Source organism: Paenibacillus faecis, assembly GCF_008084145.1.
In the GTDB taxonomy this organism is placed as follows: Bacteria; Bacillota; Bacilli; order Paenibacillales; family Paenibacillaceae; genus Fontibacillus; species Fontibacillus faecis.
In genome coordinates this window covers 287901-345571 of the sequence record NZ_VSDO01000005.1, presented here as the reverse complement: position 1 = coordinate 345571, position 57671 = coordinate 287901, and the positions used below count along the sequence as shown (strand labels likewise).

Below are 57671 nucleotides of genomic sequence, written 5' to 3'. Positions count from 1 at the left end.
ATAACGGCCGGTCACCTCATGGATCAAGTCCAGCTCCGGCGTCGACAGGACGCCGATCTGCTGTCCGGTCAGCATGCTCCGCCCGTAAATGCTGCATAGATACCGCATCAATCCCCGCGCCTCCGGCGAGGCGGCCGGGTGGACCAGCACCGGCTCCACCTGAAACTTGGGATCTTTCGCCACCTTCTCGCCATGTTCCGGCTCTTGCAACTCCTTGTTTGCTTGTTTGTTGCTCACTTGTTCCCTGCTCTCTAGTTCCCCGTTCACTTGCCCCCTGCTCTCGTGTTCCCCGCTCTCTTGCTCCCCGCTCTCTTGTTCCCTGCTCTCTTGCTCCCTGCCCTCTTGCTCCTTGCTCTCATGTTCCACGCTCACGTGTTCCCCGCTTACTTGCTCCCTGCCCTCTTGCCCCCTGCTCTCTTGTTCCACGCTCTTTAGTTCCCCGCTCACTTGCTCCCTGCCCTCCTGTTCCCCGCCCTCATGTCCCTTCTTCGCTTCTTCCTCATTCGCCTTGCGCAGTTGTTCCACCGGCCATCCCCCGCTTCCATTTGGCATATTTTCGCTAACCCACGACCCCGGTCCGCTCCACGCTCTCCACAAAATGCCGCTGCACGAACAGATACAGCACGATCAGCGGCAGGATCGCCAGCAGGATACCGGTGTCCACGATGAGCGCCACATGATTCGGGTCCGCCTTCGCCGACGCATCCAGGCCCATCAAAGTGGGCAGGAACTGGCTCGCATCCGCCGGCAGCGAGGCGACCTTCAGCGGCATCAGAGCGCTCTCGCTCATAAACAGCGAGGTATAGAACGTATCGTTATACTGCCACACGAACGAGAACAGCATCACGGTGATCAAGGGCGGAATCGCGTTCGGCAGCATGATCGTGAAGAAGGTTTTGATGCCGCCGGCCCCGTCGATCAGCGCCGCTTCCTCGATCTCCTTCGGCAGACCCCGGAAAAACTGGCGGAAGATATAGATGAACAATCCCGCTTTGAGCCCCGTCGCCGTGGCCGACGTAATGACGGACGGCCAGAAGCTGTTCAGGAGGTTGACGCCCTCCTTCCCCGTGAACAACTGGACCAGTCCCAGCACATCGAAGTTTCTGAAGTGCAGATACATCGGCACCATGAGCGTGCTCATCGGGATCAGGATCGTCAACACCACGAGACCGAACAGGAGGTTGCTGCCCGGGAATTGAAACCGGGCGAAACCATAGCCCGCCAGCGCGGTCGACATCGTCGTCAGCACCATCGTCACGAACACGTAGAGCATCGTATTCAGCAGCAGCGGCCAGTAATCCAGCAGATCCAGCCCCAGCTTGAAATTGTCCAGGGTAACGTGCACCGGAATCATATATATCGTCGGGTTATAGATGTCCTCCTTCGCCTTGAACGCGACCGAGAACTTCATCAGAAGCGGATAAAGGATCACAAACGTAATTCCGATAATGAGCAAAAAACGGCAAACGGACCATAGCCCTTCCAGCGACTTGTTTTTCACGCGGTTAAGACGGTTATGATTCGTCACATCATTCAGATCTTGCAGATTTTTCAGAATCTTGAGATGAGATCGATCCGCCAGTTTCAGGTTCGACGCCATGCCCCTGCCCCCTTCCTAGTTGTGGTAGAACGTTTTTCGCGCCACGATGTAGCCCATGACGACGAGCAGCAGGCTGACCACGATCGTATACAGCCAAGCCATCGCGGCGCTCAGTCCGAAATTCTGCGTCTTGAACGCCGTCTCATAAATCATTTGCGTCACCGGGCTGTCCGCGAAAGAATCGATAATCGTGTAGATGATGTTCGTCAGAATCAAGGGGCTGACCATCGGGAACGTCACTTTCCAGAACGTCTCGTAGGCCGTGGCCCCCTCGATTTTGGCCACCTCGTACAGGTTCCCGGGCACCGACTGCAGCGCCGCCAGAAAGATCAGAATCTGCACGCCCGAGTTGCTGATGATTTCATAAATGCGCATGACCGCTTCCACGATGTAGTCGATAAAGCCGATCGGGAAGCCCGCCTGCGACAAAATCATCACCATGGAACGGACATTAAACTGGGAGGAAGCCTGCCCCAGCTGCTCCGCCACCTCGCTGTTTCCGACGAGATTGATCAGCCCCGAACTCTCGGCGGCCGCGATCGCCCCGGATGCCAGGATGACGGGCAGGAAAAAAATCGCCCGCGCCAGACCCCTTCCACGAAATTTCTGATTAAGCAGCACGGCCGAGAACAGGCTGAAAAAGAGGATCAGCGGCACGTCCACCGCCATGCCCCCCACCGATTCCGTCAGAATCCGGTTGAAGTTGGCGTCGACGAACAGCGCGTCGTGGAAATTACTCCAGCCGACGTTTTGCAGCTCATAGCCCTGCGGCGAGACCATCAGCTTGCTGAAGCTGAAGCGGATCGACTGAGCCAGCGGTCCCGCAAACAGGAACAGAAAACCGATCAGCCATGGGGCGATAAACAAAAGACCGAGCAGGGAACGTTTTTGCGTTAAAGATATCGATATTTTCGGTTTCACCCCTCGTCACCCCCTGCGGTAAAATCCTGCGCTTCCACGGTCATCCCGTTCACGGTCACCGGCCGGTCCGTATAGTTGATCAGGATGGAGGCGCCGCCTTCGTATTTCACTTCCACCACGCCCGCCGCATGCCGGACATGCTCCAGGATCGGACGGCTGCGCAGCGGGCCGAGCACCTCGCTTGCCTCCCGGTAGAATTTAACGGCCTCATCCCGCCAGGCCTCGGACTCCACCGAGAACATCCCGTCAAACCGCGTGAACTTCAGCGTTGGCGTCGGCTCGGCGGACCACAGAAAGTGCGGCGCCGTTCCGTACTCCACGGATTTCAGCAGCTGTTTGCGCAGGTTCTGCTCATCGGCCAGATTCAACACCGCTCCGGCATAATCGAGATACCCGTGAATGACCATTTGATAAAAAGGAACCTCCTCATCCGTCAAGCTGAACCGGCTGCTTGCAACCGGAACGTCGATCACGTGCTTCGCATAGGGCCAGCTGTAGGCGTTGGCGTCCGAAACCATCAGGTCCGGAAACGCCTCGCGCAGGACTCCCAGCCGCTCCGTTACGATTCCCTTGGCTTCCTCGCGGAACACGACCCGCTGCACCCGGTAATCCGAACTCAGAACGCCGCCGAGATCGCGCAGCGACAACCTGCTCACGCCGTATTTGCCGTAACTGTCGGCGAATTTATCTACGTAATAAGGCAGCTTCGCGGGGGACAAAAGATAATACGTCCCGTAATACATATCCTGCCGGTTCAGGTTCCGGTCATAAGGATGCAGCTCCGCGATTTCCCGGGTCACGAACCGGGCCGCGTCCGCCGACGGATTGAAATGCCCGTCGTCCCGGTACACGTACTGGAACGCCACATCGGGATAGAGGGCTCCGCCTTGTTCTGCAAGCTGAGCGGCCAATTTCTTCAGGCCGGCGCTCCCGCCAAGCCCGCGGTCCGGCTGCGCCTTGACCGGCGGCCGATGATGCATCCCCTTGCCGAACCAGCCGAGGTAGCGCATCCGCACATTGGCGACGCCCTCCTCCGCGAGCGCCTGCGCCATGTTCCCCGCCTCCGCGAAGCTCGTCATCGGCACGACCGCATCATAAGGGATGCCCAGGAACGATTTTTGTTTATCGATGCTGCCGAGCACATCCACGTAAAAAGGCAGGTTCCCGCCTTCTTCAAGCGGACGGAGCTTGCCGTCCTTCGCCAACTGCTCCCGGTACATCCGGGCCATCCCCGAATAGCTGGCGTCCGCTCCGGTCAGGAACCGGTAGCGCACCGTCAGGTTTCCCCGGTAGAGCTCGTCGCTCAGCAGCTGAATTTCCTGAATTTGATCGCCCGTATAAAGTTCCAGTTCGTCTTCGCCGCGCACGCTAAAGCGGCTGAACACGTAGTTGTAGGCATTTTGCTTGCCGCTGACGTCCGCGGCGACGCTGGCGATTGCGTCGCCTTCCTCGATCACCGCAAACCACCCCGTATCTCCGGCTTTCATACCGTACACCGGCATGGCCGCCTTCCGGGTCACTTGCCCCCGGCTCACGCTGTTATCGTTCGGATCGTCGCCGTACACCCGCTGGACGTATTGCTCCTCTTTGATTTTCCCATTATTGAGCCGGATCAGAGCGCCGCTCCCGTCGGGAACCAGCATATAGCCGTCGTCTTTCGTGCCCGCCGCGCCGAAGAAGCGCAGCAGGTCGATGCTGCTGATCCGGTGCTTCTCGCTCTCCGTCACCCGGGCCAGCGGCACCGTCACGACGAGAGCGTCGCCGTCCAGCCGATACTCCAGCGGCACGCTAAACTTCGGCTTTTGCGCGCCGCCCCCGGCGGCTGTCCCGCTCGCCTCATTGTCCGCGGCTAGGTCCTCCGCCGTATACCCGGCCTCCTCGAAGGCGGCCAGCATTTTTTTCAGGACGAGCGGTTTCTTCACCTGCTCATCCAACCGTTCCAGCAAATCCGCACCGTTCTTGACCGGATAATAGCGGGCCTCGACATAAGCGGCCAGCGTTTCGTCCAGCTTGCTGAGCACCTTCTCCTCCAGCCGGGCCTTGGTAATCCGTTTCGGCAGCGCGTCGATGCCCAGCGAGACATCCCCCAAGGTGTACGTCACCCGGAGACCGTTCTCCAGGCTTTCCGCCGTAAAATTCCGGTTGACCACGCTCCAGGGATAACTCCAGTACGTCTCCAGAGTGCCGATTTCATCGCGAAACGAGACGGCGAACTGGGAGGACATCACCTCTTTTTCGAACGGGGACGCGATCGCGTCCTCATTGCGCCCCGCCGGATTGCTGTACCAGACTTCCCCGCTCTTGCGGTCTTTGGCGGCGACCTCGGCCGTCTGCTCGTTATAATACAGGGCCAGCGCTTCGTTTTCGGCCACCAGGGTCATGCCCGGAACGCCGCCGGACCCGGCATCCGGGAGCGCGCGCAGCTCCTTGCCGGCCTCGGGCGCCACCGGCGCCGGCTTGTAATCGGCGGGGTCGGCAGCGGGCGCCCCCTGGTTCAAGAGCAGAAATCCCCCGGCGATTGCCAAAATGACGGCACAGGCGAGCAGCGTTATCGTCCGTTTTCTTTTTTTCACGTCTTCCGCCCCCTACACCCTAAATATGAGCTCTCGGTAGATGTTTGCGATGAATTCATAGATTTGCTGCAGCATGCTGAAGATGAGCGTGCCCAAAAAGACGATAATCCCCATCACAATAACCGTCAGGATCATCGTCAACACCGTTTTGGAAGGGGTGTACTGGTGCACGGTCATGATTCCGACGAACAACAGCCCGAGGAACCAAAGGGCGGCCACCGTATTCAGCAGATAGTAGAAGGCCGTCTCCTCCTGCACCATAAACCGGCTCGCGAGCGTCATCGGCGGATAGATCAGCACCATCGGAACGAGCGCATACGAGGTCGCCATCACGATATCCCTGAACTTGCCCTCCCCGCCCATGAGCGTCGTCACCGACCAGTTGGCGGTACACCATAAGAAAAACGGAAAAAGAACGAAAACGATCTCGCTAAGGCTGTTCATCCGCCGGGGATCGTTAAAGTTGACGAGAAACCCGGAAAACTGCTTCTGCACGATCATCGCCAGGATCAGCAACGCCACAATGGCCAGAGCCACGCGCAGCCTCCCTTTTTGTTCGTATTTCATATCCCAAAATCCGTCGAACGGATGAACGATCACATGGAGCGGAAATTTAAGATAGTCCTGCTTCATGGCCTCTTTTCCCCCTTTGCTTCCAGCGTCTCGCGATCCTGTATGCGGCAAAGGCCAGCGCGGCCGTGAGCAGCACTGACATCACCGTGCCGAAATGCTCCTTCATAACCTCTCTGCGGTACCTTTTATAGGCGACCGAATAATTTTTGCGGTCCATCCCGAGTTTGAAATACTCGAGCGCTTCCTTGTTCTGTTTGCGCATCAGCCGGGCCTTGCCGATTCCGATATACGCGATGTCATAATTGCCGTTCAATTCGAGCACCCGGTTCCAGTAGGCTTCCGCCTCGGCATCCTCTCCCCGGTAATGCAGGCGGACCGCGGCGTTGACGTTCAGGCCGAACTCCGTCGGTTCGAACATCACGACGCTTCCTTTTCCCCGATCCAGGACAAACTGGCGCTCCCCCATCCGCTCGACGGCGACCGGCGTCTTGAACAGGCCGAGCTGATTGCCGCGTCCTCCGTAGATGTAGAGCAGGTTGCCGTTTTCGTCATACGTGAACACCCGCCCCTGCGTCGAATCCAGCGCACTGTACATCCCGTCGCCCAGCACTTTGATGTCCACGAATTTGGAAGGGCCGGTCGTCCTGCGATAATAGATATCCCCGGCCACGTCGTAATAGCCGAACCGCTTCAGCACGTCCTCGCCGGACGGGTTCAGGCGCTTGATCGGCTCCTTCGATCCGACGTCGATATTGGTCGCGTAAACAAAGCCTTTGTGATCGATATCCAGATTGGAAAACTCGGTCGGGATAAATAGCGCCATCTGCGCCATCTGCGCCTTCGTGGAGACCAGCCGCCAGAAATAATCGATATAATTGCGTTTCACCTTGATCGTTCCGATATATCCGATGAAATCCCCTTGCTCGTCGAATTGCATAATGCCTTCGTAGACCCCGCGGGCGACCACAAATACCCGACCCGCTTCATCGACCGTCACCTTGAGCGGTACGAATTGGAATCCCTGCGGCAGCACCTCCGACTGCGGATTTTGAATGATGCGGATCAGCTTCCCTTCGGGACTCAGCACCACGACACGCCGGTGATCCGTGTCCGCCACGTAAATCCGTTCCTCGGCGTCCGTGAAAATCCCCGACGGATTGGCGAATCCGTCCGGCTTGCCTTCATTGTCGAAGGAGGAAATCACCTCGGCCTCATTCAGATCTCCGTCGATCCGCACGATCCGCTGGTTGCCGGAATCCAGCACGTACAGCAGCCCGGATTCCGAAATATGCAGATCCGCCGGCTCCACGAAATCGCCGACGCCCAGCTCCTTGCCGGTAATCGACCGGCCCGGCAGATAGGCGGCCGGCATCGGCGTCGCTTCCTCCCAGTAATTGTAGTTGTAGCTCTCATACGGTGCCGGAGCGGGTTCGGACGCCGGCGCCGCCGGGGAAGCGAAGTCCGCCGCTTGGGGCGACGAACCGTAAATCTCGCCGGAAGGAAGCAGGAGTGCCGCGATGAGGGCCGAAACGATCCATTTTTTTGCTGTCATGGGCTCCCTCCTAGTCTTTCATGCCCGAAGTGGCCATGGTTTCGATAATCCGGCTTTGCGAGAACAGGAACAGCGTGATCGGAACGCTCATGAGGATAAGGGCTACCGCCGCCCCAGCCCCGGCCCGGGCAATCCCGCCCAGAATGATCTGATTGGCCGCGTAATGAAGCGTCTTGAGCTGCTCGCTGTAGATAAACCCGTTCCCGTCGCTTCCCCACAGCATCTGGAAGAGCAGAATGATCAGCGTCAGCCAGGCCGGCTTGACGTTCGGCATCACGATCGACCAGAAGATGCGGTACTCGCTGGCCCCGTCGATCTTCGCCGCCTCCAGCAGCGCGTCCGGAATCTGCTCCATGAACTGTTTCATCAGGTAAAGCCCGAGCGAGTAGGCGAAAGCCGGAATAATGACCGCCCAATACGTATCGACCATGCCGAGCCAGGACAGGATCATATAGTTCGGCGTCTGCGTCACGACCGGCGTAAACATGAGCGACAGTACGACCGTCGTGAACAGCAGCGACTTGCCCGGGAACTTGTGCTTCGCCAGCGGATAAGCCGCCGCCGACGCCAGAATGACATGGCCGACGATCCCCATCCCCGTAATAAACACCGTATTGAAGATGTAGCGGGAGAACGGGACCCACGATTGGCCGAGCAGGTTCATCAGATCCAGGAAATTGTTCCATGTCGGATTGCGGACAAACAGCGTCGGCGGAAACAGAAAGATTTCATCCAGCGGTTTGAACGCGTTGTTGATCGCGTACACAAGCGGGAGCGCCATGAACGCGCCGAACGCCGCCAGCATCAGGAATAGAAAAAAGGTGCCGGCGAACGAACGGTTTACCCGTTTTTTTCCGGCGCGGAGCTTCAGCTTGAGCTTCACGGGACGTCCGCCGTCGTTCCCCAGTCCGGTGCCGGGCATCCTGGTTGTTGTTTCAGCCTTCACGTTTACTCACCCACCTTGTGCAAAAGTTTCTGGACGATCAGGTTCGTGCCGACCATCAGGACGAACAGGACGGTGGCGATCGCCGAAGCAAAGCCCATCTCGAACCGCGTCGTCCCGTAGTCGATCAGGTGAGTGACGATCGTTTCGGCCGCGTAATTGACGCTCGGAAACCCGGCCAGCGCAATCGACACGTCGGCGACGGCAAACGAGGTGGTCAACTGGATGACCGCTCCGAACATCAACTGTGGCCGCATGGACGGCAGCGTGATGAACCACAATTCCTGCCAGCGGTTGCGGATGCCGTCCACGGCGCCGGCTTCGTACAGCGTTTTGTCGACCGTCTGCAGCCCGGCGATAAACGCCAGAAACCCGGTCCCCAAGCTGAGCCAAAGCTGAACGAGAATGATGATCGGCATGATGTAGCTTTCCGTCTTGAGCCATTGAATCGGCTCCAAAATCAGGCCGAGTTTGATCAGAAACCCGTTGACGATGCCGTACCGGTCTCCCGAAAAAATGATCAGCCAGATAAAATACACGTTCCCGGATATCGAAGGCGCGTAAAAGACCAGCGTCATGAACGCCCGCATCTTCGGACCGAGTTCATTGATGATCCAGGCAAAGATAAAGCAGGCCAAGTAGCTGACCGGTCCGGTGACCGCCGCAAACAGCAGAGTATTTTTCATCGCGGTCAGAAATATATCGTCCTCCAGGAACAACCGGGTATAATTGTCCCACCCGACGAACCGGGGAAACTCCAGCATGTTGAAATAGGTAAAACTGAGCACGATGGAGATGAGGACCGGCAGCACCGTAAACAGCATGAACAAAATCATATAAGGGGCCAGCAAAATATAGGAGTGCTTACTGGCCTTCATCTCCCGCCATTTCAAGGCCCACCACGAACTAAGCATGTCGATTCCCCCCCTACTCCCGCAGCCCGCCGAATTCCTTCTGCTTGTTGCGGATTTCATCGTGGATGTACTGCACCGAATCCATGATCGCTTCCCGCGGTTCGATGCCGCCGATGACCGACCGGTAAAACGCGTTGAACAGATGCCTTCCCGTGGCGTAGCCGCCGGGAACCTCCGGAATGCCTTCGACCCAGCGGAACTGCTCCTCCAGGCTTTCGAAATCTTCCACCGGCCAAGGCAGCTGTTCCAAAGCCTTGATATTGGCGGTCGGATAGCGGGCGGCCGCCCCCATCAGGCCTTCCATTTCGCGGCCGTAGCTCGTTTGCGTTTCGTCACTCGTCCACCATTTCATAAATGCCCAGGCCGCCTCCTTGTCCGCGGCGCTCTCCAGCATCAGCACACCGCTTCCGCCCGCGGGAACGGTGCGATCGAGGCTTCCGTCCTCCCGCTTGGTGCCGGGCACCGGCGCGAAGCCCCACAGCCCGCGAATTTCCGGAGCGAAAACGGCAAGCTGGTTATAGGTGGTGTAGTCGGCGATACCGATCGGCATTTGCCCGGTCCGGAAGCGGTTGGCGAAATCGTATTCCCGCTCCAGCTTGTAGTCCGTGTAGTATTCCGTCCACTGCTTGAACGACTCGATCCCCGTCTTGGAATCGAGATCCGATTCCGTGTCGGCATCGCGGTAAAACTGACCGCCGTTCTGCATCAGCAAAGTGGCGTACATCGAGTTCGGCGGCAGCGTCGTCCACTGGTTCGGCGCCTGGGTGACGACAGGCAGACCGAAGCCCATATGGTTCTTGTTCAGGACGGCCAACAGGGCGGCGACGTCATCCCAGGTCTCGGGGACCTTTAGGCCCAGCTCGGCCAGGACGTCCTTTCGGTAAAAGAGCATGTTGAACGTCTGCGTTTCCGGCAGCGCGAAGACGCCGTCGCGATACTTGTAAGGGACGATGGCGCTCTCCCGGAACCTTGCGGCGACCTCTTCATAGTCGCTGAACTGCGTCAGGTCCGCGGCCGCGCTCCGCATGGCGAAATTCACCGGCAGGTCGTTGCCGATCTGCATCGCCACGTCCGGACCCTGTCCGGCCAGCGTGGCGGGGAGAATGGTCCCCATGTTGACCAGCTTCAGATTGACGTTGATGCCGGTCTGCGGCGTAAAGGTTTCGTCGATCATCGCTTTGATCGCGTTCGCCTGATCCCGGCCGCTGCCGATCCAAACCGTTACGGTCCGCTGGTCCTTCTCTTCGGCCACGTTGCCGATCCGGTTGTAATCGATAAAGAACGAAGAAGCGAACGTCGACAATTCGTGCACGATTTTGTCCCCCGCCCCGAGTCCGCCGTCCGGCAGCTTCTTGTCGGGGGAGGCGACGTAAATCTCGTCGATCATCAGCGGCTGCTCCCTGGCCTGCTGCAGCCAGGTGCCGAGCCCCCCGGTGTTCGTCTTGTACGTTTCCAGCCGCCGCGGGATCGTCTCCGGCTCCTCCACCATCTCTTCCAACTGGAGGGCCATCGTTTTAAGCAGCGCTTCCTGGTCGCCGGATTGCCCGGACAGTTCCACCAGCCGCGCGCTGACCGCGCGCAGGCGTTCGCTTTCCGTCCGGAACACCTCCAGCAGTTCGGGAATCCGCTGCTCGACGCGGTAATCCCGGAATTCATCCGGCTTGGTGCCGGTGATCATCAGAACCTTGCGGTACATGGCGTTCAGGTTGAGCAGGCTCGCCTCCACCTGCCGCAGCAGCGGAGCGAATTCGCCGAGGCTGGCCTCCAGGCGCAGCACATGCTTGCCTTTGTCCAGCTTGAACAGGTACGGGTCGTCCCCGCCCATCACATCGACTCTGTAACCGCTGTCATAACGAAAAGCGGCCCGGTTCATTTCCGCGAACGGTACTTGTCCGTCAATCGTTAGCCGGCGGGTCGCATAGATCCCGCGCACGAAGTTTTGTTTGGAGCGGAAGCCGATATGGTACAGTCCGGTCTCGGGAACCTCGACTTCCCATTCCAGCCATTGCCCCGGCAGCCGCCAATTGTAGCCCCCGATCGTATTGATCCTTACCTTCGAAGCGCTGTACGGGGTGACGCCCGGACTCGACCGCTCGCTGAGCGGATACAGCGTCGGCGACGATTTGGCGACGGCCTGCTCCGCCTGGACAACGATCATGTGCCCGGCGGTTTCCCGAACGCCGCCCTCCGCTTCGTACCGGGCCTTCACCTGCTCATACGGCAAGGCCTCCGGCTGCTGAAACAGCTTCAGACGGTGAATCACCATCGGCTCCCGGGATGCGGTCAGCGTCAGCGTGTGTTCCCCCTTGTCAAAATAAAACCGGAACGGCTCCGTCACGTATCCGTCGGAATCCTTGAACACCGTCTCCCGCCAGGCCGGCCGTTCGACCTGCTTCGGCCTCAGCTCATTGCCCTGGTTATCGCGCTCGATTTCCGGCTTCGCGTTGTCCCAGATCCGGTCAAATTGCAAATACCCCGCCTCCTCAAAGGGGAAGCGGCCATCGATCTTTAAAGACCGCTCGATGGAAGAGCTTTTGCCTTCCACCGGATAGTAAAGCAGCGACAAATTGTAAAGGCCCGCTTCCTCCACCCGGACCTTCCATTCGACCTCTCCTTTTTCCCCGGTGTAAACGGAGAGCCCCTCCTGGCCCTCATAGTCGCGGAGCTTCCGGACCTCCGCATTCCCGGCGCGGGCATAATCCGCGGCGGGAATGACGATTTCCGCTTCCGGGCGGGCGGCGTTCTTGTACCCGGCTAAATAATCGTCATAGGCGGGGCTGGAGGAGCTTTCTTTTCCCCCCGCCACCAGCTTGATATCCGGAAGCCGCGTCGCGGTTGCGGTCTTGCCGGATCTCGCCGAACCGTCGCCCCCGGCAAATCCCCCCGCGAGCCAAACGACCAGCACGATCGCGGCCGCCGTGACCAGCAGCCAGCCCCATCCCTTGCTCAGTTTTCGTATCCCTGTCAATGTCCATCCTCCTCGCACCCGGGTGTGGAACAGGAAAGGGACGCGGCAGCCCGTACACGTCCCTTCCCTCCCTTGCTATTCAGGCATGCGGTACTAGCATTTGGTACTGTCTTGGCCGCCTATTTGCCCAGCTTGTCGACGGCGGCTTGCGCCTGCTGTTTGTATTTTTCCGCTGTGGCGGCTACGGATTGATTTTTCACGATAATATCTTCGACAAAAGCACCCGTAGGATAGTTCGGATACGCCTCATCCACGGTAATGACTCCGGTTCCCGAGATATGCTCGCGGATCATATCGATGTCCTCCTGATTGGCGTAAATGCTCTCCATATAATCCTGGCCGGGATATTCCTCGGTAGGCGGGATATCGAAAGTCTCTTCGTAGATTTGGTAGACGATGGCCGGATCTTTCACGCCTTTCGGAATGAACTTGGCGGCCGCCGCCGTAAAGGCGTAGGTCTGCTTCGGTGAGCCCTGCGGCCCGTTCGGAATCGGCACTACGCCGACCTCGAAGGTCAGGTCCTTCAACTGCCATTCCGCCGCGACAAACATCGCCACATTGCCGTCCAGGAAGGTGTTCGTTTCCTCCCAGTTTGTTTTGTTGCCGGATTTTACCCGCACGACCTTATCGACGTTGTACAAGCGGTTCACGAATTCGGCCGCTTCGATCGTGCGCGGGTCGGACAGCATTTCCTTGCCGTTCTCGTCATCGACGATTTTGCCCCCATTGGCCGCCGTAAAATGCTTCACCGCATCGATCGCCCAGCCGGAAAAGCCCCATACATCCGTCTTGCCGTCGTTATCCGTGTCTTTCGTTGCTTGCTTCGCAATCTCCAGAAATTTATCCCAGTTCCACTCTCCCTTGTTATATAGCTCCTGCAGATCCGGAAGCCCGAGCTTCTTAAAAATATCGCGATTGTAATGAATGCCCAGCGCGATCGTGCCGGGGTTGTCGAAGGCGTACTCCCCGCCCCCCAAGGCCGGAGATTTGATCATCAAGTCGGCCTTGTTGTTGATGTTGTTCTTCTCGGTCGTAAATTCGCTGATCGGAAGCAGCTGCCCCTTCAAAATCGCGGGCAGCGCGGACTTATATTCCAATTGGACGATATCGGCGAACGGCTCGCCGGCCAGGACGCTCGTCGTAAATTTATTCATATATTCCTCAAAAGGGACGTTGACGAATTCGATTTTGCAGTTGTACTTCTTCTCGACTTCGGCGATTTTTTCGAGGCGCGCTTTCTCACCGGCGGTGGCCCCTGCCGGCTTCAAGTCCCACCAGGCCGCGACTTTGATCACGCGGCCGCCCAAGTCGACGGCAGGCTCCTCGGCGGCAGGCGGCTCGGATTCGGCCGTATTTTCCGGGGCCTTGTTGCCCGTTTCCGGAGCGGGCGGCGGTGTGTTTCCGGCCGCATTGTTACCGCCGCCACAGGCGGAAAGCAGAAAAATCAAACAGAACAAAATCAAAGAAAGCCCTTTCATTTTTCTCATGGTTGAAACCTCCCCATTGTTCTATAGACCTTGTCTTGCATGGAACCCCGCTTGTGATTTCTTCTTGATCCTTCCCCACGCTCAGTACCTTTGTTTTGTTTGTTTTGCATAGTTTAGCTAACAGTATAGATAACTAGACATAACAAAATTAAAATTATCACCACTCCTTGTTATTGCTATTTGCCAAATAATATACCTCTATCTATAAACCACGTCAATAAAATTATGCTAACGTTTACATTTTTATGCTAACTTATACTAGCCGGACACAAAAAAACCCTGCAATGCGCACATTGCCAGGGTTTTTATACTAACAGCCTGTCTCACCTGTCTCTAAAGTTCCGGTTCTTTCTGGGTTTTCTCCCTCAGCACGACCTCGGCCTGGATCAGAAGCTTCTCCGGGTTGGAGTACGGGTTGGCCATCCGCCATACCAGCTTGTCCACAGCCCTCATCCCCAGCAGTTCCTTATTCACATCCACGGTAGCGAGGAGCGGCAGCTCGGGATCGGTATTGTCAAACCCCGTAAATTGAACGTCGCCGGGAACCTCGATTCCCTGCCTTTGCAGCGACTCCATAGCGAACTGAGCCGTCGTGTCGTTGTTGCATACGAACACCTCGGGGAGCGGATGCTTTGCGATTACCCTCGGGACCGTGTCGTGAATGTTGGCGATCTCCGGCCCGATCAATTCGGGAATCTGCCGTTGCCCCAGCTTATAATCCTCCAGCACGGAACGGAATCCCAGCCAGCGCTCGTAAAAGCTAGGCGCATCCCCGATTTGTCCGACAAACTGAAAGTTGCGGTACCCTTTGCTGATCAGTTTGATCATCATTTCGCGCATCGCGGACAAATTGTCCGTAAATACCGAGTCGCTTTGAAACGCCGGGTCGTGATGGTCGACCATCACGACGGGGATGTCGAGCCTCTGGATCTCAAGCAAAATTTGCGTGGACACGGAGCCGATCGTCAGAATCCCGCCGATCGCCTTCGGATTAAGCAGCGAGAACATCGAATCCCCCGACGGTTCCGTCAGCGTCAGAATGTCCGCGCCTATCTGATTCAGGCGGGCGGAAATCCCGTTGAATACCGGCCCCCAGTATAAAGAATCCGTGTTCTGATAGCGCACATTCGGGAAAAGCACCAGGATCGCGCCGACCCGGGCTACTCCCTCCCCGTCCGCAGACAGATTCCAAGCGGAGGCAGGGGAGGCTGCGGAGGCGCTTGATTTGCCTCCGTCTTTGAAGTAGCCGAGCTGCCCCGCCGCCTTTAGAATCATTTCTCTCGTCTGCGCGCTGACTCCCGGTTTTCCCGAGAGCGCCCGGGAGACCGCAAACTTGGAAACCCCGGAGAAGTCCGCGATTTCCTGGATGGTTACCTTTTTCATCGTATCTACCTACTTGAATGCAAATTTTATCGAAATCGCTTCATCTTAACTAGACTACTTGGATTTCGCCTTTTGTTAGGTTCCGTTAGGTCAATCTCATAATACCACGGAAAAGCCATAAACCCAAACTATAAGTTGTGGAATAGTTGTGGAGTAGTTGCGAAGTGGTTGCGAAAGCGGTTGAGGACCTCTGCCGGAAAAGTCAATTTCCGATTATTTTATCACAGAAACTGAACACATTCAGCGGACCATCCGATAAATATAATAAGAGGGAGACCGCAGCGGCACCGTAAACTTCGTAGACTTCGTAAACATCCTAGACCTCGTAGGCTCCGTAGACTTCGAAGCCTCGTAGATCTTAAGACCTCGTAGATCTCGTAGATCTCGTAGACCTCGTAGATCTCGTAGACCTCGTAGACCTCGTAGACCTTGTAGATCTCAAGATCTCGTAGTTCTCAAGATCTCGCAGATCTCGTAGTTCTCGTAGTTCTCGTAGTTCTCGTAGTTCTCGTAGTTCTCGTAGTTCTCGTAGTTCTCGTAGTTCTCGTAGACTCCGTTACCGTCGCAGGCCGAACTATCCTCGATAGATTATTTTTATAGGAATTTAGCAGGAAATTGCAGGAGAAAGGAGGTGTGATCATGGACAAAGCGATCGTACATAAGCTTGTGGATGAAGTAATCAATGAAGTAACCGCAGCGAACCGGGAAGCCCTCGAAGCCGATGGCATTTCCAAGGCCAGCATCGAGCTGTCCGTCCGCATGTCGGCCATGACGACGCTCCGTATTCTTGAGAAGCTGGAACTGATCGAGAAAGGCTAACCTCCCCCCCCTTTTTTTGCGGATGCCGGCCTCCCGGGACCATGTTCCCCGGGCGGACGGTGAACCCCTTCGTACCATCAGAGGTTTAACCAAATGTTTGACGGCGATTACTGGCCGAGAACACCGGCCCCGGGCCTTAGCCGGAGTTAGCAGCCCGGGGTTAATGACTATGGCTTAGGATCCGGAGCCTTAGAGCTGAGCCGGGGCCATCGCTAACTCTAACGGACATATTAGCGCCTATTTGTTGACTTTCCCACCAAAATGACCTCATTTTACGGAAATAGCGGCTACTGCGTCCGTTAGAATTTGCAATTGTCCCAAATGGACAAAATAGCGGCTATGGCTTCCGTTAGAATTTCGGCCCGGCCAATGGCCTTGGCTTTCCCTTCAATCCCGAACCAGGAGCCGGGGCTACAATCCGAATCCTTTGAGTCGGATCGGCCGATCTACACGACACACTGCGCACACCGCGGACACTGTGGACAACGCCGCACATTGGATCTAACGCGAACTGCACGCCGGGCGCTGGTTCAGCTACTTTAACGAACTCAGCTGACTCTACAGACCTAGCTAACTTTAACGGACATAATAGCTCTAGCTGACACCACTCTTTCTAACGGACACAACCAGCTCTAGCTGACATAGCTAGAGCTAACGGACGCAGCATCGCTAACTCTAACGGACATAATAGCTGCTATTTCGCAAAAATCCGCACTTTTGGAATTCTAACGGAAATGGTAGCGCCTATTTGTTCAGTTTCCCGCCCAAATGACCTCATTTTACGGAAATAGCGGCTACTGCGTCCGTTAGAATTTGCAATCGCCTCAAATGGACGAAATAGCGGCTATGGCTTCCGTTAGAATTTCGGCTGCGCCAATGGCTTTGGCCTTCGATCCCCAACCAAGTGCAGGGGCTGCAATCCGGGGCCCTAGAATCGAATCGGTCCGATTCGCACGACTCTCAACTGCACGACTGCTCGAATACACGATACACTGCGCACACACCGCGGACCACGCCGCACACGCCGCACACACCACACACACTGTGGACAACGCCGCACATTGGATCTAACGCGAACTGCACGCCGGGCGCTGGTTCAGCTACTTTAACGGACTCAGCTGACTCTACAGACCTAGCTAACTTTAACGGACATAATAGCTCTAGCTGACACCACTCTTTCTAACGGACACAACCAGCTCTAGCTGACATAGCTAGAGCTAACGGACGCAGCATCGCTAACTCTAACGGACATAATAGCTGCTATTTCGCAAAAATCCGCACTTTTGGAATTCTAACGGAAATGGTAGCGCCTATTTGTTCAGTTTCCCGCCCAAATGACCCCATTTTACGGAAATAGCAGCTATTGCGTCCGTTAGAATTTGCAATCGCCTCAAATGGACGAAATAGCGGCTATGGCTTCCGTTAGAATTTCGGCCCGGCCACAATGGCCTTGGTCTTCAATCCCGAACCAAGTGCCGGGCCTTCAATCCTGACCAAGTACCGGGCCCTACATCCGGTGCCTAAGAGCCAGAGTGAGGGGGACAATCTGGTGCCCTAGCATCTGGAAGGGTCGCCGTTTACACGACTGCACGCCGCGGACTCCCTTTTCCCCATCGCTACCCACCGGCCAGCATCAAACGCAATGCTCGCCCCCTCCCCACCTTCGGCTTGGTCTTTTGCCGGAGGCGGCAGCATAAAAACGGACTTTCAGTTCGTTACTTGGGCGGAGTTCACCACCGAGATAACGTTTCCGAAAGCCCGCTATATCACTTCTATTAACTCATGGGTAGACCGGCGCTGGCACAATACCGAGTCTACGAAGCGAGGGCTTAGCAGGAATCCCCGCTAAGCTCTTTCCGCCCTCCGCTTTAACCGCCTCTGCTTCAAAAAGTGGCGCAAGCCTTTAAAGAAGCGGCCGTTGGCCATCATCAGAAGGCCGTCCACCATCGGCATGTTCACGGCACCGCCCGTCATTCGGGCAATGCCGCGGAACGGGAGATGATAGATAGACATCATGATCAGATTCGCCGCGCTTCGCTTGCCGATTTTTCGTAAAAACCAATGGGCAAACACGATGCCATGGTAAGCCAGTCTGGCGATCGCCCCCTTGGCATATTGGCACTGCTCAATCGTGTCGTTGTAGCCGAGCGGTCGGGACCGATCCCAATCGGCCACCGGCAGGGGACGGCCGATCAGCTGTTCGAATTCCACGGCGCCGACCTGCCGCACGTTCCCCGAGTAATAGGAAGGAAGCTTGTCTTTATCGTAGGGCAATGGCGCTCCCGTTCCTTCCACGAAAAGCGTGTCCTCCAACCGGATATCCGCGCTGGAGGCTCCGATCATAATGCGGTATTCCGCCGCCTCGACCTCCCAGGAGTCGGTCTTTACGTTGAAATACCGGAAGGTTTTGTCATCGAAAGGGATCGTGACCGTTTTGGACTCTCCCGCGTTGATAAACACTTTGGCAAATCCCTTCAACTCTTTTGCCGGTCTAAAGATCTCCCGCGACTTGCAGCCGACGTAAAGCTGAGCCACTTCCATCCCGGCCGTAGACCCCGAATTGGCCAATCGGAAGGTGACGCCGTCCCGGTTCACCCGGATATCCGAATATTCGAACGTGGTGTAGCTGAGCCCGTATCCGAACGGAAACAGCACGTCCACCTGCGCCGTATCGAAATACCTGTAGCCGATATAGATGCTTTCCCTGTATTCCGCGGTGACTTCATTGCCGGGGAAATAAGGAGCCGACGGCGTATCCTCGTAATGAAGCGGGTACGTTTCCGCCAATTTCCCCGAGGGATTCACGTCGCCCGAGAGAACCCGCAGGATGGCCCGAGCCCCGGCCTGTCCTCCCAAATACCCATGGAGCAAGCCTTTCACTTTGCCGATCCAGGGCATTTCGACGGCGGAGCCGCAGGACAGGATGGCTACGATGTTGGGATTGACCCGGTACAGGGCGTCCAGCAAATCGATCTGGTTGTCCGGGATCCGCATATTTTGCCGGTCCAGCCCGTCGGCTTCCGTCACTTCATCCAGGCCGATGTACAGCAGGATGACGTCTGCCTTCGCGGCCAAGGCGCAGGCTTTTTCGATTTTCTTCGGATTTTTCTTTCCGTAACGTTCGAACCCTTGCTCATAACCGATGCTGATAATGCCCGATTCCTCGAAACAGTCCATCGTATGGTCGAGAATCGTGGGATTGACGATGGAGGAACCCGCCCCCTGGTATCTGGCGTGCTGGGCGAACTCCCCGATCACCGCCACCTTTTTGCCGAACTTGAGCGGGAGAATGCCGTCCTCGTTCTTAAGCAGTACGATCGACTCTTCCGCGACCTTCTGGGACACGCGGTGGTGATGCTCCACATTGAAATCGATATGCGGTCTGCGGTAAACGGCCTCTGTCGTAAAAATCAGATCCAGCAGCCGGTCCACACATTCATCCAGCACTTCTTCCGGAAGTTCCCCGCCGCGGACGGCAAGGACGATGTCCCGGTCCGTCTCCCCTCCCGTCGTCGGCATTTCCAGTTCGTTGCCGGCCAGCAGCCCGGCCACCCGGTCGTTGCTCCCGCCCCAATCCGTGATGACCGTCCCCTGATAGCCCCACTCCCCGCGCAAAATGTCTCGCATCAAATGCAGACTTTCGTTGGTGTAAGTTCCGTTCAGCTTGTTATAGGAAGACATGATCGATTTGGTCTTGCCCTCTTTCACGGCAATTTCGAACGCCGTCAGGTAGATCTCCCGCAGCGTCCGCTCATCGACGATCGCGTCGATCGACATCCGTCTTTGCTCCTGGTTGTTGACGGCAAAATGCTTCACGCAAGCGGAAATGCCCTGGGACTGGATGCCCCTGATATAGCTTGCCGCCATTTTCCCCGCCAGGTAAGGATCTTCGCTGAAATACTCGAAGTTTCTGCCGCACAGCGGGTTCCGCTTCATATTCACGCCAGGTCCGAGCAATACGTTTACTTTCTGGGTAATGGCTTCTTCTCCGAGATACTCCCCGACCTTTTCTCCGAGCTCCGGATTCCAGCTATTGGCCACCGTGGCCGCCGTAGGAAAACAGGTCGCGGGCACACCGGCATTCAGCCCCAATTTATCCGCCGCCACAGCTTGTTTTCGGATTCCATGCGGTCCATCGGCAAGAAACATGCTGGGAATCCCCAGACGCTCGATATCCTGGGACTGCCAAAAATCCTTCCCCGACATCAAGGACGCTTTCTCTTCCAAGGTCATGCTCGCAATGAGTTCTTTATACTTCATCTCTATTCCTCTTTTATGGTCTAGGCGGTAAGTTCAAGGATGACCGCGTATAGAACATTCTACTATAGATTTCGGGGACAATCTAATATAAAGAAGCAGGAAACCTCATTCGGCTCCTGCTTCCGCTAGGGTTAATTGAACCCTACCAATCTTTGCGATATTTTGTAAGCTCCGACGGAAATGCTGCGCCCCGCGCGCCCCGGCAAGCTGATCAGTCCGCCCATAATGCCGTATTTCAGATGGCGGTAGAGTCTTACATCCTTCTCCTTGATATACTTCCACAGCTCTTTTCGCTTTTGCAAATTTTCGACCGTGCCCGAACGGATCAGCAGAATGACCGATACGACCGTTACAATCTCCAGATGCTTGAGCATATAACGGCGAAGATTCTCGTTCTGGATCCGCTCGAGTTCCACCTGCTCGATCATCAGCTTGTTCACTTTCAACTGCTGATCGATTCTCTTAATCATGATGCTTTCCTGCACGGACTGGTCTTCCCGGCCGATATAATACCGGTAGAAATCCACATTGAGATAGTACATCGTCTTCACATGCTCAAGCGGCGTATACACAAACAAATTATCGACGTAAAAAGTATGCTTTGGCAGCTCCAGGCCGCAATCCCGCAACAACTGGGTCCGGTAGATCACGGAATGCATCAAGATGTACTGCCCTTTCCGGAAGGGCTTGACTTCGTCCCAGGTGAAAACCTTCCCTTCCGGCAGAACATCGTTGTATTTCATGATCTTTCTGTACTTCGCGCCTTCTTTTTCGTACACAAAATTGCTGATCAGCATATCCACCGTTTTATGTTGGCTCGCCAGATCGGATAAGGCTTTTACTATTTTCAGATACGCGCGAATATCGACCCAATCATCACTGTCAACGACCTTAAAATACAATCCGGACGCATGCCGAATTCCCGCATTCACCGCGGCTCCGTGACCGCCGTTTTCCTGATGGACCGCCTTCACGATCGTGGGATACCGCTCCGCGTACTCATTGGCGATGTCGGCGGTTTGGTCTCGGGAGCCGTCGTTCACGACAATCACCTCGACACGGTCTCCGCCGGGAAGCAGGGATTCGATGCAGTATCTCATATAATCCTGCGAATTATAGCAAGGGATAACAATAGATAATAGTTTCATATATTCACACTACCTGTTCTACTTTTCGGATTCTTGTTTGAAAATAATTTTGAAAATCGGGAAGAACACCCAGAAAGAAATCGCGCTGTTGATGATCATCGTGATCACGTCCGCGGTCGTTTCGCCCACGGAGCCCATCCCCCATGTGTTCATAAACAAGTTGTAAATCGGCGCTTTATAAAAGCCTTGCGCTGCGGCGGCGCCGATCGTAATGACGATATAGGCCACGACATACCAGAAGGCCGCCTTCCAGATATTGCTGTTCGATTTGAACGTAATGCTTCTTTGCACGAAAAAGTTGAGAATCTGCGCGATCGCGATCGTGATCTGAACGGCCAGGAAATAGGCCAGACCGCCACCGCCGCCGGAAGAAAGCGAGCCTGCGGCATAATCGAACACGTAATAAGGACTTCCGTCGAAGTTATGGCCGAACTGCAGCACCTGAAAGCTCGAATGGACCAGGGAAGTCCCGGCAAACATGCTTTTAAATACCGGCATAAGTACGAGCTGCAAGACGGTAATTCCGTTGCTCAACATAAAGAATACCAGAAACTGAGCAATATTGGGGTGTTTTTCTTTGTACCTCGCCCAGAAGCCGAGCGGGCCCGGCGTCGTTTTTGGGTTGTTCATGCTTATCTCTCCTCCGCTGCCAAAACACGCTGTTCTTTCTGTTTCGCGGCTTTCAGCATCTTGCTTCTTTCCTTCAAAAAATGGCGCAGGCCTTTAAAGAAACGGCCGTTGACCATCATCAGAATCCCGTCGAGCATCGGCATATTTACAACGCCGCCGGTCATTCTGGCGATTCCCCGAAACGGCATATGGTAGACGGACATCATAATGATATTGGCCGTGCTCCGTTTGCCGATTTTCCGAAGAAACCAGTAGGCGAATACCATAAGCCGGTAAGCGAGCCGCGCGGCCCAGCCTTTGGCATACTGGCACTGGGCGATGGTATCGTTGTAGCCCAGCGGCTTCGTCCGGTCCCAGGTCGACACCGGCACCTTGCGCCCGAGCAGCGTTTCAAACTCCTGCTTGCCGACCTTGTTGGCCCGGCCGGTATAGTAGGAGGGCAGCTCGTTCTTATCGTAAGGCACCGGCGCCCCGGTCCCTTCCACAAAAAGGGATGCCGCAAGGCGGATATCCGCGCTGGAGGCCCCGACCATGATTTGATAGTCCGCTTCCTCCACTTCCCACCGGTTGGTTTTTACATTGAAGTAACGGAACGTTTTGTCGTCGAAAGGAATCGTTACGGTCCGCGTCTCGCCCGCGTTTAGGAATACTTTAGTGAATCCCTTCAGCTCTTTCCGCGGCCGGAACACCTGGCCGTCGCCGCATCCGACATAGAGCTGGGCAACCTCCATCCCCGCCCGGTTTCCGGTGTTGGTGATGTTGAAGGTGACGCCGTTCCGATCTACCCGGATCTCGGAGTACTCATAGGTGGTGTAGCTTAGTCCGTATCCAAACGGAAAAAGAACCTCTACATTCGCCGAATCGTAGTAACGATAGCCCATGTACAGACCTTCTCTATACTCCACGCTGACTTCCTTACCCGGAAATTGGTGGCAGGCCGGCGTATCCTCGTACCGGAGCGGATAGGTCTCCGCCAGCTTCCCGGAAGGATTCACTTCGCCCGTCAAAACACGCAGGATCGCCTTGGCTCCGGCTTGACCGCTGAGATAAGCGTGAACCAGTCCTTTTACCTTGCCGATCCATGGCATTTCGACCGCGGCGCCGCAGGACAGGACCACCACGATATTCGGGTTGACTTGCTGCAAAGCGTGCAAAAGCTCGATCTGATTATCCGGGATCTTCATGTTCTGTCTGTCCAGACCTTCCGCTTCCGTCGCTTCGTCCAGACCGAGGTAGAGCAGGACCACCTCCGCCTTCTCCGCGAGCGCGCAGGCTCTTTCGAGTTTCTTCCGGTTCTTTTTGCCGTACCGTTCAAAACCCGGTTCATACCCCAGGCTGACGATGCCGAATTCCTGCAAGCAGTCCAGCGTATGATCCAACCGAGTGGGATTGACGATCGAAGAGCCGGCTCCCTGATATCTGGCTTCCTGGGCAAAATCCCCGATGATCGCCGCTTTGACGCCCGGCTTCAGCGGCAGGATGCCATCCTCATTTTTCAGCAGCACGATGGATTCTTCCGCCGCTTCCTGAGCCGCCCGATGATGCAGGTCGACATCAATTGGCTGTGGCTCGGCCCCTTTGAATACCTCTTCGGTCTTAAAAATCAGGTTCAGCAGCCGGTCCACGCATTCATCCAACACGTCTTCCTTGATTTTTCCGCTCTTGATCGCTTGAATGATCTCTTCGTTGGTCTCTCCACCGGTCGTCGGCATTTCCAGTTCATTGCCGGCCAGCAAACCGGCAACGCGGTCATTGCTTCCGCCCCAGTCCGTCACGACCACACCGTCGAAGTTCCATTCCTCGCGCAGGATCTCCCGCATCAAATGAAGATGCTCATTCGTATATTCGCCGTTTAACATGTTGTAGGAGGACATGACCGTTTGGGTCCCGCCTTCCTTCACGGCGATTTCGAATGCGGTCAAGTAAATTTCCCGCAGCGTTCGCTCATCCACGATCGTATCGATGGACATCCGCCGCTCTTCCTGGTTGTTTACGGCAAAATGCTTAACGCACGCGGAAATGCCGTGCGTTTGGATGCCTTGAATATAGGCCGCCGCCATTTTCCCGGCATGATACGGATCCTCGCTGAAATATTCGAAATTTCTGCCGCACAACGGATCCCGCTTCATGTTAACGCCCGGGCCGAGCAGGACGTTTACTTTCTGGGCGACCGCCTCCTTGCCCAGATAATCGCCGATCTTCCTTCCCAGCTCTACGTTCCAGCTGTTCGCAACGGCCGCCGCCGTCGGAAAGCAGGTAGCCGGAATGCTGGGATTCAGGCCGAGGTGATCCGCCGCGGCCGCTTGCTTGCGGATTCCGTGCGGCCCGTCAGCCAGAAACATACTGTTGATGCCGAGCCGCGGAATATCCTGGGACTGCCAGAAATCCTTGCCCGACATGAGAGACGCCTTCTCCTCCAACGTCATTTGCTCTATCAAGTATTTGTGTTTCATCTCCCGATACCCCATTTAGCTTTTGAGCGGTAGCCTCACAGGCTACCGCCAAAGCATTTTCTGTTTATTTTTGGACTTACAGTGTCTCCGTCTCGGCCGCTGCCTGTTTCACCTTTCTTCTCTTATGCGTCACTTTGTAGAACCCGAGTGTCAGCAAGGCCAGAAGAACGAGGTTTCCGATACCGAGGGCCAGCACCCAGAACGGATATGGCGTCACATTGATCTCGAAAGCGTTGCTGTTCGCCACGGTATACAGAATGTTGTGGCTCGCTTTTCTCATCGCCTGTTTGCCGGTATTGGTGTCCGTGCTCAACTTCGATGGCTTCTCCCCGATCGTCGTCAGCATCAGGTCGTTACCCGCGCGAATCGCCCGGTCCGTATCCATATGCGGGAACAGATCCCAGTCCGTGATGACCATGCCTTTAAAGCCCCATTCGTCGCGCAGTACGGTTGTGAGCAGTCCATAGTGCGCGCCCGCCCAAGTCGTTCCGAGCCGGTTAAAGGAGGACATGACCGCGGTGGACTTCCCTTCCTTGACGGAAATTTCAAAAGGCTTCAAGTACAATTCGCGAATGGCTTGTTCATTCGACCAGACCGCAACCCCATCCCGGTTGGTCTCTTGGTCGTTCAAGGCATAGTGCTTGATGTAGGAATATACGCCTTTGGTAAAGGCCCCTTGTACGGCGGCCGCCCCCATTTTGCCCGAAAGCAGGGCGTCTTCCGAATAATACTCAAAGTTTCGGCCCGAGAACGGTGTCCGGTGAATGTTCATGGCCGGCGCGTACAATCCGCTAACCCCGTAAACAATCGCTTCGTTCGCCATGTACTCGCCCATTTTGTGCGCAAGGTCCACGTTCCATGTCGATGCAAGGACCACTTCGCTCATAAACTGTACGCCGTTGATCCCGGTCAAGAGCGCGTTGACGCCCGCCGGACCGTCCAGATCCGTGGTGGCCGGTTTCTTGATCGACTCGATGGCTTGCGTCGCATATCCGCCAAATCCGATCAACTGGGCCATTTCATCGATGGAGAGCTGTTCCAGCAATTGGGCCCATTTCGGATCGTTATAATCCAACCCCACTAGGTCTTTCAGCTCCAGTCCATGGTCCGCAAACGTAATGTCCTTGTCTTCCGGATTGTCGACAGGCTGCTTGTTCTCCAAAGCCTTGATCAATTCCGGAGAAGCTTCCTTGTCCGCGGTGCGCTCTTTGGGCAGCGTGCCTTCCCAATCCGCCCGGGATACGTAGGTCACGTCGCCTCTGGCATCGTCAAACACATTCGTAGCTACCGTTTGATCCGAAGCGCGCTTGTTGTCCTGGTTATATACGATCGTATCTTTCACTTCGTACGTTCTGGAATCGATGACATCATGGGCGTTGCTCATCAGCTTGATGCCATATACGCCGGCCTCGAGGACATACGCCTTCTCTTTCCGGTCATCGTAGGAAGCCATCTCCTCCACCGGAATGTCGAGCTTGATCGTCTCGGATGCGCCCGGTTCAAGAACTTCCGTCTTATCGAACGCGCCCAGAACCACATGGGACTTTTCAATCCCGCCCTCGTAATAAGGCGGCGTGTAATACAGCTGAACCACGTCTTTGCCGGCTTTGTCGCCGGTGTTCGTTACTTTTACTTCAACGGAGATCGTATCTGCCGAAGTTTGATAGTTCGTAATTTCCTGTTTAAAATTCGAATAGCTTAAACCGTAACCGAACGGATACTGTACGGCTTTTTGGTAGGCGGCTTCATCCACCTGACCCGTTTTGTTGTCGACGTACCGCGTCTCATAGTAGCGGTAACCTACATAAATCCCTTCGGCATAGTTAAGAAAAGCGTGGTACTTTTCGCTCTCTTTGCCGAACTTGTCGACCGCTTTATGCTTGGTGTTGGAATAGCTGAAGTTACCGGCGTTGAAATAAGCCGGGGATGTGGTGATATCATAAGCATAGGTGTCCACCAAACGGCCGGACGGATTCACCGCGCCCGCCAGAATGCGGCCCACACTGTTGTTCCCCGTAGCGCCGGGACCGCCGATCAGGATCGCCGCATCGACGCCCTCTTTCTCCAGGAAGCCCAGTTCCATCGCATTGCTGGAGTTGATCACCACAACCACCTTCTTGAAGTTGCGGGAAGTGACCAGATCGATCATTTTCTCTTCCGCTTCCGACAGCTTCAGATAGTGACGGTCCTTCGATCCGCCGTACTCCGAGGTTTCGAACGGAAGGTCGCCGCCTTCGCCGCCGGAACGGGACAATACGATCAGCGCCACATCGGAGAATTCCTCCGCCTTCTTCAGCAAATCCTCGCTAAACTCGCTGGTGGCCGGCTCGCTTAAGGTGTAGTCGCCGCCATCCAGATTAAAGTTGTCCTGTTTCTTCTTTTCCGGCGCATGCGTGTTGTAGAAATCCGTCAACTCGCTGTTGACTTTGAAGCCCGCGTTCTCCAACCCCTGCTGGATGCTGACATTCGCACTCTCATCACCCGAGCCGGACCCGCTTCCTCCGTATACCATGCGGACGGACGCCTGGCCAAAAACGTTTACATTTTTCTCGCTGGCGCTATTCTGGTCGAGTGGAAGGACATTCCCCTTATTTTCCAGCAGGACGATCCCTTCATCCTCGATTTGTTCGACAACGGCTTTCGATTCCGCCGTCACTTGGGCTTTCTTTTCTTCGTCGATCTTGACTTTGGTCAAATACTGGTTAATGACGACCTGATAGTGACCGATGCCGACGTTAAGGGCAATGACGATAACGAGCCCCAAACTGAGACACGCCAGCCAAAACCTCCGCCAGCCCTTTTTCTCGGTCTGATTTCTTCTGGCCCAAACAAAACCGAAAGCGGCGATGAGCACCGCAAGAATGATGACCGATACGAGCAGAATTTTCAGCGTTTCCGCAATCGATACCATTGAAACGGTTACAATTGTACCGATCAGCAGCGCCAAAAAGACGACCGCCCATACCCCAAATGATTTTTTGTTTCTACCTGACTTACTCACTTCGTTCCCCCTCCTATGTAAGACGCACATTTTCCGGCCAAGCATGATCGATCGCTCCCGTTGTATGTGCTTTCATGACTGCAAATTAAGGGTACCTTATAACTTTTGAAATAACTATCAACCAATCGTTAGGGGGAGGTAACTTTTAGTTTAGCATGAAAAAAAGCCGCTTTGATGGCCCCCTCCAGCCCGTCAAAACGACTTGCATTTCTCTTTCACATAGTTTTGAAACAACGCGACCGCTTTGGATTGGATCCCTCTTTTTCTGTAGACCAGATAGATATCCTGCGGGATCTTTTCCTTCAGCCTGATCCATTTTAAGTTATCGTTTTGGAGCGATGCCTCGACAAAATCGATGGAAACCGCCACAGCTCCGTATTGTTCGCACAGCCGGTGGGCGGAGATCAAATTGCCGAATTCATGGACGACCTTAGGCGTAAATCCATATTCCAGGCATTTTTCGATAAACCCGCTTTCTTTCCCTTGACCCGCCGATTTCGTCACCAATTCTTCGCCCGCCAGATCAAGGATCGAAATCTCATCCTGACGGGCGAGCCGGTGATCCTTGGAGACGACGACAACCACTTCGCCGCCGGTAAGCCGCTCGAACTCGCATTCTTCCGCTTCCGCCGTCCCGACAACCAGGCCGACATCCACTTCCTCTTCGAACATTTTGGAGATCGGATAATCGTCCGGGTATTCCTTCAGTTTAATCTGAATATCCGGATGCTCTTTCGAGAACCGGTATAGCAGATCCACCGGGAGCACGGAGGTGATCGAGTAGGTGATCAGAACGTTCAACAAGCCTTTGCGGCCGCTGATAATGCTGATTTCTTTTTTTATGTCTTCAATCAGGTAATGGATATGCTTGGCCCGGGCATGCAGCAATTCCCCCGCCTGGGTGGCCTCCATTCCCCGAGGTCCTCTATAAAACAATTCCGCTTCCAGCTCCAGCTCCAACTGCCGGATCGTTTTGCTGATCCCCTGCGGTGTTATGTACAGGTCCTTCGCGGCCGCGGTAACGCTCTTCTTCTCGTAAACTTTAATGAAATATTCCAATGCCTCTGTATTCATGCTGGTTGAACCCCCTGATTCCATACCCTTCGAGTCGGCAAACCGAATGGTATGGTCTAGTATAACATATCGAAAGGTTGCGGTGGTCTGTAGTTGATCCCATTCGTTTTATGCTAAGATGTGAATGTGTTTTTTTATGTCAGGCCATCAAGAAAAATAAGGAGTTTCCCATCATGTACGATTACTTGATTGTCGGCGCGGGTTTGTTCGGCGCCGTCTTCGCTTATGAAGCGGGAAGAAGAGGCAAAACCTGCCTCGTCATCGATAAAAGAGACCATATCGGCGGAAATGTTTACACGGAAGAAATCGAAGGGATCCAGGTTCACAAATACGGAGCCCATATTTTTCATACGAACAGTCAAACGATTTGGGATTATGTGAACCGGTTCGCGGAATTCAACCGCTATACCAATTCCCCGATCGCCAATTACAAAGGGGAAATCTACAATCTTCCCTTTAACATGAATACCTTCAATAAGCTGTGGGGAGTGGCCAGCCCGAAAGAGGCGCGGCAAAAAATCGAAGAGCAGCGCTTGGCCGCGGGGATTACGGAGCCTCAAAACCTGGAGGAGCAAGCCATCTCTCTGGTCGGTACGGATATCTACGAAAAGCTGATCAAGGGCTATACGGAGAAACAGTGGGGAAGATCCGCAAGGGAACTGCCTTCTTTTATTATCAAGCGCCTTCCCGTCCGGTTCACGTATGACAATAACTACTTTAACGATCGCTATCAAGGCATTCCGGTCGGAGGTTACCGGGCCATTATCGAGAAGATGCTAGCGGGGGCGGATATCGAGCTGAATGTCGATTTCTTTGCGGCCAGGGACGAGCTGATGCAGCGGGCCAAAAAGGTCGTTTATACGGGCATGATCGATCAGTACTATAATTACCGGTATGGCGTTCTCGAATACCGCAGCCTGCACTTTGAAACGAAGGTGCTGGACGAATCCAACTTCCAGGGAAATGCGGTGGTCAACTACACGGACCGGGAGACGCCTTATACCCGGATTATCGAGCATAAACATTTTGAGTTCGGCACGCAGGACAAGACGGTGATTACGGAGGAATATCCGAAGGAATGGAAGCCCGGGGACGAGCCTTATTATCCGATCAACAACGAGAAGAACAATGAGATCTACCAGAAGTATAAAGCGTTGGCCGACGCGGAGCGGGACGTTATTTTCGGCGGACGGCTGGCCACTTACAAGTACTATGACATGCACCAGGTCATCGGGGCCGCTTTGACGGCGGTGGAGCGGGAGTTTGAGGAGAAGTAAAGGGGTTTTGCGGTGAAAAGCAGGATCTCCTCCGGTGTTTGCGGGCGGGATCTTGCTTTTTTATAATCGGTAAAAGGGAGAAGCGCCCCGACCGTATGTGCAACAGAACAGACATACCTCACACTATTTGTGAATTAGTTCACAATAATTGTGTTAAACCTTTGGTATAGTGAATTACGGTGAAGCCGAGAGGTTCGTACTTTCGCTCACCGTTATATTTACATATCTCAGTGGAGGGGTTCAACATGAACAGGAAAGCACCAGCAGCACTTCTTCTCATCCTCTCGCTCATGCTCGTCATCGCGGGTTGCGGCGCCGGGAACCAGAATCAGAAAGAAGGCCAAAACCAAAACAGCGCGCCAAAGGAAACCGCCGCACAGGAAACCCAGAAGGCCGAGGCCGTTTCGGGCGCGTCCGAGAAATCGTACACCCCGCTCGATCAGCTTAAAGATAGCTACGATATCATCATCGTCGGGGCGGGCGGAGCTGGCATGTCGGCCGCGCTGGAGGCTAAAGCCAGCGGCATGAACCCGGTGATTTTCGAGAAAATGCCGGTTGCGGGCGGGAACACGACAAAGTCTTCGTCAGGCATGAACGCATCCCAAACCAAGTTTCAAAAAGAGCAGGGCATCGAGGACAGCAATGATCTGTTTTACGAAGAGACGTTAAAAGGCGGTCACGGCACCAATGACAAGGAAATGCTCCGCTTCTTCGTGGATCATTCCGCCGAAGCGATCGATTGGCTGGATTCCATCGGCATCCGCTTGAACAATCTTACGATTACGGGCGGCATGAACGAGAAACGCACGCACCGTCCGGAAGACGGGTCCGCGGTAGGCCAATACCTCGTCAACGGCTTGGTCAAAAATGTGCAGGAGCAAGGCATTCCGCTCTTCGTGAATGCCGACGTCAAGGAGATTACGCAGCAGGACGGCAAAGCGAACGGCGTGAAAGTGGTTTTGAACCAAACGGAAGAGAAGACCATTGCGGCCAAAGCGGTCGTGGTGACGACCGGCGGGTTCGGCGCCAACATGGACATGATTAGCGAAGTCAGACCCGATCTGAAAGGATACGTCACGACGAACCAAATCGGCAGCACCGGGGACGGCATTCGAATGATCGAACAACTCGGCGGAATCACGGTCGATATGGATCAAATCCAGGTTCACCCGACGGTTCAGCAAGAGAAGTCCTATCTCATCGGGGAAGCCGTGCGCGGGGAGGGAGCGATCCTCGTGTCCGCCGAAGGCAAACGCTTCGCCAACGAGCTGGATACCCGCGATAAAGTGACCGCCGCCATCAATGCGCTTCCGGAGAAATCGGCCTACCTGGTGTTTGATTCCGGCGTTAAATCCCGCGCCAAAGCGATTGCGCAGTACGAAAAAATGGGCTTTGTCATTCAGGGGGATACGGTGGAAGCCTTGGCCAAGGCCATGAATGTTCCGGCCGATGCGCTTCAAAAAACGCTCGATACGTGGAACGCCGCCGTGAAGAATAAAAAAGACGCGGAATTCGGCAGAACGACCGGGATGGACAACGATTTGTCCGGAGCCCCTTATTATGCGATCAAAATCGCTCCCGGGATTCACTACACGATGGGCGGCGTCAAAATCAACACGAACACGGAAGTGTTGAATAAAGAAGGCAAAGCGATCCCCGGCCTTTTCGCCGCGGGTGAAGTGACCGGCGGCCTGCACGGCCAAAACCGGATCGGCGGCAACTCCGTAGCCGAAATCATCATCTTCGGCCGCCAAGCCGGGATTAAGTCGGCGGAGTTTGTGAAGGGACAGTAAGAAACGGGTCGCCTCCCCTCACTCAACAAACAACAAACGCTTGGGCTCATAGGAGTCCAAGCGTTTGTTCGTTTTAGTGCCGGCGCAAAAACGGAATGCTTATGCATCAAGGCAAGCCTACGCCTCGGGAACTAACGTATAGAGTGTACCACTCATCACGGCTTAATCCGATGTTCTCGGCTTCCGCACACGCCCGAATTCGGGAAGGGTGGGTTGTCCCGATGACCGGCTGGATGGCGGCGGGGTGTTTCATCAGCCAGGCAAGCACGATCGCTTCCGGCGAAGTTCGCTTCTCTTCCGCCAGCCGTTTCACCAGCAAAGCCGTTTTCTTTACATTTTCGTCGGCATTCTCCAGACTGGCTCCTGAGTATAAGCCTTTGGCCAATGACCCCCAAGCTTGAAGCTGAATGTTCTCCATCTGGCAATATTCGAGTGTGCCCTCGGGAAAAATATTGCTACGCGCCGCGTCTTGATTTACATGGATGCCGGTTTCAAGCCAACCGATTTTGTGCAAGCTCAATTCCAATTGGTTGACCACCAGTTTTTCGCTGCAATGGGCTTGCAGTAAACGAATTTGCCCGGCGCCCATATTGGAAACGCCAAAATAGCGGACTTTTCCCGACGCTTTTAGCTGATGAAAGGCTTCCCCTACTTCCCGCGCGTCCATGAGCGCATCCGGTCGATGCAAGAGCAGAATATCCAGGTAATCAACGCCCAGTCTGGAAAGAATCCCGTCCACACTCTCCAAAATGTAGGCCTTGGAAAAATCATAACGTGCCGGAATGCCGCCCGCTTCATCCGGAAAGCGAATCCCTAATTTGGACTGAATGATCATTTTTTCTCTTAACTCCGGCTTTTCCTGCAACACCTGACCAAAGACGGTCTCGGCTTTTCCGAACGCGTAAATATCCGCATGATCGAACATATGGATTCCGCTGGCCAAAGCCGTCTCTACCGCTTCATGCGCCTGTTTTACATGTTCGGTTAGAATGGGATCCCTGCTCCAGCCTCCGCCAAGCCCCATACATCCAAAAATAAGCCGGCTTGCGTTCAATCCGTGATGATGAATAGGCAATACTGTCATCTTTAGCACATCCTCTGTTATACAAAATATTGTTTCATAGCTCCATGTTCATCCGTGTAATCGATCACCGACTGATTCGTTTTAAGATCAACGAACAAGGTGCAGCGCGTTTCATCCTTTTGCCAGGAAAGCCGGATTTCATCCGCCGCGGAGTCAAGCACTTGAAATTCCCCGTTAAACGCCTCATATTCATTGCGGAACCGGATCAGCTTCAACAATCTCTGAACCGCCGCTTTTTCCAAAGCCTGTTCGATTTCCCCAAGGGTAAAGTTGTGGCGGTTAATTTCCCGACCTTCCCCGGTTTTTTTCACATTTTCCAGATCGTTTTCCCCGGCCAGCAGCCCGACATAGTAGACCTGGGGTACGCCCGGCGTAAAGAACTGCAGCGCCCGGGCAGCCAGATAGGCATCGTCATCGCCATTCAGAACGGAATAATACGAACAACGGATTTGATGAACATCAAAACCATCCTCGGCTTTATGCTCGTCCGATAAAATCAGACTGAGATTCGCCCCTCTTTCCAAGCAGGTGTCGACTAATTTTCTCGCCTCTCGGGTATCCAGCAAATCGTCCAAATCCGGCTTGACCGGAATGCCGTCATGGCAGTCCAGCATCGTAAACTGTTTATGCGGCCGAGTCTTCAAGTATTGCTTCAGCGGTTCGCCGGTTTTATCGATTAACGCCTCCAGTATGCGATAAGGCAAAATGAAATCGTAGATCCAATAGCCGTGTTCCGCCAGCTTGTACTGGATGGAGTAATGAGCGTGTACTTCCGGAAGCAATTCAATGTCCAGGGAATCGGCAAGCTCCTTGATCCAATCGAGAAATTCGTAGATTTCCGGCTCCACGAAGAAGCAGCTCGTCCCCAACTTTTTAATGACATAACCGACAGCGTCGAGACGCACAATTTTTACATGATGCCTTTTAAAATGCATAAAGAAGTCGGTAAACAACTGCTTGACCTTCGGCGAGTTGATATCCAAATCGATTTGTTCGGAAGGATCGGTTTTTCCAAATGTCGTCCACACCTTTTCTTCCCGGCCGGTTTCTTCGATGGTAAACGTGGAATACGGCAGCCGTCTGCGCAAGAACATTTTTTCAATATCCGCTTGGACCGGTTCCCCGTCTCGCCAAATCTTATCCAGCGTAATAAAATAATCAGCGTACTCGGATTTCCGGCCTTTTTGGAGAAAATCCTGAAAATACTCCGACTGCCGCGAAATATGATTCACCATCAAATCGACCAATACGTCAGACTTCTCGCCAATCGCTTTCACATCGTCCCAGGTACCGAAATTCGGATCGATTTCCAGATACGTAAGCGGAGCAAACCCCCGGTCTCCCGAAGAAGGAAACGGCGGAAGGATATGAATCCCGCCTTTAAAAATATCCGAAAAATACGTGGAGAGAACGCGGTTGAGCGTCTTTAAATCACCTCCCAACGAATCCGGATACGTGATCAGCTGCACTTGGTTTTGGACTGTCACTTGTTTTCCTCCTATAATCCATACATGTTTTTAATAACTTCCAGCCTTGGCAAATCGACAATGGCGCCGGTATATTTCAACTTATAGGCGCTGACCGCAAACCCCAGGGCCAAGGCTTGTCTGATGGGATAACCTTTTATAGCCGCCGCGTAAAATCCCGACCAAAAAGCGTCTCCCGCGCCCGTCGTATCCGCCACCTCGGTAGCCAAGGTGTCGAAGCGGACGGTTTCCGTACCGTTGGAAACCACGGCGCCGTCTTTTCCCAAGGTTAGGATGACGAGTTTCGCGCCTAGCTTCAGAAACGTTTCCAGATAACGTTCTGGAGTTTGTTTTCCAAACAATCTTTCCGCATCGTCTTCGGACGGTTTTACAATATCCACCTTCCCGATGATCGACTTCACATATCGGACGCCATCCTCACCGTCTTCCCACAGCATCGGATGATAGTTCGGATCAAAACAGACCAATAAATTATTCATTTTGGCGGTGGCTATGATCTTTTCAATCGTGTCTCTCGCCGGTCTTCTGGATAGGGGCCAGCAGGAAAAATGTACGATTTTGGAGTTTTTCAAACCCTCTTCAAGCTCCGGGGTGTAAGACAGATGATAATCCGCGCCCCGGTAAAAAATAGGAATCGGTGTGGAGCGGCTTTTGGTTACGACAACCATGCTTGTGGAATAATCAGCCGCCCTTTGAACATATCCCGTATCGATTCCGGCGTTTTCTAATTCATGAATTAGATAAGAACCTAGCCCGTCTTCCCCCGTAGCCGAGGCAACAACCGCCCGTATCCCCAATTTCTTCGCGTTCATCGCGATATTGGAGGGCGACCCGCCAAAAAAACGATGATAAGTACCGCTTGTCGAATTATCATTATAATCCGCGGAGATCATATCGATCAGAATTTCTCCCGCCATGAACAGATCGTTTACGCTGTTTCTAAGCTCGATGCGATGATCAAAATTAAACATGCCAGTCCCCCCGGAATCCGATTACTTTGCCCATATTCTTGTTGAAGTTCTTACTTCTTGGTTCGGATTTTTAAGCGCCGTGTCCATCATCAAAGAAATATAAGTATCTTGCAGCGCTTCTTTTAAAGAATAAAAATCGGTCCCCGTGGCCAGGTATTCACCCATCCGATCCAGGCATGTGGACACGGCAATTTCATCATCGTTCAATCGGGCATTCGCAAACGGATTCCTGTACACGAACTCTTCGCCCAACATGATTCCGTTGTGGGACCATTCCTGATTATTGTATTTACCTAAGTCGATACGGTTTAATTCCTGAGTTACCGGCACGTTATCGGACGTGAGGTACCGAACGGTCAAGTCGTCGATCTCGCCTCTTACGCCTTGCACGGTCAGTTGGCGGGTACGGATAAACGAGTGGTATTGCGCCGGATCGGAAAAATCAAAAAACGCGACTTTCCCGTGGTCGAATTCCAAAGTCAAACGGTCCCTGGTACAGGAAAAAATCTTCCCGTCCAAGTCCATACCTTCACGTCCGTAGGTTTCCGTCACCTCGAAGGAAAACCTTTTCCCGTAGATCATGCAATTTTCATATCCCGCGTCCAAAAACTTCCTGATGATGCTGACGCCGTGATATCCATGCAGGGACGATAGATTGATATTGCTGACTTCCCCGAGTTTACCGTCCCGGATCACTTTTAACCAAGCGGCATACAGCGGTTGTACGAAGTACTGTTCGGCGATCTGAATTCTGGCGTTATATTGATTGGCTTGTTCCCACAGTTCTTCCAAGGCCTCTACCGTTTCTCCCGGCGGGGTCTCGCACAAGACGGGGATTCTCTTTTTAAATATATCGATTAAATAATCGGTAACAATCCCTCTTTTGACGGATAACACCACAAAATCAGGCTCGCCCTTCATTAGCTCGTCCAGCGACTGGACGACGTTAACTCCAAACTTCCGCGCGAATGCTTCCCCTTTTTCCCGGCTGCGGATCAGCACCCCGGTTAATTCGAACCTCTCGGGAAGGGCCTTTGCGATACGAATGTAAAATTCGGCTCTCCATCCTGAACCGATAAGACCAAATTTAATTTTACTCATCCTCATTCTCCCTTTGCTGTTTTATCCTTTGATTCCCCCGGAGGTTAAGCCGGCGATGATTTTCTGCTGGAAGATTAAAACCAACACGATAAGCGGAACCGTGACCACAATCGATGCCGCCGCCATGTCACCCCATGGCAGTTCATAATTGCTGGGAAACAACGCAATCCCCACCGGTACCGTGCGCATGCTGTCATCCGTCATGAAAGTCAAACTATAAATATACTCATTCCAGGAATTGATAAAAACCAACAGGCCTACCGAAAAGGTGGCGGGTTTAATGAGCGGCAGCATAATTCTGAAAAAAGTTTGCAATCTGGAACAACCATCGATGGTCGCCGCTTCTTCGAACCCCTTCGGCAGTTGGCTGAAGAAGTTCGTTAACAACCAGATCGCCATAGGCAAGGCAAATGTGGTATAAGGGATAACTAGACCGGCATAAGTATTTAGCAGGTTCATATTTTTCAAAATTAAAAATAATGGGCTGACTGTGGAGATCGTCGGAAACATGGAAATCGTCAGGATCGACAGCAGGATGACCTTTTTCCCTTTAAAGCGCAGTCTCGCCAAGGCATAGGATGCCGATGCGCCGATTAAAATGCTTACAACCGTGGTGATCGTCGCAACAACCGCACTGTTCAATAAATACCTGGCAAACGGATGTTTCTGGAAAACATTAAAATAGTATTCTACGTTCATTGTGCTGGGTATCCATTTGGCCGGAATAGCGGATATCTCCGCAAGCGGTTTGATTGACGTTAAAAATTGCCAGATGTAGGGCAGCAAAATGAAGGCTAAAAACAATAAAACCAGCACATATAATAAGCTCGACTTAAACGTTCTCGATACCTTAAGATCCACCGTAACCTTCCCCCTTTCCAAATATATTAGGCAAGATTTTTGCCGATCGATTTCATATAAATTAAGCTAATGGCAAATACAACCAAAAAGATCAGAACGGACAGCGCCGAACCATAACCGAAATTCAGGAACTTCATGAGGTGGGTGTAAGCATATAAAGATACGCTTTCCGAACCGTTTGCCCCGCCGGTCATGACAGAAACCAAATCGAATACCCTGAACGCGTCGATTGTTCTGAAAAGAAGAGCGACGAGCACGGTGCTCTTGACCATCGGTAAAGTAATTTTTACGAATGCCTGAAAAGAATTGGCGCCGTCGATTTTTGCCGATTCATACAAATCGCCGGGAATCATTTGCAGCCCCGCCAAGATAAGCAACGCCATAAACGGAGCCGTCTTCCAAACATCCGCTATCACCAGCGCCATAAATGTACCGCTTTCCGTGCTTAACCAAGCTCGATAGCCATCGATCATCCCAAGTCTGTAAAGTACATCATTAAACAAACCGTACTGGTCGTTATATATAAATTTCCACATCAAGGCCGATACGGTAGTCGGAATCGCCCATGGAATAAGAATCGCCGCTCTAACCAGCCCTCTGCCTTTAAACGTTTTGTTCATAATCATCGCCGCAGCAAAGCCGACGACTAATTCAAAAAAAACGGTCGCTATCGTAAATTTAAAGGTGAAAAAAATCGATGCTCCCGCTCTCCCATCCCGAAATATATCCGAATAATTTTTTAAACCGACGAATGGATATCCTGAGCCCGGGTCTGTTAACACCATTTCATGCAGACTTAACCAAAATGTCCTTAAAATCGGATAAACCGCAATGACCAATAAAATAATTAGCGCAGGGAACATCATCAGCCAGGCATCTCTAGTTTCCTTTCTTTGCTGTAAACTCTTCATTCCCTCATTAACTCCTTCTGATGACATGGGCTGCGGAACATCCGGTGCCATCCCGCAGCCCATGCAGGTTTAATTTCTTTATTTGCTCAATGCTTCAAGATCGCTTTGAATGTTGTCCAATGCCGTTTTTATATTGATATGATCCGACAATGCCGCATGGATGTTAGTTTGAATCGAATCGGAAACTCTGGAATATTGAGGAGACATCGGTCTTGCCTTCCCATTCATAATAATGTTATAGAAATCCGCGTAGAATGGATTCGCTTTCAAAACTTCGGGATCTTGATAAACCGTTTTCAATACCGGTGGTTGGGCAGCGATCAAATTCATCTTCTTCTGTACGCTTTCGCTGGACAGATATTTGATAAAGTCGACGGCGGCTTCTTTATGTTCATCATCAATGTACTTATTGATCACCAGATTCAGACCGCCCAAAGTGGAATGCCCCTCTGTACCCTTAGGGCCAACCGGTAAAGCGGCAACGCCCACTTTATCTTTGACTTTGGAACCTTCTTTGTTGGCTTGGCTCCAGAATCCGGACCAATCCCGGATAAACAGCGCTTTGCCGTCCAGGAATACCTGTTCGCTTTCCGGCTCCGTATAAGTCGTTACCCCTTCGGGAGCATACTTTTTGACCATATCAAGCATGATTTGGGTCGCTTCGATATTATTCTCCGAATTGACAACCGGTTTGCCTGATGCGTCCAGGACCTCTCCGCCGTTGTTGGCTATATATTCAACCCAGTTGCATACCAACGCTTCGGACAGCGCCGCTTGAAAAACCCCTGTGTATTGAATATCGTTCTTGCCCTGCACTTTGCTTTGCAGATCCATCCAACCTTGATACGTAGTAGGCGGTTCTACCCCCAATTGATCGAGTACGTCTTTACGGTAAAAGAGAGCGCTTGCATTTGTAAACCACGGAAAAGCGACAAGCTTGTCGTTGTACGTCGCCGTTTCAATCGTACCCGGCAAATATTTATCCTGCGTTGCCTGATCAAAATACGGGGTTAGATCGGTTAACCACTCGGCCGCCGCAAACTCCGCCACAAAGACCACGTCCAAAGCCATCACGTCCACGCTTTTATCGCCCGAGGCCAGCTTATTGACAAAATCATCGTGGACCACATTGGCGTCCTGCGGCAAGATTTTCGTTTTGACGACGTATTTATCTTGGCTTGCGTTATATTCATCAACAAGCGTTTGCGCCGGCTTTCCGATTCCTTGGTCAAATGAAAAAGTGATGGTCACCGGTTCCTTGGTGTTTGTTGATTCCGACTCCGACTCAGCCGAATTCCCACCGCAACCCGCCAATGAAAAAACGAGAGAAGCTGCAATCAACGGCATCCATATTTTTTTTCCTTTTAACAATGTCATGAAAAAACCCCCATTGAAGTAAAATTGTTAGTTTCCAACAAATAGAGCGCTTTCTTAAACGTTTAAAAAAATTAGCCCCCTTTAAATCATTGTTCAGGAAAACCTTTTCCCGTTAGACAAAAAAATCACCACACATTTTTACCTCTAATTCCCCCTTGTTTTAGTTAAAGTCTAGCTTTTTAATCCACATCAGGAAAACCTTTTCCTGATGTGGATACATTATACCCCGGATTTTTAGTAAAAATCAATAGAAATAATTCATTATATTTTTCGAACACTAATTCTTCTAATGATTTTATGGGGAACAAATTGGGTTTTCGGTATGGCTTGCTGGTTATGATGAATCAGCTTGAACAGGGTCTTGATCGCTTTAAGGCCCTCATCAAAATAAGAAATCCGTACCGTTGTCAATTCGGGACTGAAGTATTTTCCGAACTCCAGGTCGTCAAACCCCATAATGGAAATATCGGCAGGGACCGAAACTTTTGCCGTTTTTAGAAATCGTATGGCCCCGATCGCCATCACATCGTTGCAGGCCATTACCGCGGTTGGCAGGGCACTATTTTCCTCATATATTTTTCTCATGCAATCATATCCGGAATCGAAGGAAAAGTTCCCATGTTCGATATAAGAAACCGGAACTTCAATGTTGTGTTCTTTTAGAGCCAGCCTATATCCCTTTAAACGTTTCTGTCCGGAGGAATAGTCGTTTTCCGGCCCGCCTATAAACGCTATTTTTTGATGTCCGTTTTCAATTAAAAAGGAAACCGCATCATACACGGCCTTCACATTGTCATGAGTGACCGTATGAATGATATCTTCACCTTCCGAAGCTTCTTGTGTCACCAATACGATAGGGTATCCTTGCCTTTTCATCTCTCCTACCAAAGCAGAATTAACATCAACTCCCGCAAACAAAACGCCATCTACTTTTTTATCGGCCAAAACGCCTAATAATTCAACCTCCTTTTCCTGCTGCCCCCCCGATTCACAAACCATTAAGGTATACCCTTTCTGTTGGCAAAAGCTGTTGATCCCCCTGGTCAATGCCCCGAATACCGGATTCGAAATGTCGGGAACGATAATCCCGATAATGTTTGTTTGATTCGTGATTAACCCTCTTGCCAAAGAATTAGGCTTGAAATTTCTTTTTTGAATCACATCATTGACTCTTTTTTTCAGCTCCGGACTGACCGCCTTGGAATTATTGATGACCCTTGAAACGGTCGCGACCGAAACCTGCGCCTCTTTGGCGATATCTTCAATCGTAACTGACATGACACCACTCCTAAAAACTCGCTTATCGTCTTGTCGCCCGGATAATTCCGAACGCCATCTAAACCTAATCTTGACAATATTTTAACATTAAATCAACTTTAATTCTCCCCCCCTTCAAAACCACTGCCGAATGATTCATTTGCGTTTCCCGCCGTCCCTTATATGATTTGCGGAACGCAGAGAAATCGTGCCTTGAAAAGTAAAAGAACCTCAAACGCCGGTTCAACTCAAACGTTTGGGGTTCTTTTATGTGATAGCTTAAAGCCTGCGCAGCCTAAACAATCTCAGAAAAATGATTATTACTTGGATTCCAAAGCCTCCACATCACTGCTGAACGCCTCGCTGTACTGTTTAAACGGACCGGTATCGAACTCATAGCTCGGATCCTCGGCTTTAGGCGGGTTCTCTTTCAGCTTGGCATACAGCGTGTCGATTTCGCCGGAAAGCTTGGTCCATACCTGTTTAACATCGTCATACTTGGCGTCCAGCCCTTGCACATAGGTGTCGTACTCCGCTTTTTTCTCCATGGCCTTGCCGAGACGCTCAATGACGAAGTCGATGTCCAACGTCTCCCCGGTGCTGCCTGTCCCGCTGTTCGCATACCAGCTTATGTTGACGAAACCTTCATTCCAGATATCGGAGGTAACAAAGTTCTGAATCTCGCCGAGTTTGGACTCCACGCTAGGCGGCTCCTCCGCGGTTGCGGCCCCTTCGGCCAGCGAAGTTTCAAGCGATTTCTGAATCGCTTCTTTCAGTTTTTCTTCATCGGTCTTTTCCTTACCCGCACATCCGGTAAATACCAGAGACATGGCCAAGACCAGACCGATCCATAGACTCCCTTTTGCCATTTTGAACACGTTTGACTACTCCCTCTCTGTTATATATTTCCTTAGTTATATCGGGTTTGGTTTCCAAATTTTGAAGATGCGCTGGCCAAATAGCGCAAAAAAGCCTTCCATTCGATCGAACGAATGAAAGGCTTCACCGAGGCATGAATATAGAAAGGTGAGGAGGAGTGGGACCTCCATCTTCCTCTTAGCAGGAGGGTGTTTTGATTAAACTATCACCTTACACAGGAAGGATTGGGTACCTTCATCTCCTGCGTGAAAGGCAGGCACCTTAGTTAAGCCACTGTGTGAGAAAATTTTAACATATGCTATGATGGATGTAAATCTTTTCTCAAGGTGGTATGATGGAGAACCCCGGAACGACAACCGAAAAAACCGAAAACGGCCGCAAACCTAGATGCTATATATGCAAAGAACCGAATCCGATCTTACATGACCACTATACCCGATTGTGCCGGGCCTGCGGGAAATTCAATGAAATGAAACGGACGGCTGTGCACCGATTGGATACGTTCACCGCGTTGGTGACGGGCGGCCGCACCAAAATAGGCTACCATACGGCGCTGCGTCTGCTTCGGGATGGTGCGCGGGTGATTTTAACGACCCGTTTTCCGTATGATGCCTTGCACCGTTATATCCAAGAACCCGATTTCGCTCATTGGAAGGATCGCATTCATATTTACGGGCTGGATTTCCGCCAGATCGAGAGAGTTGAGAGGTTTGCCCACTATATCGATCAAGAGTTCCCCTATATCGACATCATTGTCAATAATGCCGCGCAGACGGTAAGGATGATGCCGGAAGAATACGAGACGTTGACGCTCCATGAGGCGAAGCTTCAAAATCAACTTTCGGGCGGGCAGGATCGACTGCGGTTGCCCGATGGGACGATTCTTCCCCGCATCGCCCTTCAGATCGGCAGCGAAGCGGCGAAACCGCCGATTTCGCAAATGCTGGTACCAGAGTCAAGCCCGGCGCTCTCCGTCTCGCAGTTGCACAATTCGTGGACGGCGGAGTCCCATCAAATCTCTGTAATAGAGATGCTCGAAGTTCAGTTAATTAATGTCACCGCTCCTTTTTTGATCAATACCAAGTTGAAAGGGGCTATGTTGCGAAGCCCCCACCGCAACCGTTTCATCGTGAATGTGTCCGCTGCGGAAGGCCGCTTCCAGATGAAAAGAAAAGGCGGTTACCATGTTCACACCAACATGGCGAAGGCGTCGCTCAATATGATGACCCTCACCATGTCTAAAGAGTACAAGAAGGATCGCATTTTCATGACCAGCGTGGACCCCGGTTGGGTGTCCAACCAATTTCCCGAGAAGGTGCAGGCCCGTAAGTCGATTGAGTTGCCTCTGGACTTCGAGGATGCCGCGGCCAGAATCTGCGACCCGATCTATGAAGGTATAGACGCAGAGCGCCCTTGGACCGGAGTATTTCTGAAGGATTACAGGCCGGTGGATTGGTGAAGCGGGAATGGATTGCCCTATGTTCCCGCTCGCCGAAATAGCGCCCCAAAAGGCCGCTATTTCGGTCGAATTACGCTCCGCGGGGGAAATAGCGGTCAAAAACGGCTTTATTTCGCGGCGGCGGCCTCAAAAGCCGGTTTTTGCCACTGACGTTGCATTAAACCTGACTTCGTGCTGCCTGTCCGCAACTTTTTCTGGCCGTCGTTATAATAGCGGCGTTTTGGGCTGCTATTTGGCCCAGATTTGCGTTTTCGAGAAAAATAGCGGCCCAAAAGGGCCTTATTTCTCTGGTTCGGGTCCCAAAATCGGGTTTTGGCCCACTTTTCCCTAAAATAAGGCCCCAAATGACCGCTATTTCTCACCGAAGGGACGAATTCGACAAAATAACGCCTCAAAAAGCCCTTATCCACCGGCCAGAGTTCAAAGAGAGGCGGTTACAGCTATTGAACCCCACGGGTTAATGCAACGCTAGTGGGGTTTCTGCCCGCTTTTCCCAAAAATAAGGCCTCAAAAGGCCGCTATTTCCTGGCGAATGGCCAAATTCGACAAAATAAGGCCGTTTTGGGCCCTTATCCCGAGGGCGACCAACCGCCCCCGCATTTTTCACACCCCGCACCTCGCATTCCCACGCCACACATTCACATCCCACATCCCACATCCCACATCCCACATCCCACATCCCACATCCCACATCCCACATCCCACATCCCACATCCCACATCCCGCAAAAAGAACCCCGGACGGATTCCAAAGAATCAGCCGGGGTTCACCCATCCCTTATTCAGCTACAGCTTTACGCAAATTGAATCTCGCTGATCGCGACCGCTCCCGACAGAACCAGATACACGTCCTGCCGCCCGGCAACACCGTTCAGCTCGCAAGTGTACTCCTTCCACTCCCGGGAACCGCTAGCGTTCGCGTTCGAGTGCCACGCCAGCTTGCCCGCAAGCACTCCTTCCGGTGAGCCGAGGCGCACCTCGACGGCGGAGTCCGCCGCGCCCACTGCCGCGCGCACGCGCAGCGTCCCTGCGCCGCTTCCGAATTCCGCGTCCGCGAATGCGATCCATCCGCCGGTGCCTTTCAGCTCGACCGCGCTGCCGCCTTCCGCGCACTCCCCGATCCATACGCCTTCGTAGTCGTCGTAATTGATCGCTTGGGTCGGCTGCTTCAAATCACGCGGCGGGATCGTCTCGCCGTCCACCGTCAAGCCGGCCGACAGCGGCAGGTTCTCCGAGGATGCACCGGCCAGGAACGTGTAAGTGCCGCTTTCAACGCAATAGCGCTCGCGCGTCACGTCCCAAATCGCCAACTGCGAAACCGGGACGGCGAATTCGACTTCGGCCGTCTCACCCGGCTGCAGCATCACCCGGCGGAACCCGAGCAGCTGCTTGCGCGGGCGTTTGACCCGGGATTGGTTCGCACTTCCGTAGATCTGCACGACTTCCTCACCCGCCAGCTTGCCGGTATTCGTGACGCGGCAGGTCAGGCGGACCTCCGCTTCCGGAAAGCCGGTCGCATCCAACCGCTCCTCGGCAAGACGAAGCCCGTCGTACCGAAACGTCGTGTAAGACAGACCATGGCCGAACGGATACAATACGTCGCCCTCAAAATACTGATAAGTTCTTCCGCCCTTGATGATGTCGTAGTCCATAAACTCCGGCAACTGGTCCACGGATCTGTACCAGGTCATATTCAGGCGGCCCGCCGGATTGGTATCGCCGAACAGTACGTCGGCCAGCGCATGGCCAAGCTCTTGTCCGGCATGGGACGTGTACAGAATCGCCGGCACGTTGGCGTCCGCCCAGTTCAGCGCGTACGGATAACTGCCGACCACGACGACGACCGTATTCGGGTTCGCCGCGTAAACTTCCCGGATCAGCTGCTCCTGCGATTCCGGCAGCGTAATATCCGGACGGTCGATCGTTTCCTTCCCGTTGATCAGCGGATGGTTCCCGACGAACACGACCGCCAGCTCGGCATCCGCCGCGGCTTCCTTCGCCGCTTGTAGCTTATCCGTCACGATCTCCAGTTCGAACTCGTCGGCGTGGATGACTTTGGCTTCCGCCCCGGAGACTTCGGCCGCTCCCGCGACATTGATCTCATTCGCCGTTTCCGCCGCCTGGCCGTCCCCGACCAGCAGTTCGCCCGTCGCTTCGTTCACCGTCACCGGGGTGCCGTTCCAGGTCGAGAACGTGACGCGATCCGGCGCATGTTCCTTCGGCTGCACCAGGAATACTTCCTTCGTGAACCACTCCCAAATCTGCTCGGCCGAGGCTTTGACGATCTTGTCATCCGTGGTCCAGTAGCGGCCGTTCTCTTCCGCGATCAGGGTATGGCTGCCCCAGCCCCAATCCGTCATCTCGAATACGGCGGCTTCTTCCGCCCGCTCGGCCGTGGCCGCCAGCGCCGCAGACTCGCCGGCCTGGATCACGACGTAGCGGCCGGTCTTCTTCGATTTCAGGCGGACGCGGTCCGTTCCGGCGGCAAACCGGGTCTCCGCCTGCTTGCCGGCCGCCGACAATTTCTCGCGGATGCCCTGCAGCGGCGTAATCGCGTAAGGCAGCGATCCGCTGTACCAGTCCCGGTAGACGATGTCGCCGAGCGGTCCGATCACGGCGACCTTACGCAGCGCGTCCGCCTGAAGCGGGAGCAGGCCGCGGTCGTTCTTCAGCAGCACGGCCGCTTTCGCGGCGGCTTCCCGCGACAGCTCCGCATGCTCGGGCCGCAAAATGACGGACTCGTCGATCGCCGCGTACGGATTGCCCTCTTCCGGATCGAACTCGCCGAGCCGGAAGCGAACGCGGAACGTGTTGCGCAGCGCGGTGTCCAGGTCGCTTTCCGCCAGCAGCCCTTCTTCGAGCGCTTCGCGCAGCGCCTGCTTGATCACGACCGAGTCGTCCGTAATGCTGTCGATGCCGCCCTCCTTGACGGAGCGGGCGACCGCTTCTTTGTACGTGTCGAGGTAGCCATGATCACGGACGGTCCCCGTCACATCAAAGGCGTCGCTTACGACAAAGCCGTCCATCCCCCACTCCTGCTTCACGATCGCTTTGACGTCCGGACTCAAATTGGCCGGCACGCCGTTGATGGCATTATAAGCCGTCATCATCGACTGGGCGCCGCCTTCTTTAAACGGAATTTCAAACGCTTTCAAGTAATATTCCCGCATGTTGCGCGGATCAATGCTGACCGAAGCGTCCCCCCGGCCCACCTCATTGTTGTTGGCGATAAAATGCTTCAACGTGGCAACCGCTTTCAAATAAACGGGGTGATCCCCTTGTATCCCCTGAATGAGTGCGGACGCCAGCTTCCCGGTCAGAATCGGGTCCTCTCCATAGGCTTCCTCCGTGCGTCCCCAGCGCGGATCGCGCTCCAGATCCACCGTCGGCGCCCACAGCGTCAAGCCGTTGATTTCGGGATTCCGCCGATAGAAGCCTCTGGCTTCGTCGCCGATCACGCTGCCGATCCGTTTCATCAGCTCCGTGTCCCAGGTACAGCCGAGACCGATCGGCTGCGGGAACCCGGTGGCCTCCCCAAGCCAGGCCATGCCGTGCGCCGCTTCCGTTCCGTGTTTATACGCTTTCACACCAAGCCGCTCGACAGCCGCCTGATACTGAACCATCAGTTCCACTTTTTCTTCCAAAGTAAAGCGGGAAACCAGATCATTTACCCGTTCCTCTAACGGTAAGGATGTATCTTGAAATGGATAGCCGGTTTGTGCTGACATCGTTATCATCTCCTTCAGGCGTATTTTAAGCCAGATCCGAATGGGAGGATACCCGTAAAATTAGAGGCGTTTTCATATAGAATTCATTGGTGCGGATTGGAGAAAAGATACGTTTGGCCATACTGAGACTATGCTCGAGAGGAGGTGAACCCGGTGGACGATCAGACCGAGAAAGCCAAGGAACGGCTCGAACAGGCGCGGGCCAAAGATTCGACCGATGAAGGGCGGAAAAGCGCGTTTATGACAAAAGACGCGTGGAACCAGGACGGCAATCCCGCCGCGGCCGAAGACGAATTCGGTCCCGAGATGGAGCAGGAGCCTCCGCCCACGCTCAACGGCAAACCGCTGTAAAGCGCTGTAACGCGCACGAAAGAGGGGCATCCCGCCCCTTTTCCCCGTATTTTCACCTCCCCTTCCAAACCTCCTTCCCCGCCATGTTGACAAAACGAAAGCGACATTCTAAGATGTGGGGTAATCGTTTACGCTGTATGCAGCGTAAGAACTATTCCATCGTCTACGGAGGCAGCAGGAATGAAGCCAACCATTAAAGACGTCGCGTCCAAAGCCAACGTCTCTATTGCGACGGTGTCCCGAGTTTTGAACAATTTGCCCGGGTACTCCGATAAGACCAAGCAAAAAGTATATCAAGCCATTGAAGAGCTCGGGTATCAGCCGAACGCGATCGCCCGCGGTCTCATAAATAAACGTACCCATACCCTCGGCGTGATGTTTCCCAACGTTTCCAGCGATTTTTCTTCCGAGCTTCTGCGAGGCGTAGAGGATTTCGCACAGGATAACGGGTATAGCGTGATCGTGTGCAATACGGATTTCGACGGCAAAAGAACGCTGAAATATTTGCAGGTCCTGCGGGAAAAGCAGATCGACGGGCTGATTTTTTCAAGTGAAGTGCTGAAACAAGCATATTATGAAGTCCTGGAGGACATGCAAATTCCCGTCGTCCTGGTTTCCACCGAGAGCAAGTATCCCGTCCCGTATATCAAGGTCGATGACTTCCAGGCGTCCTTTGATGCCGTGGAGTACCTGATTCATTTGGGGCACCGAAACATCGCCCTGATCAGCGGGACAAAAAGCGATACCCTCGCCGGTATTCCAAGGGTGGAAGGATACAAGAAAGCCCTGGAGAAGCATGGAATTCCGCTAAATCCATCCTATATCGCCTACGGTGATTTCATGTTTGAGAAGGGCTGCGAGGCGATGGAGACTCTTTTGCACAACAACTCCGACTTTACCGCGGTTTTCGCCACCAGCGACGAGATGGCCGTGGCCGCCCTTGCGACCGCTGCCAAGCATGGCATCAAGGTCCCCGAGGATTTGTCCATTATGGGCTATGACGATCTGAAGCTGGCCCGGATGGTCGTCCCTCCCTTGACCACGGTTCGCCAGCCGCTGTACGACATGGGCACCATCGCCGCCCGGAAATTGATTCGGATGATCGAAACCGGAGAAAGGGAAGACAGCCAAATCATTGCTCATTCCATTGTGGAGCGACGGACGGTGAAACCTTTTCTATAGAAGACGGGGGCTGAGTTTCCTCGGCATAAGCGATACATCGGTCTACAAACTCCAATGCCTCTTGGGAAACCGGGTATAGCCCGGTTTCTTCCGCAGGCCGCTTGCGGACTTCCCAGAATTTCTCCTCCAGCTCGGCATCTCCCTGAAACGTTTCCTTCGTGAGATGTATGAACTCACGGCCAATCTCATACCCTTCTTCCGATTCCGGAGGGATCCGGTGTTTCATGCACCGCTCGATTCGCCGCAGCAAAGCCATATACCGCCGGGTGGTTTCATTATTTTGGCTGATATTGGGGAGAGACTTTTGCAGAAGCGCCTTTTCCTCCTCTTGAAAATAATCCGTCCATTTCTTCGCACCGGTCTGCGTCGACACTCGCACCAGCTGCGCCACCTGTTCCCAAGACAACGATTCTTCCAAATCGATCATATTGATTAGCGATGTGGTATTCGAAATGCTGGTTTGCAGTTTGGAGAGTTGTTCCTGCAAGTAATTATAATGCGAAACCAGAATTTGTTTATAAGTCAGCTTATCCAGCAAATCGCGCATGTCCTCCAAGGGGAGAGAGAGCGATTTGAGAATCATGATTTTCTCCAAATGAAACAAATCTTCTTCGGTATAGAGTCGGCGGCCGGAATCATCCTTAAAACTCGGCTTCAGGAGATCGATCTGATCATAGTAACGAAGCGTGCGAACCGAAATATTGCGCTGCTTAGCCACCTGGCCTGTCGTCCATCGTTTCATTTTTCTCCTCCTTCTGAAAAAAAGGCATTGAAGGTGACGTAACGTCATCCAATATGCTTAGTTTATAACATCCGCAGAAAGAGGGGAAAGAAGCAAATGAATGTCCAAAAAATAAGTTGGAAGGAACGGGATGCTTGGGGCCGGAAAGAATTTGTACTGCTAATGCTCCTTGAGTTTGGATTCGTCATAGGCTGCATTAAATTCGTCCTTCACCCCATGTATTCCCGGTGGCTGCATAATGATCTGTATGCCGGAACTTTAATGGGGCTGACCATAGCGGTTGTCCTTATTTTAGGGGTCTATGCGGTGGCCCTCCGCCCCAAAGGGCTCTCCTGGACGGAAGTGGGGCTGAAGCCGTTTGACCGGAAAAATTGGAAACTGATTGCTCTATCGAGTGTTGCCCTTTTGGTCGGTGCCGTGATCATTATGGAGCTTACCAGCTTTTTGGGGAATACGTATGAGAACAGCAAAACCGTGGCCTTACGGGAAAATACCACCTTCTTGGCGGTTCTCATCGCTTTCATCACCGGGGCCGTAATCTCGCCGCTTTACGAGGAGATCTTTTATCGAGGTTTTTTGTACCGCTGGCTGCGGACGCGGGTAGGTTTAACCGGCGCTCTGCTGCTAAGCGCATCGATCTTCACCCTTATCCACATTCCGACCTATAATGTCATGCCGGCGAATTTCTGGAGCGGCGTTATTTTTGCGTATGCCTACGAGCGTACGGGTTCCATCTGGCCTTCCGTTATCATTCACGGGGTAACCAATGGAATTATGGTTTTGTTGACGGTTATGGTGGGGTAGGGCGAAAAAGATGCAAATCTGCAGGTATTTTAGACCGGGGATCGAGGGAATGCGAAAAAAGATGCAGATCTGCAGGCATTTCTAGCGATTTCAGAGAAACGAGCCGGTTTCGTCGAAAATTCCTGCAGATTTGCAGGAATTCGATGTTATCCAGGTTGTTGATGGGCACCAGCCCAAAAAAAAGCCTATTAGACAGAGGCTTGTCTAATAGGCTTTTGATTAATAGAACAAAACAATCATTTTACGCGCCACCATGCTGTGTAAAAGTGGTGAAAATTGTAGAAGAGGTTTGATTTACACTACTTATGCTTGGATTAAAAATTATTAAGGATGCAAGTAAAGTCGCTACAATAACTAATTTTTTCTTCATACTAACAACGCACCTCACTAATTATATTTCTGTATTGTAAACACGTTTCTTCCGTGGCCATGTGTCTGGCCTGTTCAAAAAGTAACATAAACTTAATAATACTGCCTTCGTTATTAATAGATACTGAATTTTTCAGACCGGGAATAATATAATTAAAGGCGTTGCTGTAGTCTTTTTTGCGCACATAGTAATTGGAAAACTCATACAAAAACTTGTCATAGTGGTCGGGAATTACCTGATACAAATAAAAATCCTTGGACTGATTCTCATAAGCTTCTATTTCCAAACTAAATTGTTGGAGGATATGATCCACATCAAGTTGGTATCTATTAGCGGCAAACAGAACATTAAGTATACCCTGTAAGATCTCCTCCGGATGTTGATGGAGATACTCTACGTACTCGGTGAGAACACCGATATCCCCTCCCAAAAGTTTGTTGACATAGATATTAGCCTGCGACCATTTTGTGAACAAATCCAACCAGTGTTTAGTATCTGGGTCCGTTTCTTTTACCCAACTTAAATCCGCGTATTCATAAGTGTACTGCAATGCTCCCTCATAATCATACCTTGAATCACTAGCATCCGCACATAACAGTTTCGCGTACGCAATGTAGACAAATAACGGCCTGCTTAGTTTGCTCTGGATTTCCTGGAATTCCCTATCAGACCGCTTATCACTATAATATATTATTTTTGCCTTATGTTCCATCTCTTTTGCTAATGTCTCCACCCGGTCCCATTCCTGCAGAGCACGATACAAGTTAGCCAGATCCTTAAGCGCATCCAATTGCAGAACTTCATCCAATCGGTCAACGAAGGGTTCAAATTGATGCGCATATTTTAGATTTCTCGCCTGGTCTTCGCCGATTCGAATTTTGAACAGCCTGTACTGACATAAGGCCAGACGTTCGGAATACTGCTTCTTCTCGCTCATCGCCACATTTTCATACAGGATTTCGGCTGCTTCGAAGTTGCCATTTTTAAATAGCTCTTCCGCCAGTTCAAATAAAGGGGTGGAATACATTAAATCATCTAACAGCAAATTTACGATTTGCCGAACACAATCCAACTTTCCCAGCGTGGCGCATTTATGAAGGAAGGGGCCAATTCGGCGCCAATCCGGGTTTATATCCTGCAAATATTCTTTGATGTATCTTTCATAGAAATGTCCTTTAGGAAGTCCCAATACCTCTGTCATTCGGTCCAGATGATCTACGGTTAGCGTACGGTTTCCGTTGATCAGGTAGCTGACCGTTCCGACGTTAATCTCCAGCTTCTTGGCGAACTGGCTGATGTTCAAGTCATTCTGTCTGATGTATTGCGTAACTTCTGCAAGTATCGTAGATGAACTCAACCCAACCACCCCATATAAATTCTATTTAATAGCTTCAGGATTACATCTACAATATTGTATATGATGGTATTTTCTGTATATTAATGACTATATCCTTTTTTTGTACTCCGGTCAATTTTTATTGAGAGTCAAAGTTCCCTCGCAAGAAACAATTTTTGAGTGAGGGCGTTTATATATACAGGAAACTGAAACAACAGACTTTAGAATGAGGTGAATAATGAAAACACTAGACGGCCTCTAGTGCCCCTTCTGAGATCATACTTGGGAAAATGGGTAATAACATGTAACCCATTGATTTGAGGTGAGGGACATGACTGTATTTGTTCGCGACTTATCGAAAGAAGAAGGGAATCGACTTGTACGGATTGCCCGTAAAGGTGCCGATCCGGTGCAGGTGCGCCGTGCCCTGCTTATCCTGGCTTCGGCACAAAAAATGAAAGTGCCGGAAATCAGCCGGCTGTACCATATCTCGGGTGAACATATCCGTCATACCATCCACCGCTTCAACGTGGAAGGCATGGACTCTTTAAAGCCGCGGTACTGTGGAGGGCGTCCACAGACGTTTACGGCCGAACAACGGGCAAAGATCACGGAACTGGCCCAGATCCCTCCCCAAAGTGCGGGATACCCTTTCACAAACTGGTCTCTGTCCAAACTGAAGCAGGCCGTGGAAGACCGACACATCGTTTCTTCAATATCATTGGAAACTCTTCGAGTGATCTTAAATGAGGCCAAAATTACCTACCAGAACACGAAAACCTGGAAGGCCTCAAACGATCCGGAATTTGAATCTAAAAAAAACGAATCGAAGAGCTCTACAAGAATCCTCCAAAAGACGGGCGTGTAATTTGCGTGGATGAATTTGGCCCGCTGTCTCTTCAGCCTTACAAGGGCAAAGGCTGGTTTCCGCAGCGGAGACCAACCCGGCTTCGGGCAACCTATAATCGCCCTCATGGCGTGAAGCATCTGCTGGCCGCGTTGGACCTGAAGACCGACAAGCTTTACGGACATGTCTCCAAGACGAAGAGGCACCAGGACCTTCTTCGTTTCTTTCAGGTGCTGCGCCGACGGTTTCACCATAGCGAGCGCCTCTACCTTATCCTGGATAACTTTTCCCCGCATCAGCATAAAAAAGTGAAAAAGTGGGCCTCCGAGAACAACGTAGAACTCGTGTTCACCCCGACTTATGCTTCCTGGCTGAACCGAATCGAGTGCCACTTTGGACCGCTTCGGAAGTTTGTCCTCGAAGGAAGTGATTTTGCCAAACACCAAGATCTCGGATTAGCGATTCAGGCGTATTTACGCTGGCGAAACAAGAACAAACGTAAGGCCATTATTTTACGAGAGCAAAATAAGATCAAGGTTGTCTGAAGGGGCACTAGCTTCCCGTAAGGAGGTTAGAGAGCATAATGAGCAGAAGTGTCAAGAAATCCCCCGTATGGACGGATCACCGTACTCCCGGTACGCGATGGAGTAAGCGACAGGCCAGCAAGGCCGTACGCCGATTTGCGGGCGATTTTAAAAAAGGAAAGTGGTACCGAAAGGTGTATTGCTCCTGGAATAATTGCGACTATCGTTTTTTCAAAACGCGACAGCAGGCAATCGAAGAATGGGAAACATCACCATGGCGTCAAAATCGCTATTTGACCCGGGCCGAAGTTATCCAAGATTGGGAAAAGGTGTATAGAAGAAAATAAGCTCAAGCGTCGGTAAGGGAAGCCCGGCGCTTGAGCTTTTTATTCCAGGATGTTCCGGAGCTCGGGATTGCAATCATACTTTATCTCATCCCTTATAGATGTGGGCAGGATGTGATTAGCGATCATGATCGCTACACAGCGCTTACGGCAAATAGAACATAAGCCTCTTTGGTACAACGTAATTAGAATCTTTTGACATGAAGGAGTCGGATTCTTCTCAAAGATCTCCAATATACTGTAGCCAACGGTATGAAACGAGTCCTTGTTACGTCTTTTAAATACAACACGCTCCAATAACTGTAGATCGCTTTCAATAAAATTATGAATAAAAAGATCCAACGCTTCAATCTCAGTACTTTGCTGACCCATAAGCTGGATAGCAAGCCTATGAATGCGCTCATCCTTCATATTATGAAGCGCACGAATGGCCGCCGATCGAATACGGGGATGCCTCGATTGTACCAATTCCATTATTTTTTGCGGGTCAAGCGGGAATGCCCTTTTACCAAATATAGTTAAATACACTTCGAGCTTTTTGAGACTTCTCTCTTTCAGCAGATCACGGGCCGCTCTCAATAAGTCTTCTTCCGAGGCCTTCATGCCCCATTTAAGATAAGAGTACAGGGGGCGCTTTAAGTTTTCCAGAGATACCTTCAGCTCATCATAGGACATGTCGTAAAGCGGCTTTGAGGACAAGTCCTCCTTTGATTCCCGGGTTGCCGAACGCAAAAAAGCCTGTATATTCGCATCTTTCCGGCTCCCCAATAACTTATTTACGTTGTCTTTTCCCAAGTGCTCATAAGCAAAATCCAAAAGAAATTTATCCGCGATATAGTCTGAGGACATGACTTCCTTACCGATTTGTTCCGCAATAAATATTAAGCCTTGTTCACCGCCAGCTTCAATAACCTCCTCCCCGCCAAGGAAATCATTCCAGTCTTCGCGGTAACGGAACGCTTTTTTCATGGTCGCCAGAGCCGTCGGGTTGCCATTTAAAGCAAAAAGCTTTGCTAACCGAAACACCTGCAAGAAGTCCCAATCGTCTTCTTCAATATCTCTCTCCAACGTTCCGAGAATTCTTTCTTGCAAGGAATCGGACGCATGAGATAGCTGCATGACCTCCCAGAGATAGTTCTCCCTGCTTACATCACATTGAGGATCGTAGGCCGTATTTTTTATACAAGCCTCATATATAGCTTCAACGTACTTATCGGAAAGTGTCGGTGATTGCTTCAGATAAAGGATAACGCTCCCCAAGCCTCGGGCCAAATCATGGCGAAATTGTTTGATATTCATAGACTCCCCCTAAAAGCAAAAACCCCTCTATTCCTTGTAATCGTCTTCATCCCAAATGGAATGTTCCCCGTACCCCAGAAACTCCCGTACCTCGAGCACTTCCTGGCCCTTGAGGATGATTTCAATTCCATCTTCATAATCCCATTCCATTCCGGCGGAAAGGACAGCTCCAAACCGGGGATCCTGTGGATCATAGGGATTTCTATAGATATGAATGTCGCTTATAGAAATAAAGGGTAAAATACTCCTCCCCTGGGCCTCCAACAATCCCTCGGCTCTCCCCAAATTGGGATAAGTCTCGGTCAGGACTTCATCTTTCCAGGCACACATCTTATCGCACAATTGATCAACCGCCTCATCGGGCAGAGCATTTAAACCATGTTCGATATACGACTCCGCTTCCTCTAGGCACATGTCCTCCTCTCTGAAATGATACTCCACTCGATCATTCGTCAAAGCAAACAGGCCAAAGCCTGAAATGGCCTCACCATTTGGCGCGTAAATGTCTTCCTCTTTTCCGACACTCTCTAAATGAAATTTGCTGATGATGGATATTCCCTCCCATTATAAAAAGATGCAAATCTGCAGGTATTTGAGCCGGTTCACGAGCAATATGCGAAAAAAGATGCAAATCTGCAGGTATTTCTAGCGATTTTAGAGAAACGGGCCGGTTTCGTCGAAAATTCCTGCAGATTTGCAGGCATTTAGAAATTTTGGTCCCGAACAGGAAAAAAACATGCAGATTTGCAGGAATTCGTGATAATCAAGATCGTCTGATGGGGCATCCGTTACCGCAACCTCCCCTTTTGGCTTTGATGATTTCAGAACGGGCAGTGGTTACTTACTTTTCATCCTTCCTGTTATGTATCCATTCCAATTTTCGACAATTATCCCTACTTTCCTCTTTTGAGGTAAAAGAAAAGTCCCGCTATGGCCTAACTCTTACTGAAATGTCCCGCAAATCCTGTTCATTCATAGCAGTGGATACGCTGGCCTATCAAAAAAAGAAGGGCTGAACCCAGCCCTTTAACTACATAAATACCCCATGGCTACGCGCTCCTTATCCGCAATCTCGAGCAAAAGCTTGGAAGCCTGGTTTAACTCCTGCTTGTTTCCCGTTCTACCCGCAAAGTCGATCAATGAAGAAACGTTAACCCACATTGGAGCGATTTCAGTAAACATCAGGTATGCCTGTTCTACTTTTGGGTCTCCAAACAGATCGACGCATTCTTTAAGAAAATCCCGATACAGATTTCGAAACAAAGCGCCGCCCGTTCCCGCTCTTTCCATCAATAACGCAGTCAAGCATAGATCATGCTCAAAATTTTTGCTGCGCGAAGGCCACTTCAGGATTTCTTTGCTCATTTTCACAATGCCTTTATTCCCGATATTGCGAATGGGCGGATTCAAGTAGTCTTGGGCATTCCGGGTTAAGGATGACCGGATGGCGGGGATAAGCGGTGGAAAGGTGCCGATCGGCTCGATCGTAAAGGAACGATTTCTGGAGCTCATGGGTCCCTTTGCGTTTCTAGCCATCGCCAAATGGGCCAAACTCGTCTTCACAAGTCCTCCCTGTTGTCTGGTATCCGCCATGTAGGCGTATTCGTCATCCATGCCATAAATCACTGCATAGTGGCCGGCGAAGTGCACTTTGTTCGTGAAATAATCCAAATAATAGGAGTCCAGCTTAAGCCCCACGGGAATTCCGCTTTCGATGAAGCTCCGTACGTTCCGCCACGCTTTTTCGACGGACGAGGTTTCTTGCGTCTTGACGGTGATGTTGAGCCGGGATGCTAGGCAAGCAGTGATTTCATCCGGCTTCACCCTTCCCCCAATAAAAGGAAAGTCCATTCCCTTCGAATCCCAATAAATGAAGCCCAACCCTTGCCCAAGACCAAATAACATCGGCTCCGATAGTCGGACTCCTGCAAATTGAAGTAAATTGCCCATGGTTGTCGTCTCGCAATGTTCCCCTTGAAAAGGGCTGAAGCCTTCAATGATCTTAGTCATGATCCCTCGTCTCCTCCACCAATTCGTTGATTATTTTTGCAACGAACGCTTGCTCGCTCTCGATAAGACTCATCGGATGAAGGAATAACGCCCTTACGTACAGCGGTAATCGAATCGAGCCTTGCGATTCGTACTTCTGTCTTATATGTTGTAAAGCCTCCCCAAGCACAACCTGCCGTTTCCGCAAAGCTTCAATCGCTTCATCCTTATCGATAAAAGGTAAAGCGGCAAGCCCGAGATCGAATCGGTTATCGCGCTCTCGCGAAGAAGATAGGCCGTTGATGATTTCATTTCTCAGCGTTGCCATCCCGGCTTCCGTGATGACAAATCGGATCGGCATAGGTCCCTTGCCGGACTTCTCACCTGAATCCTCGGACTCGATCAATCCTTTATGGTTCAATTTCTTCAATCCAGCGTAAACCGAAGTCGTGCCGATATTCGCCCATTCCCGAAAGCCGCGTTGATCGATTAACTTGTTAATGTCGTAACCTGACGCTTGATTGCATTCCGCGATAAGTTGCAGCAGCATAAATTCAACATTCGAAATTTGGTTCATTGCGAGACCCCTTATAATTAATATTTCATATGTGTAATATAACATGAGTGTAATATAAGAGCAATCACGTCGCTTCCATATCGTGGGCTTTATCATGGACTTATTTAGACGAGGATATTTGCTTGGAAAGGCCACAAGACATGTCCTGCCACAATCCTGTAAAATAAGAACTTAGAATATATACATAGGAGCGAATAAAAACCATGAGGAATCATTTTAAAGGCCTATTCCGCAAAAACGCCGAACCGCCGCAGCCGAGCGAATTTATCCAAACCGTCAACAAGCTGCTGGATGAGTACAAAGGCTTGTACCAAGGGGAGTTCCCCTATGTGCTTCATGAAAGATTATCGGAAATCCAGGTGGAACAGTTTGAGGCGGCGGCCGGCACCCCGCTCCCGCAGGACTATCGGGATTTTCTGATCTATATTGGAGACGGAGCCGCCAAGAAGCGGCAATTTCCCTTATCCCTGTCTCATGCCAAGGCTTGCTTGGAATATTGCTTGCAGGAGGAAACGGAACCGGATTATATAAGCCGCCCTTTCAGCGCGGACAGCTGCAACCGGGCGTTTCATGAGGATTACGAGGATGGGGACAGCGACATGGATGAGGATGCGGCGGACGAGCACTATAACCGGCTCTATAGCGAAGCGCTGCAAGGGACGATTACCCTGCACCATGACGGATGCGGATATTATATCGTGATGATTGTTACCGGTGAATTGGCCGGTCAACTCTATTACATAGACACCTGTCATGGACAAGGTATACGTAAAGTCAGCGATTCCTTTGCCGAGTATTACCTGAAATGGCTGGAGCGCCGGAT

General features: G+C 52.3%; 43 protein-coding genes (2 of these 43 cut by a window edge). 10 read left to right on the top strand and 33 right to left on the bottom strand.

The features are described 5' to 3' along the window. The 11 genes from FRY98_RS23190 to FRY98_RS23140 form a co-directional block, all read right to left on the bottom strand. Positions 1-525, bottom strand: partial view of a glycosyl hydrolase gene (locus FRY98_RS23190; RefSeq protein ID WP_249043515.1) — the beginning only. 852 nt of this gene lie to the left of the window's left edge; only the first 525 of its 1377 coding nucleotides appear in the window; it begins with the start codon at positions 523-525; its stop codon lies beyond the left edge, outside the window. Positions 526-559: 34 nt separating this feature from the next. After that, positions 560-1600: a carbohydrate ABC transporter permease gene (locus FRY98_RS23185; RefSeq protein WP_211373350.1), complete on the bottom strand. Its 1041-nt coding sequence runs from the start codon at positions 1598-1600 to the stop codon at positions 560-562. A 15-nt stretch (positions 1601-1615) separates the two neighbouring features. Continuing rightward, a complete protein-coding gene (locus FRY98_RS23180) occupies positions 1616-2521 on the bottom strand; it encodes a carbohydrate ABC transporter permease (protein ID WP_148456603.1) in 906 nt (301 codons plus the stop codon). Then, entirely contained in the window at positions 2518-5094 is a 2577-nt protein-coding gene (locus tag FRY98_RS23175; RefSeq protein ID WP_148456601.1) for a DUF5696 domain-containing protein, read from the bottom strand. The genes FRY98_RS23180 and FRY98_RS23175 overlap by 4 nt, the downstream gene beginning before the upstream one ends. Before the next feature lie 12 nt (positions 5095-5106). Further along, on the bottom strand, positions 5107-5727 hold the full coding sequence (locus FRY98_RS23170; protein WP_148456600.1) for a Yip1 family protein: 621 nt from the start codon (positions 5725-5727) through the stop codon (positions 5107-5109). Continuing rightward, on the bottom strand, positions 5708-7219 hold the full coding sequence (locus tag FRY98_RS23165) for an NHL repeat-containing protein (RefSeq protein WP_148456598.1): 1512 nt from the start codon (positions 7217-7219) through the stop codon (positions 5708-5710). The genes FRY98_RS23170 and FRY98_RS23165 overlap by 20 nt, the downstream gene beginning before the upstream one ends. A gap of 10 nt (positions 7220-7229) precedes the next feature. Next, positions 7230-8024, bottom strand: coding sequence for a carbohydrate ABC transporter permease (locus FRY98_RS23160; protein ID WP_373317747.1), 795 nt, complete (start codon positions 8022-8024; stop codon positions 7230-7232). A gap of 143 nt (positions 8025-8167) precedes the next feature. Continuing rightward, the gene (locus FRY98_RS23155; protein ID WP_148456596.1) at positions 8168-9076 is read right to left on the bottom strand and encodes a carbohydrate ABC transporter permease; all 909 of its coding nucleotides are present in this window, start codon (positions 9074-9076) and stop codon (positions 8168-8170) included. A 13-nt stretch (positions 9077-9089) separates the two neighbouring features. Then, positions 9090-12044 carry an extracellular solute-binding protein gene (locus FRY98_RS23150; protein ID WP_148456594.1) on the bottom strand — a complete coding sequence of 985 codons (2955 nt, stop codon included), beginning with the start codon at positions 12042-12044 and terminating at the stop codon, positions 9090-9092. A 119-nt stretch (positions 12045-12163) separates the two neighbouring features. Continuing rightward, on the bottom strand, positions 12164-13531 hold the full coding sequence (locus FRY98_RS23145) for an ABC transporter substrate-binding protein (protein WP_148456592.1): 1368 nt from the start codon (positions 13529-13531) through the stop codon (positions 12164-12166). Between the two features lie 333 nt (positions 13532-13864). Next, positions 13865-14914: a LacI family DNA-binding transcriptional regulator gene (locus tag FRY98_RS23140; protein ID WP_148456590.1), complete on the bottom strand. Its 1050-nt coding sequence runs from the start codon at positions 14912-14914 to the stop codon at positions 13865-13867. Positions 14915-15553: 639 nt separating this feature from the next. Here FRY98_RS23140 and FRY98_RS23135 point away from each other — a divergent pair. After that, positions 15554-15733 (top strand): hypothetical protein, encoded by a 180-nt coding sequence (locus FRY98_RS23135; protein ID WP_148456588.1) that lies wholly within the window; start codon positions 15554-15556, stop codon positions 15731-15733. A gap of 1845 nt (positions 15734-17578) precedes the next feature. On the opposite strand, the gene FRY98_RS23130 is transcribed toward FRY98_RS23135, so the two are convergent. The 6 genes from FRY98_RS23130 to FRY98_RS23105 form a co-directional block, all read right to left on the bottom strand. After that, the gene (locus FRY98_RS23130) at positions 17579-19993 is read right to left on the bottom strand and encodes a glycoside hydrolase family 3 C-terminal domain-containing protein (protein WP_148456586.1); all 2415 of its coding nucleotides are present in this window, start codon (positions 19991-19993) and stop codon (positions 17579-17581) included. A gap of 131 nt (positions 19994-20124) precedes the next feature. Next, positions 20125-21141: a glycosyltransferase family 2 protein gene (locus tag FRY98_RS23125; protein WP_148456584.1), complete on the bottom strand. Its 1017-nt coding sequence runs from the start codon at positions 21139-21141 to the stop codon at positions 20125-20127. Positions 21142-21159: 18 nt separating this feature from the next. After that, positions 21160-21771: a hypothetical protein gene (locus FRY98_RS23120; RefSeq protein WP_148456582.1), complete on the bottom strand. Its 612-nt coding sequence runs from the start codon at positions 21769-21771 to the stop codon at positions 21160-21162. A 2-nt stretch (positions 21772-21773) separates the two neighbouring features. Next, positions 21774-24224 (bottom strand): beta-glucosidase family protein, encoded by a 2451-nt coding sequence (locus FRY98_RS23115; protein WP_148456580.1) that lies wholly within the window; start codon positions 24222-24224, stop codon positions 21774-21776. A 76-nt stretch (positions 24225-24300) separates the two neighbouring features. Then, positions 24301-27225 (bottom strand): glycoside hydrolase family 3 N-terminal domain-containing protein, encoded by a 2925-nt coding sequence (locus FRY98_RS23110; RefSeq protein ID WP_225038872.1) that lies wholly within the window; start codon positions 27223-27225, stop codon positions 24301-24303. A 192-nt stretch (positions 27226-27417) separates the two neighbouring features. Continuing rightward, on the bottom strand, positions 27418-28299 hold the full coding sequence (locus tag FRY98_RS23105; RefSeq protein ID WP_148456578.1) for a LysR family transcriptional regulator: 882 nt from the start codon (positions 28297-28299) through the stop codon (positions 27418-27420). Between the two features lie 173 nt (positions 28300-28472). On the opposite strand from FRY98_RS23105, the gene glf reads away from it, so the two are divergent. Both glf and FRY98_RS23095 read left to right on the top strand, forming a co-directional pair. Beyond that, positions 28473-29576 (top strand): UDP-galactopyranose mutase, encoded by a 1104-nt coding sequence (glf, locus tag FRY98_RS23100; RefSeq protein WP_148456576.1) that lies wholly within the window; start codon positions 28473-28475, stop codon positions 29574-29576. 245 nt (positions 29577-29821) lie between these two features. Further along, entirely contained in the window at positions 29822-31369 is a 1548-nt protein-coding gene (locus FRY98_RS23095; protein WP_148456574.1) for a flavocytochrome c, read from the top strand. A 106-nt stretch (positions 31370-31475) separates the two neighbouring features. Here the strand turns inward: FRY98_RS23095 and FRY98_RS23090 are convergent, their stop codons facing one another. The 9 genes from FRY98_RS23090 to FRY98_RS23050 all read right to left on the bottom strand — a co-directional run bounded on the left by FRY98_RS23090 (position 31476) and on the right by FRY98_RS23050 (position 41287). Beyond that, positions 31476-32453: an aldo/keto reductase gene (locus FRY98_RS23090; protein WP_148456572.1), complete on the bottom strand. Its 978-nt coding sequence runs from the start codon at positions 32451-32453 to the stop codon at positions 31476-31478. A gap of 17 nt (positions 32454-32470) precedes the next feature. Beyond that, positions 32471-33940, bottom strand: a complete 1470-nt coding sequence (gene gtfA / locus FRY98_RS23085) for a sucrose phosphorylase (protein WP_148456568.1) — start codon at positions 33938-33940, stop codon at positions 32471-32473. A gap of 11 nt (positions 33941-33951) precedes the next feature. Then, positions 33952-34911, bottom strand: coding sequence for a carbohydrate kinase family protein (locus tag FRY98_RS23080; protein ID WP_148456565.1), 960 nt, complete (start codon positions 34909-34911; stop codon positions 33952-33954). A gap of 21 nt (positions 34912-34932) precedes the next feature. Next, a complete protein-coding gene (locus tag FRY98_RS23075; RefSeq protein WP_211373349.1) occupies positions 34933-36012 on the bottom strand; it encodes a Gfo/Idh/MocA family protein in 1080 nt (359 codons plus the stop codon). Between the two features lie 21 nt (positions 36013-36033). Continuing rightward, the gene (locus FRY98_RS23070; protein ID WP_148456561.1) at positions 36034-36873 is read right to left on the bottom strand and encodes a carbohydrate ABC transporter permease; all 840 of its coding nucleotides are present in this window, start codon (positions 36871-36873) and stop codon (positions 36034-36036) included. 26 nt (positions 36874-36899) lie between these two features. Next, positions 36900-37835 (bottom strand): carbohydrate ABC transporter permease, encoded by a 936-nt coding sequence (locus tag FRY98_RS23065; RefSeq protein WP_249043514.1) that lies wholly within the window; start codon positions 37833-37835, stop codon positions 36900-36902. A 27-nt stretch (positions 37836-37862) separates the two neighbouring features. Continuing rightward, positions 37863-39161 carry an ABC transporter substrate-binding protein gene (locus FRY98_RS23060; RefSeq protein WP_148456559.1) on the bottom strand — a complete coding sequence of 433 codons (1299 nt, stop codon included), beginning with the start codon at positions 39159-39161 and terminating at the stop codon, positions 37863-37865. A 261-nt stretch (positions 39162-39422) separates the two neighbouring features. Beyond that, positions 39423-40439: a LacI family DNA-binding transcriptional regulator gene (locus FRY98_RS23055; RefSeq protein ID WP_148456557.1), complete on the bottom strand. Its 1017-nt coding sequence runs from the start codon at positions 40437-40439 to the stop codon at positions 39423-39425. Positions 40440-40738: 299 nt separating this feature from the next. Next, positions 40739-41287, bottom strand: a complete 549-nt coding sequence (locus FRY98_RS23050) for a hypothetical protein (RefSeq protein ID WP_148457358.1) — start codon at positions 41285-41287, stop codon at positions 40739-40741. Positions 41288-41766: 479 nt separating this feature from the next. On the opposite strand from FRY98_RS23050, the gene FRY98_RS23045 reads away from it, so the two are divergent. Further along, complete coding sequence (locus FRY98_RS23045; protein ID WP_249043513.1) at positions 41767-42756, top strand: SDR family NAD(P)-dependent oxidoreductase; 990 nt, start codon at positions 41767-41769, stop codon at positions 42754-42756. A 793-nt stretch (positions 42757-43549) separates the two neighbouring features. Here FRY98_RS23045 and FRY98_RS23035 read toward each other — a convergent pair. Then, the gene (locus tag FRY98_RS23035) at positions 43550-46483 is read right to left on the bottom strand and encodes a glycoside hydrolase family 3 protein (RefSeq protein WP_148456550.1); all 2934 of its coding nucleotides are present in this window, start codon (positions 46481-46483) and stop codon (positions 43550-43552) included. Positions 46484-46636: 153 nt separating this feature from the next. Here FRY98_RS23035 and FRY98_RS23030 point away from each other — a divergent pair, with 153 nt between their 5' ends. Continuing rightward, a complete protein-coding gene (locus FRY98_RS23030; RefSeq protein ID WP_148456548.1) occupies positions 46637-46834 on the top strand; it encodes a hypothetical protein in 198 nt (65 codons plus the stop codon). Positions 46835-47014: 180 nt separating this feature from the next. Next, a complete protein-coding gene (locus tag FRY98_RS23025) occupies positions 47015-48016 on the top strand; it encodes a LacI family DNA-binding transcriptional regulator (RefSeq protein WP_148456546.1) in 1002 nt (333 codons plus the stop codon). Here FRY98_RS23025 and FRY98_RS23020 read toward each other — a convergent pair. Continuing rightward, a complete protein-coding gene (locus FRY98_RS23020) occupies positions 47967-48758 on the bottom strand; it encodes a MerR family transcriptional regulator (RefSeq protein ID WP_148456544.1) in 792 nt (263 codons plus the stop codon). The two genes, FRY98_RS23025 and FRY98_RS23020, sit on opposite strands and share 50 nt — an antisense overlap. 96 nt (positions 48759-48854) lie before the next feature. Here FRY98_RS23020 and FRY98_RS23015 point away from each other — a divergent pair, with 96 nt between their 5' ends. Continuing rightward, positions 48855-49562, top strand: a complete 708-nt coding sequence (locus tag FRY98_RS23015; protein WP_148456542.1) for a CPBP family intramembrane glutamic endopeptidase — start codon at positions 48855-48857, stop codon at positions 49560-49562. A gap of 371 nt (positions 49563-49933) precedes the next feature. Here the strand turns inward: FRY98_RS23015 and FRY98_RS23010 are convergent, their stop codons facing one another. Next, positions 49934-51289 (bottom strand): helix-turn-helix domain-containing protein, encoded by a 1356-nt coding sequence (locus FRY98_RS23010; RefSeq protein ID WP_148456540.1) that lies wholly within the window; start codon positions 51287-51289, stop codon positions 49934-49936. 310 nt (positions 51290-51599) lie between these two features. On the opposite strand from FRY98_RS23010, the gene FRY98_RS23005 reads away from it, so the two are divergent. Continuing rightward, positions 51600-52136 carry a helix-turn-helix domain-containing protein gene (locus FRY98_RS23005; protein WP_148456538.1) on the top strand — a complete coding sequence of 179 codons (537 nt, stop codon included), beginning with the start codon at positions 51600-51602 and terminating at the stop codon, positions 52134-52136. Positions 52137-52141: 5 nt separating this feature from the next. After that, entirely contained in the window at positions 52142-52660 is a 519-nt protein-coding gene (locus FRY98_RS23000; RefSeq protein ID WP_249043429.1) for a transposase, read from the top strand. Between the two features lie 365 nt (positions 52661-53025). On the opposite strand, the gene FRY98_RS22990 is transcribed toward FRY98_RS23000, so the two are convergent. From FRY98_RS22990 to FRY98_RS22975, 4 genes are all read right to left on the bottom strand, one after another. Then, entirely contained in the window at positions 53026-54282 is a 1257-nt protein-coding gene (locus tag FRY98_RS22990; protein ID WP_249043511.1) for a hypothetical protein, read from the bottom strand. 27 nt (positions 54283-54309) lie between these two features. Continuing rightward, positions 54310-54696 (bottom strand): DUF6985 domain-containing protein, encoded by a 387-nt coding sequence (locus tag FRY98_RS22985; RefSeq protein WP_249043510.1) that lies wholly within the window; start codon positions 54694-54696, stop codon positions 54310-54312. A 612-nt stretch (positions 54697-55308) separates the two neighbouring features. Beyond that, positions 55309-56292, bottom strand: coding sequence for a BtrH N-terminal domain-containing protein (locus FRY98_RS22980; protein ID WP_148456532.1), 984 nt, complete (start codon positions 56290-56292; stop codon positions 55309-55311). Next, positions 56285-56848 carry a PadR family transcriptional regulator gene (locus FRY98_RS22975; protein WP_148456530.1) on the bottom strand — a complete coding sequence of 188 codons (564 nt, stop codon included), beginning with the start codon at positions 56846-56848 and terminating at the stop codon, positions 56285-56287. The genes FRY98_RS22980 and FRY98_RS22975 overlap by 8 nt, the downstream gene beginning before the upstream one ends. Positions 56849-57051: 203 nt before the next feature. Between FRY98_RS22975 and FRY98_RS22970 the strand changes: the two genes are divergently transcribed. Then, on the top strand, positions 57052-57671 hold the 5' portion of the coding sequence (locus FRY98_RS22970) for an SMI1/KNR4 family protein (protein WP_148456528.1). 562 nt of this gene lie beyond the right edge of the window; only the first 620 of its 1182 coding nucleotides appear in the window; the start codon lies at positions 57052-57054; its stop codon lies off the right edge, out of view.

What these genes read in the sequence shown, in the direction of transcription:
- FRY98_RS22980 (WP_148456532.1), bottom strand. Translation starts at nt 56,292, where the DNA reads ATGACTAAGATCATTGAAGGCTTCAGCCCTTTTCAAGGGGAACATTGC.
- FRY98_RS23135 (WP_148456588.1), top strand. Translation starts at nt 15,554, where the DNA reads ATGGACAAAGCGATCGTACATAAGCTTGTGGATGAAGTAATCAATGAA.
- FRY98_RS23140 (WP_148456590.1), bottom strand. Translation starts at nt 14,914, where the DNA reads ATGAAAAAGGTAACCATCCAGGAAATCGCGGACTTCTCCGGGGTTTCC.
- FRY98_RS23075 (WP_211373349.1), bottom strand. Translation starts at nt 36,012, where the DNA reads ATGAGTAAAATTAAATTTGGTCTTATCGGTTCAGGATGGAGAGCCGAA.
- FRY98_RS23060 (WP_148456559.1), bottom strand. Translation starts at nt 39,161, where the DNA reads ATGACATTGTTAAAAGGAAAAAAAATATGGATGCCGTTGATTGCAGCT.
- FRY98_RS23125 (WP_148456584.1), bottom strand. Translation starts at nt 21,141, where the DNA reads ATGAAACTATTATCTATTGTTATCCCTTGCTATAATTCGCAGGATTAT.
- FRY98_RS23080 (WP_148456565.1), bottom strand. Translation starts at nt 34,911, where the DNA reads ATGTTTAATTTTGATCATCGCATCGAGCTTAGAAACAGCGTAAACGAT.
- FRY98_RS23115 (WP_148456580.1), bottom strand. Translation starts at nt 24,224, where the DNA reads ATGAAACACAAATACTTGATAGAGCAAATGACGTTGGAGGAGAAGGCG.
- FRY98_RS22975 (WP_148456530.1), bottom strand. Translation starts at nt 56,848, where the DNA reads ATGAACCAAATTTCGAATGTTGAATTTATGCTGCTGCAACTTATCGCG.
- FRY98_RS23185 (WP_211373350.1), bottom strand. Translation starts at nt 1,600, where the DNA reads ATGGCGTCGAACCTGAAACTGGCGGATCGATCTCATCTCAAGATTCTG.
- FRY98_RS23105 (WP_148456578.1), bottom strand. Translation starts at nt 28,299, where the DNA reads ATGAATACAGAGGCATTGGAATATTTCATTAAAGTTTACGAGAAGAAG.
- FRY98_RS23050 (WP_148457358.1), bottom strand. Translation starts at nt 41,287, where the DNA reads ATGGCAAAAGGGAGTCTATGGATCGGTCTGGTCTTGGCCATGTCTCTG.
- FRY98_RS23020 (WP_148456544.1), bottom strand. Translation starts at nt 48,758, where the DNA reads ATGAAACGATGGACGACAGGCCAGGTGGCTAAGCAGCGCAATATTTCG.
- FRY98_RS23170 (WP_148456600.1), bottom strand. Translation starts at nt 5,727, where the DNA reads ATGAAGCAGGACTATCTTAAATTTCCGCTCCATGTGATCGTTCATCCG.
- glf (WP_148456576.1), top strand. Translation starts at nt 28,473, where the DNA reads ATGTACGATTACTTGATTGTCGGCGCGGGTTTGTTCGGCGCCGTCTTC.
- FRY98_RS23035 (WP_148456550.1), bottom strand. Translation starts at nt 46,483, where the DNA reads ATGTCAGCACAAACCGGCTATCCATTTCAAGATACATCCTTACCGTTA.
- FRY98_RS23160 (WP_373317747.1), bottom strand. Translation starts at nt 8,024, where the DNA reads ATGCTGGCGGCGTTCGGCGCGTTCATGGCGCTCCCGCTTGTGTACGCG.
- FRY98_RS23155 (WP_148456596.1), bottom strand. Translation starts at nt 9,076, where the DNA reads ATGCTTAGTTCGTGGTGGGCCTTGAAATGGCGGGAGATGAAGGCCAGT.
- FRY98_RS23145 (WP_148456592.1), bottom strand. Translation starts at nt 13,531, where the DNA reads ATGAGAAAAATGAAAGGGCTTTCTTTGATTTTGTTCTGTTTGATTTTT.
- FRY98_RS23090 (WP_148456572.1), bottom strand. Translation starts at nt 32,453, where the DNA reads ATGACAGTATTGCCTATTCATCATCACGGATTGAACGCAAGCCGGCTT.
- FRY98_RS23165 (WP_148456598.1), bottom strand. Translation starts at nt 7,219, where the DNA reads ATGACAGCAAAAAAATGGATCGTTTCGGCCCTCATCGCGGCACTCCTG.
- FRY98_RS23095 (WP_148456574.1), top strand. Translation starts at nt 29,822, where the DNA reads ATGAACAGGAAAGCACCAGCAGCACTTCTTCTCATCCTCTCGCTCATG.
- FRY98_RS22990 (WP_249043511.1), bottom strand. Translation starts at nt 54,282, where the DNA reads ATGAATATCAAACAATTTCGCCATGATTTGGCCCGAGGCTTGGGGAGC.
- FRY98_RS23045 (WP_249043513.1), top strand. Translation starts at nt 41,767, where the DNA reads ATGAAACGGACGGCTGTGCACCGATTGGATACGTTCACCGCGTTGGTG.
- FRY98_RS23005 (WP_148456538.1), top strand. Translation starts at nt 51,600, where the DNA reads ATGACTGTATTTGTTCGCGACTTATCGAAAGAAGAAGGGAATCGACTT.
- FRY98_RS23015 (WP_148456542.1), top strand. Translation starts at nt 48,855, where the DNA reads ATGAATGTCCAAAAAATAAGTTGGAAGGAACGGGATGCTTGGGGCCGG.
- FRY98_RS23055 (WP_148456557.1), bottom strand. Translation starts at nt 40,439, where the DNA reads ATGTCAGTTACGATTGAAGATATCGCCAAAGAGGCGCAGGTTTCGGTC.
- FRY98_RS23120 (WP_148456582.1), bottom strand. Translation starts at nt 21,771, where the DNA reads ATGAACAACCCAAAAACGACGCCGGGCCCGCTCGGCTTCTGGGCGAGG.
- FRY98_RS23130 (WP_148456586.1), bottom strand. Translation starts at nt 19,993, where the DNA reads ATGAAGTATAAAGAACTCATTGCGAGCATGACCTTGGAAGAGAAAGCG.
- FRY98_RS23065 (WP_249043514.1), bottom strand. Translation starts at nt 37,835, where the DNA reads ATGGCACCGGATGTTCCGCAGCCCATGTCATCAGAAGGAGTTAATGAG.
- FRY98_RS23025 (WP_148456546.1), top strand. Translation starts at nt 47,015, where the DNA reads ATGAAGCCAACCATTAAAGACGTCGCGTCCAAAGCCAACGTCTCTATT.
- FRY98_RS22985 (WP_249043510.1), bottom strand. Translation starts at nt 54,696, where the DNA reads ATGTGCCTAGAGGAAGCGGAGTCGTATATCGAACATGGTTTAAATGCT.